Source organism: Vibrio sp. RM-69-4 (assembly GCF_024743775.1).
In the GTDB taxonomy this organism is placed as follows: domain Bacteria; phylum Pseudomonadota; class Gammaproteobacteria; order Enterobacterales; family Vibrionaceae; genus Vibrio; species Vibrio anguillarum.
On sequence record NZ_JAMQXI010000076.1, the window covers coordinates 807,401 to 865,071 of the forward strand.

Annotated in this window: 45 protein-coding genes and 2 tRNA genes (2 of these 47 running past the window's edge); 27 read left to right on the plus strand and 20 right to left on the minus strand. The window is 46.2% G+C overall.

The features are described 5' to 3' along the window. The 8 genes from rtxA to btuD all read left to right on the plus strand — a co-directional run. On the plus strand, positions 1 to 10,104 hold the 3' portion of the coding sequence (gene rtxA / locus NB504_RS15890) for an MARTX multifunctional-autoprocessing repeats-in-toxin holotoxin RtxA (RefSeq protein ID WP_258429280.1). 3,093 nt of this gene lie to the left of the window's left edge; the window shows 10,104 of its 13,197 coding nt (coding positions 3,094–13,197); the start codon falls outside the window, past its left edge; it ends in the stop codon at positions 10,102 to 10,104. Positions 10,105 to 10,296: 192 nt separating this feature from the next. Further along, the gene (gene cobT, locus NB504_RS15895) at positions 10,297 to 11,325 is read left to right on the plus strand and encodes a nicotinate-nucleotide--dimethylbenzimidazole phosphoribosyltransferase (protein ID WP_258429281.1); all 1,029 of its coding nucleotides are present in this window, start codon (positions 10,297 to 10,299) and stop codon (positions 11,323 to 11,325) included. After that, on the plus strand, positions 11,325 to 12,125 hold the full coding sequence (locus NB504_RS15900) for an adenosylcobinamide-GDP ribazoletransferase (RefSeq protein WP_017048661.1): 801 nt from the start codon (positions 11,325 to 11,327) through the stop codon (positions 12,123 to 12,125). The genes cobT and NB504_RS15900 overlap by 1 nt, the downstream gene beginning before the upstream one ends. Beyond that, complete coding sequence (cobU, locus tag NB504_RS15905; RefSeq protein ID WP_094133604.1) at positions 12,125 to 12,724, plus strand: bifunctional adenosylcobinamide kinase/adenosylcobinamide-phosphate guanylyltransferase; 600 nt, start codon at positions 12,125 to 12,127, stop codon at positions 12,722 to 12,724. Before NB504_RS15900 ends, cobU begins: the two co-directional genes overlap by 1 nt. Further along, positions 12,721 to 13,323, plus strand: coding sequence for a histidine phosphatase family protein (locus tag NB504_RS15910; RefSeq protein ID WP_047691735.1), 603 nt, complete (start codon positions 12,721 to 12,723; stop codon positions 13,321 to 13,323). The genes cobU and NB504_RS15910 overlap by 4 nt, the downstream gene beginning before the upstream one ends. 222 nt (positions 13,324 to 13,545) lie before the next feature. Further along, complete coding sequence (locus tag NB504_RS15915; protein WP_258429282.1) at positions 13,546 to 14,574, plus strand: succinylglutamate desuccinylase; 1,029 nt, start codon at positions 13,546 to 13,548, stop codon at positions 14,572 to 14,574. Positions 14,575 to 14,713: 139 nt separating this feature from the next. Then, positions 14,714 to 15,709, plus strand: coding sequence for a vitamin B12 ABC transporter permease BtuC (gene btuC / locus NB504_RS15920; protein ID WP_029388300.1), 996 nt, complete (start codon positions 14,714 to 14,716; stop codon positions 15,707 to 15,709). Continuing rightward, positions 15,696 to 16,451, plus strand: coding sequence for a vitamin B12 ABC transporter ATP-binding protein BtuD (gene btuD / locus NB504_RS15925; protein WP_017044830.1), 756 nt, complete (start codon positions 15,696 to 15,698; stop codon positions 16,449 to 16,451). Before btuC ends, btuD begins: the two co-directional genes overlap by 14 nt. Positions 16,452 to 16,678: 227 nt before the next feature. Here btuD and NB504_RS15930 read toward each other — a convergent pair whose 3' ends face one another. The 3 genes from NB504_RS15930 to NB504_RS15940 all read right to left on the minus strand — a co-directional run bounded on the left by NB504_RS15930 (position 16,679) and on the right by NB504_RS15940 (position 19,248). Next, positions 16,679 to 17,254 carry a nucleoside triphosphate pyrophosphohydrolase family protein gene (locus tag NB504_RS15930; RefSeq protein WP_010318603.1) on the minus strand — a complete coding sequence of 192 codons (576 nt, stop codon included), beginning with the start codon at positions 17,252 to 17,254 and terminating at the stop codon, positions 16,679 to 16,681. 143 nt (positions 17,255 to 17,397) lie between these two features. Beyond that, entirely contained in the window at positions 17,398 to 17,964 is a 567-nt protein-coding gene (locus tag NB504_RS15935; protein WP_026027360.1) for a DUF1415 domain-containing protein, read from the minus strand. A 69-nt stretch (positions 17,965 to 18,033) separates the two neighbouring features. Beyond that, positions 18,034 to 19,248 carry an MFS transporter gene (locus NB504_RS15940; RefSeq protein WP_013856650.1) on the minus strand — a complete coding sequence of 405 codons (1,215 nt, stop codon included), beginning with the start codon at positions 19,246 to 19,248 and terminating at the stop codon, positions 18,034 to 18,036. 154 nt (positions 19,249 to 19,402) lie between these two features. On the opposite strand from NB504_RS15940, the gene NB504_RS15945 reads away from it, so the two are divergent. Further along, on the plus strand, positions 19,403 to 20,272 hold the full coding sequence (locus tag NB504_RS15945; RefSeq protein WP_026027359.1) for a LysR family transcriptional regulator: 870 nt from the start codon (positions 19,403 to 19,405) through the stop codon (positions 20,270 to 20,272). Between the two features lie 23 nt (positions 20,273 to 20,295). On the opposite strand, the gene NB504_RS15950 is transcribed toward NB504_RS15945, so the two are convergent. Then, a complete protein-coding gene (locus NB504_RS15950) occupies positions 20,296 to 20,523 on the minus strand; it encodes a glutaredoxin family protein (RefSeq protein ID WP_010318599.1) in 228 nt (75 codons plus the stop codon). A gap of 165 nt (positions 20,524 to 20,688) precedes the next feature. On the opposite strand from NB504_RS15950, the gene NB504_RS15955 reads away from it, so the two are divergent. The 3 genes from NB504_RS15955 (at position 20,689) to NB504_RS15965 (ending at position 22,510) form a co-directional block, all read left to right on the plus strand. Continuing rightward, the gene (locus tag NB504_RS15955; RefSeq protein ID WP_258429283.1) at positions 20,689 to 21,192 is read left to right on the plus strand and encodes a M48 family metallopeptidase; all 504 of its coding nucleotides are present in this window, start codon (positions 20,689 to 20,691) and stop codon (positions 21,190 to 21,192) included. Beyond that, positions 21,192 to 22,226 carry a 23S rRNA (adenine(1618)-N(6))-methyltransferase RlmF gene (rlmF, locus tag NB504_RS15960; RefSeq protein ID WP_258429284.1) on the plus strand — a complete coding sequence of 345 codons (1,035 nt, stop codon included), beginning with the start codon at positions 21,192 to 21,194 and terminating at the stop codon, positions 22,224 to 22,226. The genes NB504_RS15955 and rlmF overlap by 1 nt, the downstream gene beginning before the upstream one ends. Positions 22,227 to 22,288: 62 nt before the next feature. Continuing rightward, positions 22,289 to 22,510, plus strand: coding sequence for a hypothetical protein (locus NB504_RS15965; RefSeq protein ID WP_017049140.1), 222 nt, complete (start codon positions 22,289 to 22,291; stop codon positions 22,508 to 22,510). A 22-nt stretch (positions 22,511 to 22,532) separates the two neighbouring features. On the opposite strand, the gene pilW is transcribed toward NB504_RS15965, so the two are convergent. Beyond that, positions 22,533 to 23,246: a type IV pilus biogenesis/stability protein PilW gene (gene pilW, locus NB504_RS15970; protein ID WP_017049141.1), complete on the minus strand. Its 714-nt coding sequence runs from the start codon at positions 23,244 to 23,246 to the stop codon at positions 22,533 to 22,535. A gap of 145 nt (positions 23,247 to 23,391) precedes the next feature. Continuing rightward, positions 23,392 to 24,333, minus strand: a complete 942-nt coding sequence (metA, locus tag NB504_RS15975; RefSeq protein ID WP_013856656.1) for a homoserine O-succinyltransferase — start codon at positions 24,331 to 24,333, stop codon at positions 23,392 to 23,394. A gap of 137 nt (positions 24,334 to 24,470) precedes the next feature. On the opposite strand from metA, the gene NB504_RS15980 reads away from it, so the two are divergent. Next, the gene (locus NB504_RS15980) at positions 24,471 to 24,845 is read left to right on the plus strand and encodes an ATP-binding protein (protein ID WP_026028306.1); all 375 of its coding nucleotides are present in this window, start codon (positions 24,471 to 24,473) and stop codon (positions 24,843 to 24,845) included. A gap of 4 nt (positions 24,846 to 24,849) precedes the next feature. Here NB504_RS15980 and NB504_RS15985 read toward each other — a convergent pair whose 3' ends face one another. From NB504_RS15985 to NB504_RS16005, 5 genes are all read right to left on the minus strand, one after another. Continuing rightward, a complete protein-coding gene (locus NB504_RS15985) occupies positions 24,850 to 25,986 on the minus strand; it encodes an ABC transporter permease (RefSeq protein ID WP_017044821.1) in 1,137 nt (378 codons plus the stop codon). Then, positions 25,979 to 27,127 (minus strand): ABC transporter permease, encoded by a 1,149-nt coding sequence (locus NB504_RS15990; RefSeq protein ID WP_017044820.1) that lies wholly within the window; start codon positions 27,125 to 27,127, stop codon positions 25,979 to 25,981. Before NB504_RS15990 ends, NB504_RS15985 begins: the two co-directional genes overlap by 8 nt. Before the next feature lie 5 nt (positions 27,128 to 27,132). Continuing rightward, positions 27,133 to 28,107: an HlyD family secretion protein gene (locus tag NB504_RS15995; RefSeq protein ID WP_258429285.1), complete on the minus strand. Its 975-nt coding sequence runs from the start codon at positions 28,105 to 28,107 to the stop codon at positions 27,133 to 27,135. Further along, on the minus strand, positions 28,104 to 29,540 hold the full coding sequence (locus NB504_RS16000) for a TolC family protein (RefSeq protein WP_094165042.1): 1,437 nt from the start codon (positions 29,538 to 29,540) through the stop codon (positions 28,104 to 28,106). The genes NB504_RS15995 and NB504_RS16000 overlap by 4 nt, the downstream gene beginning before the upstream one ends. 144 nt (positions 29,541 to 29,684) lie before the next feature. Next, the gene (locus NB504_RS16005; RefSeq protein ID WP_013856662.1) at positions 29,685 to 29,939 is read right to left on the minus strand and encodes a hypothetical protein; all 255 of its coding nucleotides are present in this window, start codon (positions 29,937 to 29,939) and stop codon (positions 29,685 to 29,687) included. A 360-nt stretch (positions 29,940 to 30,299) separates the two neighbouring features. On the opposite strand from NB504_RS16005, the gene NB504_RS16010 reads away from it, so the two are divergent. From NB504_RS16010 to NB504_RS16035, 6 genes are all read left to right on the plus strand, one after another. Next, positions 30,300 to 31,919 carry a sensor histidine kinase gene (locus NB504_RS16010; protein ID WP_088732552.1) on the plus strand — a complete coding sequence of 540 codons (1,620 nt, stop codon included), beginning with the start codon at positions 30,300 to 30,302 and terminating at the stop codon, positions 31,917 to 31,919. Continuing rightward, complete coding sequence (locus tag NB504_RS16015) at positions 31,916 to 32,596, plus strand: response regulator (protein ID WP_013856664.1); 681 nt, start codon at positions 31,916 to 31,918, stop codon at positions 32,594 to 32,596. Before NB504_RS16010 ends, NB504_RS16015 begins: the two co-directional genes overlap by 4 nt. A gap of 157 nt (positions 32,597 to 32,753) precedes the next feature. Then, complete coding sequence (locus tag NB504_RS16020; protein WP_013856665.1) at positions 32,754 to 33,533, plus strand: ABC transporter substrate-binding protein; 780 nt, start codon at positions 32,754 to 32,756, stop codon at positions 33,531 to 33,533. Positions 33,534 to 33,557: 24 nt separating this feature from the next. Further along, entirely contained in the window at positions 33,558 to 34,532 is a 975-nt protein-coding gene (locus NB504_RS16025; protein ID WP_026027355.1) for a chemotaxis protein, read from the plus strand. Positions 34,533 to 35,020: 488 nt separating this feature from the next. Continuing rightward, positions 35,021 to 41,065 (plus strand): pullulanase-type alpha-1,6-glucosidase, encoded by a 6,045-nt coding sequence (gene pulA, locus NB504_RS16030; protein WP_258429290.1) that lies wholly within the window; start codon positions 35,021 to 35,023, stop codon positions 41,063 to 41,065. Between the two features lie 319 nt (positions 41,066 to 41,384). After that, positions 41,385 to 42,056 (plus strand): DUF2726 domain-containing protein, encoded by a 672-nt coding sequence (locus NB504_RS16035; RefSeq protein ID WP_013856668.1) that lies wholly within the window; start codon positions 41,385 to 41,387, stop codon positions 42,054 to 42,056. Here the strand turns inward: NB504_RS16035 and NB504_RS16040 are convergent. Further along, complete coding sequence (locus NB504_RS16040; protein WP_258429291.1) at positions 42,044 to 43,105, minus strand: GGDEF domain-containing protein; 1,062 nt, start codon at positions 43,103 to 43,105, stop codon at positions 42,044 to 42,046. The genes NB504_RS16035 and NB504_RS16040 overlap by 13 nt on opposite strands. Before the next feature lie 272 nt (positions 43,106 to 43,377). On the opposite strand from NB504_RS16040, the gene NB504_RS16045 reads away from it, so the two are divergent. The 4 genes from NB504_RS16045 to NB504_RS16060 all read left to right on the plus strand — a co-directional run bounded on the left by NB504_RS16045 (position 43,378) and on the right by NB504_RS16060 (position 45,279). Beyond that, positions 43,378 to 43,454: transfer RNA gene (locus tag NB504_RS16045), tRNA-Val, on the plus strand. 37 nt (positions 43,455 to 43,491) lie between these two features. Next, positions 43,492 to 43,568: transfer RNA gene (locus NB504_RS16050), tRNA-Val, on the plus strand. 283 nt (positions 43,569 to 43,851) lie between these two features. Next, positions 43,852 to 44,898, plus strand: coding sequence for a lactonase family protein (locus NB504_RS16055; protein WP_258429294.1), 1,047 nt, complete (start codon positions 43,852 to 43,854; stop codon positions 44,896 to 44,898). Between the two features lie 18 nt (positions 44,899 to 44,916). Beyond that, the gene (locus NB504_RS16060; RefSeq protein ID WP_088728898.1) at positions 44,917 to 45,279 is read left to right on the plus strand and encodes a RidA family protein; all 363 of its coding nucleotides are present in this window, start codon (positions 44,917 to 44,919) and stop codon (positions 45,277 to 45,279) included. 113 nt (positions 45,280 to 45,392) lie between these two features. Here NB504_RS16060 and cydX read toward each other — a convergent pair whose 3' ends face one another. From cydX to NB504_RS16100, 8 genes are all read right to left on the minus strand, one after another. Continuing rightward, positions 45,393 to 45,494, minus strand: coding sequence for a cytochrome bd-I oxidase subunit CydX (gene cydX, locus NB504_RS16065; protein ID WP_013856710.1), 102 nt, complete (start codon positions 45,492 to 45,494; stop codon positions 45,393 to 45,395). 12 nt (positions 45,495 to 45,506) lie between these two features. Further along, complete coding sequence (cydB, locus tag NB504_RS16070; RefSeq protein ID WP_258429295.1) at positions 45,507 to 46,643, minus strand: cytochrome d ubiquinol oxidase subunit II; 1,137 nt, start codon at positions 46,641 to 46,643, stop codon at positions 45,507 to 45,509. Positions 46,644 to 46,654: 11 nt separating this feature from the next. Then, on the minus strand, positions 46,655 to 48,235 hold the full coding sequence (locus NB504_RS16075) for a cytochrome ubiquinol oxidase subunit I (RefSeq protein ID WP_258429296.1): 1,581 nt from the start codon (positions 48,233 to 48,235) through the stop codon (positions 46,655 to 46,657). Positions 48,236 to 48,355: 120 nt separating this feature from the next. Beyond that, positions 48,356 to 48,955 (minus strand): DoxX family protein, encoded by a 600-nt coding sequence (locus NB504_RS16080; protein ID WP_010318151.1) that lies wholly within the window; start codon positions 48,953 to 48,955, stop codon positions 48,356 to 48,358. Further along, positions 48,952 to 49,698 (minus strand): putative DNA-binding domain-containing protein, encoded by a 747-nt coding sequence (locus tag NB504_RS16085; RefSeq protein ID WP_017048643.1) that lies wholly within the window; start codon positions 49,696 to 49,698, stop codon positions 48,952 to 48,954. The genes NB504_RS16080 and NB504_RS16085 overlap by 4 nt, the downstream gene beginning before the upstream one ends. Continuing rightward, positions 49,691 to 50,554: a DUF692 domain-containing protein gene (locus NB504_RS16090; protein WP_258429297.1), complete on the minus strand. Its 864-nt coding sequence runs from the start codon at positions 50,552 to 50,554 to the stop codon at positions 49,691 to 49,693. The genes NB504_RS16085 and NB504_RS16090 overlap by 8 nt, the downstream gene beginning before the upstream one ends. Next, on the minus strand, positions 50,542 to 50,856 hold the full coding sequence (locus NB504_RS16095; RefSeq protein WP_094125505.1) for a hypothetical protein: 315 nt from the start codon (positions 50,854 to 50,856) through the stop codon (positions 50,542 to 50,544). Before NB504_RS16095 ends, NB504_RS16090 begins: the two co-directional genes overlap by 13 nt. After that, the gene (locus NB504_RS16100) at positions 50,846 to 51,802 is read right to left on the minus strand and encodes an MBL fold metallo-hydrolase (protein WP_064625356.1); all 957 of its coding nucleotides are present in this window, start codon (positions 51,800 to 51,802) and stop codon (positions 50,846 to 50,848) included. Before NB504_RS16100 ends, NB504_RS16095 begins: the two co-directional genes overlap by 11 nt. A gap of 396 nt (positions 51,803 to 52,198) precedes the next feature. On the opposite strand from NB504_RS16100, the gene NB504_RS16105 reads away from it, so the two are divergent. The 4 genes from NB504_RS16105 to NB504_RS16120 all read left to right on the plus strand — a co-directional run. Continuing rightward, complete coding sequence (locus NB504_RS16105; RefSeq protein WP_017048641.1) at positions 52,199 to 52,618, plus strand: hypothetical protein; 420 nt, start codon at positions 52,199 to 52,201, stop codon at positions 52,616 to 52,618. Between the two features lie 153 nt (positions 52,619 to 52,771). After that, positions 52,772 to 55,576 carry a BamA/TamA family outer membrane protein gene (locus NB504_RS16110; RefSeq protein ID WP_258429299.1) on the plus strand — a complete coding sequence of 935 codons (2,805 nt, stop codon included), beginning with the start codon at positions 52,772 to 52,774 and terminating at the stop codon, positions 55,574 to 55,576. A gap of 354 nt (positions 55,577 to 55,930) precedes the next feature. After that, on the plus strand, positions 55,931 to 57,271 hold the full coding sequence (locus NB504_RS16115; RefSeq protein ID WP_258429300.1) for a cytochrome ubiquinol oxidase subunit I: 1,341 nt from the start codon (positions 55,931 to 55,933) through the stop codon (positions 57,269 to 57,271). Beyond that, a protein-coding gene (locus NB504_RS16120; protein WP_017042970.1) for a cytochrome d ubiquinol oxidase subunit II crosses the window boundary here: on the plus strand, positions 57,268 to 57,671 show its 5' portion. The gene runs 589 nt beyond the window's last position; 404 of the gene's 993 nt are visible here — the first part of the coding sequence; the start codon lies at positions 57,268 to 57,270; its stop codon lies beyond the right edge, outside the window. The genes NB504_RS16115 and NB504_RS16120 overlap by 4 nt, the downstream gene beginning before the upstream one ends.

Below are 57,671 nucleotides of genomic sequence, written 5' to 3' on the forward strand. Positions count from 1 at the left end.
AAAGCGAACATCATGACGCATGTCGGCGATGGTTTAACCGGTGTCTTAGCACTGGGCGAAGCCAATATCGTCACCAAAGTGGGTGATGATTTCATGGGGGTTGTGGCGGCAGCAAAAGCCAACGTCGTGACCCATGTTGGTGATGCAACCACCGCAGCGGTATTGGCTGGTAAAGGCAATATCCTCACCAAAGTGGGCGAAGGCACCACGGTAGGGTTGTTGATTTCCGATATCGGCAACGTGATGACTCATGTCGGAGATGGCACGACCATTGGTATTGCCAAGGGCAAGGCAAACATCATTACCAAAGTCGGTGATGGTTTGGGTGTTAACGTGGCTTGGGGTCAAGCAAACGTGTTTACCCAAGTGGGCGACGGTGATCGCTATAACTTTGCCAAAGGTGAAGCCAACGTCATCAGCAAAGTGGGCGATGGTCAAGAAGTCTCTGTCGTGCAAGGTCAAGCCAATATCATTACCCATGTGGGTGATGGTGATGATTATACCGGTGCTTGGGGCAAAGCTAACGTTATCACCAGAGTGGGTAATGGCCGAAATGTTGTGCTAGCCAAAGGTGAAGCCAACATCGTGACTCAAGTGGGTGATGGCGATAGCTTTAACGCACTTTGGAGTAAGGGCAACATCGTCACCAAAGTCGGTGATGGTATGCAGGTGACCGCCGCGAAAGGTAAAGCGAACGTAACGACTCGAGTAGGAGATGGCCTAAACGTCACCGCCGCTTATGGTGATGCCAATATTAACACCGTGGTTGGTGACGGTATTTCGGTCAATGTTGCTTGGGGCCAATACAACGTCAATACCAAAATCGGCGATGGTTTGAACGTCGCGGTTATGAAAGGTAAAGCCAACGCCAATATTCATGTTGGTGATGGTTTAGGGGTTAATGCTTCTTACGCTCAAAACAACGTGGCGATCAAAATCGGTAATGGTGATTTCTACAGTTTGGCGGTCGCGTCGAGCAACACCAGTAGCAACAAGCTCTCCGCCCTGTTTGATAACATCAAGCAAACCATACTTGGTGTCGGTGGTAGCCAAGCAATCAACTACTTAGTGCAAGGCGATGAAGCATCATCATCCGGCACGCATAAAGGCCGTGGTGCGATTGCGACACCTGAAATCACCAAGCTGGATGGCTTCCAAATGGAGGCGATTGAAGAAGTGGGCTCGGACTTGGGTGATAGCCTCACAGGCAGTGTCACTAAGGTAGATACTCCAGATCTCAACAAGATGCAAAATGCGCTCAGCAGCGACTCATCTCAGCGGTCCGCGCCTAACTTGATCGTCAATGGCGATTTTGAGCAGGGGGAGTACGGTTGGAGGGCCTCTAACGGTATTGAAGCAGGTTTTTCTGCCAACGGTTATGGCGTTGCAAGTGAAGGACACGGCAACCGAGTCAGTGAGCTTGACACCTACATCAACACAACCATTTTTCAAGATCTGACCGATCTTACGGAAGGCGAAGTCATTGCTGTGAGCTTTGATTTTGCAAAACGTGCAGGCATTTCTAATAACGAAGGCATTGACGTTCTCTGGAACGGCGAAGTGGTTTTCTCATCGTCTGGTGACGAATCTGCTTGGCAGCAAAAAACCTTAAAACTGACCGCACATGCTGGCAGTAACCGTATCGAATTCAAAGGCACAGGCCACAATGATGGTCTGGGCTACATCCTCGATAACGTAGTGGCGAAATCAGAAACGCCACAGCAAACTAATGCGGTGAGTGAGCATGCAACGCAAAATCAAGCGTCGCAGAATGCTCTATCAGACAAAGAGCGCGCAGAAGCGGATCGCCAGCGTCTAGAAAAAGAAAAGCAGAAACAGCTCGATGCTGTCGCAGGTTCGCAAAGCCAACTGGAATCTACCGACCAACAAGCTCTGGAAAATAATGGTCAAGCGCAGCGCGATGCAGTGAAAGAAGAGTCGGAAGCCGTGACGGCTGAGTTGACCGAACTGGCACAAGGTCTCGATGTGCTCGATGACAAAGCCACGCATACGGGTGAGTCGGGCGACCAATGGTGCAACAATTTTGCCGGTGGCTTGCTTGATGGTGTTCAAAGCCAATTGGACAATGCAACACAGGTTTCTCGTGAGCAGATTGCTGCCGCGAAACAGACGCACGCGGACAATCAAAATAAAGTCAAAGATTCGGTTGCACAATCGGAAGCGGGCGTCGCAAAAGGTGAGCAAAACCTGGCGGGTGCAGAGCAAGACATTGCTGATGCTAAAACTGATGCTGAAAAACGTAAAGCTGATGCTTTGGCAAAAGGCAATAACGCGAAACAAGCCGAATCTGACGCACACAGTGCCGCAAACGATGCGCAATCGCGTGGTGATCGCGATGCGATGAACGCGGAACATAAAGCCAACCAAGTGCAGAATGATGCGAAAGGGGCTAAGCAAAACGAAAGCGATCGCCCTGATCGTCAAGGTGTGGCGGGCAGCGGCCTTGTAGGTCAAGCACATAGCGTCGAAGCCGCTGGTGCTGCGGGCCGCCATATCAACGCTGACAGTCAAACAAACGCTGATGGCCGCTTTAGCGAAGGCTTGAGCGAGCAAGAGCTAGAAGCCTTAGAAGGTGCGACCAATGCAGTCAACCGCCTGCAAATTAACGCAGGAATTCGAGCGAAAAATACGGGTAGTTCTGTCACTTCGATGTTCACTGAGACAAACGCCGACAGCATTGTTGTGCCAACAACAGCCCCTCAGGATTTGGCTCGAAAAGAGATTCGTATTTCAGGGGTGAATCTTGAAGGTCTTGGTGAGGCATCCAGTGATATAGCATTGGGTGGCAACGCCATCGACAACATGTTGCGTGAATCTCTGCCATTCTACTCACTCCGTGCCGAACGAAATCTATTAGTGCAAGAAGGGGATGAAGGTTTTGAAGTGCGTGCTTGGCCTGGCACAGATGACAATAGCAAGACCATTATTCTTGATGATCTAGAAGATGTGGCTCAACAAAAAGCCATTGAGCGTTTCATTTTGGCCAACTTCGATAATTTTGAACAAATGCCCGATGAGCTCTTTTTGGTGGATAACAAGGTTATCTCACATCATGAGGGTCGCACGCGTGTTTTGGCACAAAAAGAAGAGGGCGCTTGGAAGTACAACACCAAAGCAGAATTGATGTCTGTCACCGAATTACTCGATGCTGCCAGTGTTACAGGGAAGATCCGTGGTGAAAGTTACCAACAAGTAATCGACGCTCTGACTGAGTACCATGCGAGTACGATTGAACACGCAGACTATGAACTGGAATCTGTGGAAAAACTGCTCAACCTACGTAAACAGGTTGAAGGCTACCTACTCGGTCACCCCGATTCTGGCCGCGTTGAGGCTATGAGTTCACTGTTAAACCAAGTGAATGTGCGTTTAGAGGAAGTCTCGGTTCTTGCAGCCTCTGAGCAAAGCATCAAAACTCACGATAGCTTTAGCCGTCTGTATGACCAGCTTGATAACGCCAACTTGAAGGAGAGTAAACATCTGTATCTGGATGGAAATGGCGATTTCGTCACTAAGGGCAAAGGTAATCTTGCCAATATCGATCAGCTAGGCGGTAGCGATGCTGTACTTGACAAAGTAAAAGTAGCCGTAAGTCATGAATATGGTCAAGCTGTTGCCGATACTATCTTCGCTGGGTTTTCTGCAAACGATCTTGCCAAAGATGGTAAAGGTATTGATATCGCTGGGTTAAACAAAGTACACCAAGCGATTGAACAGCACATGTCGCCAGTGAGCGCGACCATGTACATCTGGAAGCCGAGTGATCACAGCACACTAGGTCACGCCGCATTGCAAATTGGCCAAGGTCGCACGCAGCTTGAAGGTCAAGCCGCGGCTGATTTCAACAAGCAGAATTATGTGAGTTGGTGGCCACTAGGTAGCAAGTCATCCAATATCCGTAATATCTTCAACGTTGCAACAAAAAATCAGCCTGATCTTAAATTGCGTTGGAGCGACTTCAGCCAACCAGCTCATCAAAATGACACACTTGAGCATGATATGGTGTCAGAAGAAAACGATGGCTTTGGTTTGAATGACGGCGAAACTAAGCTGAAACGCTTTATCGAAAAACTCAATGCCGCTAAAGGCATTGATGCTTCGTACAAAGACGCTTCTGAAGGTTATGCGAGTGTGCTACTGGGCAACCCGGATATACTTGAAACGACAGGCATTCCAGCACATGTATTCCAACCATTCGTTGAACAGTGGAATGACACCAGTTACGACATGATGGATGTAGCAAACCGTTTTGCGGAAGAGCTACAGAAACAAGCTCAAGCAAGTGGTGATCCTGCCCTAGTGGAAAAACGCATCGCTAATGTGGTTCGTCAGTTTGCTGAAAGAGCGCTAGAGGAGATTAAAGCGTTCAAAGCAAGCGAAGCGGATCAAGGCCGTGTATTCCGCATTAACTTAGAAGGGCTTGATACTGCGGCAATGCAGGCAGAATGGCATCGTCTAAGTAACGACCCGGATGCGCGTTATCAACTGCTCACCAAAAACTGCTCCAGCACAGTTGCTAAAGTGTTGAAAGCGGGTGGGGCAGATAAACTCATTGGTCACACATGGCTGCCTAAGTTTGGTGTTTGGACGCCGACCGAGCTATTTAACTTTGGTCAAGCGTTACAAGAGGCCCAGTTAGAAATCGTGGCTAAGAAGCAAAGTCATCAAGTAAGCGATGTCCTTGATGCTCTATCAGGCAACGAGAAGCAGAAAGAAACCGTCGCCATCGAAAATGATGGTACGCCACCGCGCGATAAAGAATCTCTGAGCCCATTGACTCGCTTCCTCAATAACGAGTTGTATGGCGATAAAGAAGCTCGCCGTAAGATTGGCGAAATCACGCAAACCCTACTTGACCATGCGGTAGAACAAGGTGAATCGCAGAAAGTCACCTTGAAAGGGGAATCGGGCCGTCTAACGGGGTACTATCATCAGGGAGCTGTATCAAGCGACACTGAAACGAGCGCGACCAGCGGTAAAGTCGTGTTGTTCCTGCACGGTTCTGGTTCTTCTTCTGAAGAACAAGCGAGTGCGATTCGCAGCCACTATCAGAAACAAGGTATCGACATGCTCGCAGTCAACCTGCGTGGCTATGGTGAAAGTGACGGCGGACCAAGTGAAAAAGGCTTGTACCAAGACGCGCGCACCATGTTCAAGTACTTAGTGAATGACAAGGGCATTGACCCGAGCAACATCATCATTCATGGCTACTCAATGGGTGGCCCGATTGCTGCAGATTTAGCACGTTATGCTGTGCAAAATGGTCAAACGGTTTCTGGCTTATTGCTCGACCGTCCTATGCCAAGCATGACCAAAGCCATCACCGCTCATGAAGTGGCGAATCCAGCGGGCATTGTAGGGGCTATCGCGAAAGCGGTTAACGGTCAGTTCTCAGTGGAGAAGAACCTAAAAGGCTTGCCAAAAGAGACGCCGATTCTGCTGCTAACGGACAACGAAGGTTTAGGCGAAGAAGGCGAGAAGCTACGAGCTAAACTCGCGATTGCTGGCTACAACGTCACGGGTGAACAAACCTTCTATGGCCACGAAGCGAGCAACAGCTTGATGGGGCAGTACGCGGATCAAATTGTCTCCGGTCTGTTTAATGCAGAGCAAGCAGCGGTAGAAGCGGGCGAAGTGCTGAAAGGGCTAGAGAAAGACTTTAAACGCTATGGCGACGCGCTGAAACCTGATACGAGCGTACCGGGTAAATCGAAAGACATTCGTACCACTAAAGATTTCCTAAATGGTTACAAAAACGACCATGCGAAGGAGATCGTTGACGGCTTCCGCTCAGATATGAGCATCAAGCAACTGGTGGATCTGTTTGTTAAAGGCAACTGGAGCGCAGAGCAAAAAGGTGCGCTTGCTTGGGAAATCGAAAGTCGTGCACTGAAAGTGACGTTCCAGAACAAGTCTGAGAAGTACAACCGATTGTTCCGTGAGATTGCTTCTGCTGGCGTGGTGGATGCGAAAGCGACTGAACAGCTCGCGCCACAGTTAATGCTGTTGAACCTATCGAATGACGGTTTTGGTGGACGTTGTGATCCACTTTCTAAACTCGTTTTGGTTGCGAAACAGCTGGAAAACGATGGTCAAGTTGGCGTGGCAAGACAACTGCTGGAGAAGATGTACTCTGCGGCAGCGGTGCTGAGCAATCCAACCCTTTACTCAGACAGTGAAAAAGCCAATGCAAGCAAGTTGCTCAGCAGCTTAGCGGCCATTCATGCGAAGAACCCAATGCATGATACGTCGATGAAAGTGTGGCAGGAAAAGCTGGAAGGGAAGCAAGCGCTGACCGTAAACGGTGTGGTTGAGAAAATCACTGATGCATCGGCTAACGGCAAACCTGTGTTGTTGGAACTTGATGCTCCGGGGCATGCGATGGCAGCTTGGGCAAAAGGCTCAGGCGACGATCGTGTTTACGGCTTCTACGATCCAAATGCTGGTATTGTTGAGTTCTCATCAGCAGAGAAGTTTGGCGACTACCTAACGCGTTTCTTCGGCAAGTCCGATCTGAACATGGCTCAAAGCTATAAGCTGGGTAAAAACGACGCAGGTGAAGCAATCTTCAACCGCGTGGTGGTAATGGATGGCAACACGTTAGCAAGCTACAAGCCAACCTTTGGTGATAAGACCACCATGCAGGGGATCCTCGATTTACCTGTGTTTGACGCTACACCGATTAAAAAGCCCGGTGCTTTAGATGTCGATGGCAATGCAAAAGCTGTAGATGATACGAAAGAAGCATTGGCTGGTGGAAAGATACTTCACAACCAAAATGTGAATGACTGGGAACATGTTGTTGTGACTCCGACAGCGGACGGCGGTGAAAGCCGTTTTGATGGTCAAATCATCGTGCAAATGGAGAACGATGATGTCGTTGCAAAAGCCGCTGCGAACCTTGCGGGTAAGCACCCAGAAAGCAGTGTGGTGGTGCAGATCGATTCAGACGGCAACTATCGCGTGGTGTATGGCGATCCGTCAAAGCTGGATGGAAAGCTACGTTGGCAATTGGTTGGCCATGGGCGTGATGATTCAGAACATAACAACACTCGCTTAAGTGGCTACAGTGCCGATGAACTTGCAGTGAAATTGGCCAAGTTCCAGCAGGCATTCGGCCAAGCGGAAAACATCAACAATAAGCCTGATCATATCAGTATTGTTGGTTGTTCTTTGGTGAGTGACGATAAGCAAAAAGGCTTTGGTCATCAGTTTATTAACGCGATGGATGCGAATGGTCTTCGTGTCGATGTCTCTGTACGCAGTTCTGAACTGGCCGTAGACGAGGCAGGGCGTAAACATACCAAGGACGCGAATGGCGATTGGGTCCAAAAAGCAGAAAACAACAAAGTGTCGCTAAGCTGGGACGAGCAAGGTGAAGTTGTTGCCAAGGATGAACGTATTCGCAACGGTATTGCGGAAGGCGACATCGATCTCTCTCGTATTGGTGTCAGCGACGTTGACGAGCCAGCGCGTGGTGCAATCGGTGACAACAATGATGTGTTTGATGCGCCAGAAAAACGCAAAGCGGAGACAGAAACCTCATCTTCTTCTGCAAACAATAAACTCAGCTACTCAGGTAACATTCAAGTCAATGTGGGTGATGGTGAGTTTACGGCAGTGAACTGGGGCACATCGAACGTGGGCATTAAAGTCGGCACGGGTGGCTTTAAGTCGCTGGCCTTTGGTGACAACAATGTCATGGTTCATATTGGTAATGGTGACAGCAAACATAGTGTCGACATCGCTGGTTATCAGGCGCTTGAAGGTGCTCAAATGTTTATGGGTAACCGCAACGTAAGTTTCAATATGGGTCGCAGTAATGACCTTATCGTGATGATGGATAAGTCGATCCCGACACCGCCACTGGTCAATCCATTTGATGGTGCATCACGTATTTCAGGAGTATTACAAAGCATCGCACAATCAGGAAAGGGTGCCGATTGGTTAGCGGCTCAAGAACAGCAGTGGACACTCTCTGGTGCGAAAAAATTTGTCAAAGAGATGTCCGGTCTCGATCAAACTAGCAGTGTTGACTACAGCAGTTTGGTTGATTTGGACTCTCAGAATGAGCGCAGCAGCCGCGGCTTGAAGTCTGACGCTGAAGCAACGTTGAATAAAAAGTACAACCAGTGGCTAAGTGGCAATAGTAATAATGATACTGGCAAGATGAGCCGTGCGGATAAGTTCCGTCAAATGAACGAGAAGTTGGCCTTTAACTTCGCGGTCGGTGGTCAAGGAGCCGATATTCAGGTCACCACGGGCAACTGGAACTTTATGTTCGGAGACAACATCCAAGCGATTTTGGATACCAATCTCGGTTCATTGTTTGGCGTGTTAACCCAGCAATTCTCAGCAACGGGAATGGCTCAAACGACCTTTACCTATAATCCGCAAGACTTGCCTCGTCAGCTTAAGAATAAGCTGCTGGGTAAATTTGCTGAGGTCGGTGCAGAGACGACTTTAGGTGATATCTTCGGTGTCAATTACACCGCTGATGGCAAAATAGTCTCTCGTACTGATGAAGCGGTAGATGGCGTTGCCATTTTAAAAGAGATGCTAGAAGTGATTGGCGAGTTTGGTGGTGAGCAGCTCAGCGCATTTACTGACCCAGAAAAATTGCTAGATAGCCTCAAAGCGGGAATCGATATGGGTGCTGATGGTCTTCAATCCTTTGCTGAAAGTCATGGACTGAAAGAGAAAGCACCAGAGGAAAACGATACAGCGCAAGTGACTCTCAATGGCGCGCCTGCGGCAACGGAAAACGTATCAGCCACTGTTGAAGAAACCAAACCAGAGCGCGCATTTGGTTTTAATGCGCTCAATTTGCCCAATTTATTTGCCACCATGTTTAGCAAAGATAAGCAGGCAGAGATGGCATCATTGGTCAGTAATCTGAAGCAGAATCTCACCGCCGATTTGCTCAATATGAAGGATAAAACGTTTGATTTCCTTCGTAACAGTGGGCATTTGCAAGGGGATGGCGATATGAACGTTTCTCTGGGTAATTACAACTTCAACTGGGGTGGTGACGGTAAAGATCTCGGTGCTTATCTAGGCGACAATAATAACTTCTGGGGAGGACGTGGAGACGATGTGTTCTACGCAACGGGAGTCTCCAATATTTTCACCGGCGGTGAAGGCCACGATATGGGCGTTTTAATGGGTCGCGAGAACATGATGTTCGGCGGTGATGGTAATGATACGGCAGTTGTGGCCGGACGCATTAACCACGTCTTTATGGGCGCGGGTGATGATCAATCCTTTGTCTTTGGCGAAGGTGGTGAGATCACCATGGGGTCAGGTAATGACTATGCGGTCACTTCAGGTAACTTCAACCGTGTAGACATGGGAGACGATCAAGACTTTGCTGTAACCATCGGTAATAACAACCAACTTGATCTTGGTGCAGGCAATGACTTTGCGAGAGTCTTTGGCAATCACAACCGAATTGATGCTGGCCAAGGAAACGATGAAGTCAAACTGATGGGTTACCATGCTTCGATTAATGCTGGCGAGGGCGAGGATTACTTAATTGCCGCCGCCATCTCAAAATTCAGCACATTAAACGGTGGTGAAGGTAGCGATGTCATGGTGCTTGGGGGTTACCAAAATACGTTCAAAGGCGGTGCTGGCGTAGACAGTTTTGTGGTCAGTGGTGAGGTGATCGATAACGTGGTTGAAGATATTCGCCAAGGTGAAAACATCATCTTCAACGGTATTGATTGGAACCGTTTATGGTTTGAGCGTAGTGGTTACGATCTGAAAATCTCTATGGCACGCCATACTGATACCTCTTCCGATCAAACGCTATTTGATGCGTTAGGTTGTGTGACTTTCAATGATTATTTTGCAAATAATCGAGCCAAACTTATTATCGGTTTAGGTGAAAAAGACGCTCAAGGCGAGCAGGAATATACCTGTTTGACTGATAATGCGTTAGACAACCTCATTCAAGCGATGAGTTCCTTCGCGCCTAAGGTGGGAGAAAGCAACTTTATGGATGGATTAGCTTCTCAGCCTCAGCAAGCGATTATGGCCGCATGGTCGGATGTGAATACCGGGAAGTTTAGCTTGTCGTAATCATGTCTTTCATGGGTTAAAACCAGCCTTTGTGGGCGTGTCTGTTTGACAATAGCGCCCATATAAACCTAAAAACGCCTCCTGATTTTGTAGAAAACAGGGGGTGTTTTTTTAGGCTCAAATAGGCAAAACCTAGCCGATACTAGCGAATACGAGTAAACTCTTCTCTTTTCATGGAAGAGCCCAGAAGCAATGTTAAAACAAGATCATAGCCAAGCAATACAGCAAAGAATCGATCAAAAAACTAAACCGTTAGGAGCGTTGGGCCAACTTGAGTCATTAGCACACCAGCTCGCCTTAATCCAAAGTCAAAATCAGCCTCAGCCCACTCAGCAGATCACCATTCATAAGCCTACAGTATTGGTCTTTGCTGGCGATCACGGCATTGCAGATGAAGGCATTAGCATTGCGCCAAGCGCGGTGACTCAGCAAATGGTGCTTAACTTTCTGGCGGGTGGTGCGGCCATCAACTGTTTTTGTCGCAGCAATCAAGTCGAGATGAAAGTAATAGATTGCGGGATTTTACTCCCTGTAGAAAGCGACAATCCGCACTTTCTTGTGCAGCGCTTAGGTAGCCGAACGGAGAACTTTGCTCGCCAAGCGGCGATGTCTGTAGAGCAAGTGAAACAAGGGCTATTGCTAGGCAATCAGGCCGTGCAGCAGGTGATCCGTGCGGGGTCCAACATGGTGATGTTTGGTGAAATGGGCATTGGCAATACCAGTAGCGCTTCTGCGATATTAGCGGCACTTTCTAAACATTCTGTTGAACAGTGTGTTGGCTACGGCACTGGCATTTCAACACAGCAATATCAGAAAAAAATACAGTTGGTGAAGCAAGGCGTAACACGCTGCCGTGGTTTGGATCCAGAAACGGTCCTTGCGGAAGTAGGCGGCTTTGAAATTGTGCAAATGGTCGGAGCATTTTTAGGCGCTTACCAGCAGCAAACGCCGATTCTGGTGGATGGATTTATCGTCACGGTAGCCGCGTATGTGGCCACACTTATTGAACCGGATTGCCGCGAGTTGATGATTTTTGCTCATCAGTCCCATGAATCGGGCCACCAACGCGTATTTGAACAGTTAAACGCGACACCACTGCTTAATTTAGGGTTGAGGTTGGGTGAGGGAACGGGTGCTGTATTAGCGCTACCTTTGGTCAAAGCGGCCGCCGAGTTTTACAACACCATGGCCAGTTTTGCCGACGCAGGAGTGACAGTGTAATGCTGCGCGTTTTCGCTTATCAATTAGAGCTGTTCTGGTTGGCGTTGAGTTTTTTCTCGCGCCTTCCTATTCCTAACAATACGCCCTATTGCAGTGAACGAATGAACCGATCTGGGCGCTATTTTTCCTTGGTTGGTCTATTACTCGGCGCGATCTGCGGTGCCATCTACAGTGTGCTGATCCTGATTTTACCAAACGAGGTAAGCATCGCACTGACGATGGTGGCTAGTTTGCTATTAACAGGGGCGTTTCATGAAGATGGCTTAACTGACATGGCGGACGGCATTGGCGGAGGAATGACGGCTGAGCGCCGTTTGAGCATCATGAAAGATAGCCGCATTGGCACTTATGGTGCGGCCAGTTTAGTGATGGCGCTACTGTGTAAGTTTCTCTTTTTAGAGGCGCTACTTGGTTATGGCAACGTATTAATGGTGTGGGTGCTAGGCTACAGTTTTAGCCGTGCGATAGCGGCATCGTTGATTTTCGATATGCCGTATGTAAGCGATCTCGATAGCAGCAAAAGCAAGCCGCTAGCCAATAAACAAACCCTTCCAGAGCTCATTTTTCTACTGCTGTGCGGCTTAGCGCCTGCGTTATGGTTTGGTTGGCAGGTAAGCCTGAGCCTAGTATTGGTTGCTGTGGTTTTTCGTATTTTCTTCAAAGCTTGGTTGATGGCGCGTATTGGCGGTTTCACCGGAGATTGCCTTGGCGCTGCACAACAGATCATGGAACTGCTGATCTATCTGCTGCTTATTGTATTCGCTGGGTTGGGTTATTTGAGCATGGGAATGATTGAATAATGGTGCATTTGATTTTGGGTGGCGCGCGTAGCGGTAAGTCTTGTTTCGCTGAACAGGCCGCAAAGCAAGAACACCAAGCCCTGCTAATGCGGCTGCCGCAGGCTCAGCTTAACTATGTTGCCACCGCGATTGCGTTTGATGATGAAATGCAGGCAAGGATTGCTCACCACCAGCAGCAAAGAACGTCGGAATGGCAAGAGCACGAATGCCCTGAACAACTACCTGAGTTAATTGCCACTTTTTCGGCACATGATGTGGTATTGGTGGACTGCTTAACGCTGTGGCTGAATAACGTTATCTATAACCATGGCCAGCAAGCTCACGAAGCGGAGATAAAAAAGCGAGTCGAGCAACTCTGTTTTGCCGTTGAGCAAACGCCCGCCACTTTGGTTATCGTCGCTAACGAAGTGGGCCTTGGCGTGATCCCGATGGGGGAGATTTCGCGCTTATTTGTCGATAACGCGGGCTGGCTTAACCAAGCGCTAGCCAAGTTAGCAACCCGAGTGAGCTTTATTGCGGCGGGCTTACCGATTGTTTTAAAAGACATCGTTTTAAAAGACAGTGCTCTAAACGACACCGCTTTAAAAGGCTCACTATGATCAATCTCTATTTGATGCGCCACGGTAAAACCGTCGGTCGGCCTGCACTCAATGGTAAAACAGATGTGCTCGTTGAAGCGCATCGGCAAGAGCAGATCGCTCACACTTTGCTGAGATCCCCTTACTCCTTCTCAAACATCATTACTTCGCCGCTACGCCGTTGCCATGATTTAGCGCAGCAACTGGTTTTACAGCAGCCGAAATTGGATTACCAAATTGAGCCTGATTTCCAAGAGATGGATTTTGGTGACGTCGATGGCGTGGCCTTTGATGAACTGCAATCGATGTGGCCAGTAGTGGAAACTTTGTGGACCAATCCGGCCCAACATCAACTACCGAATGCAGAAAACTTGGCCGATTTTCATCAGCGTGTAACTCGTGCTTGGGAGGCTCAGATTAAAGAGATCAAGCAAGACACTTTAATCATCGCTCATGGTGGAACAATCAGAATGATACTTGCCAATGTTCTAGGCACTGATTGGCAAAACCAATATTGGTATAGTGTGTTGAATATCGACTATCAATCATTAACTCATATCCAAATAGGAAAAGATAACGCTAAGAATGTGAGTGTGAAGAGCATCGGAATTCAAATTTAGCACCGGGTGAGCATGCAGTAGAGTATGGAGTAACTATCAGATTTAATGATAGAATTCCCGGCAATTAACGCCGGCCTCTGGTTAAGCGTATTTTGTATAAGGTATTGAGACGATCGTTGATGAGTTAAGTTTACCCTTATCCATCTTGATAAGTGGGATCGCCTCAACATAAATTGCTTCTACAATTCATTAACATACCGCTGTGCAATAAAGGAGTAACGCATGACGAAGTCCCTTTTCCGCCAATCTTTCCTATTTGATAGTTTGGATTTAGACCAAGAAATGGTCACTGGCGAAATCAAAACGGCAGCTGGTATTACGCTTAAAGTGCTCTCGCGTGGAGTGCTCGAAGTGATTCCCGCTCATCTCAACGATGAGAGTAAGCACATCATTATTTCTTGCGGTATTCATGGTGACGAAACTGCGCCAATGGAATTAGTAAATAAGCTGGTGGATGATATTCAGTCAGGTTTTCAAGCGGTCCAACAGCGCTGCTTATTTATTGTGGCTCATCCTCAGGCGACGAATCAACATACCCGTTTCGTGCAAGAAAATTTGAACCGTTTATTTGATGATAAAAAGGGCAATACCTCCCTAGAAAGAGAGATTGCACAGCATCTCAAACAGACAGTGAAAGACTTTTTCGAACACACCGCTGAGCAAAACCGGTGGCATCTTGATTTGCACTGTGCGATTCGTCACTCCAAACATTATTCGTTTGCCGTCAGCCCCAAATCTCGCCATCCTGTCCGCAGCCGCGCACTGATGGCATTGATTGAAAGTGCGCATATCGAAGCGGTGCTGCTTTCAAATTCACCCTCGAGTACCTTCAGTTGGTACAGTGCAGAGAATTTTGCCGCGCAAGCTTTAACGCTTGAGCTGGGGCAAGTCGCACCTCTTGGTCAAAACAACCTAGAGCGATTAGTCGCGTTTGACTTAGCCATGCGCGATTTGGTAGCCAATGCGACACCTGAACACTTGCCAAGAAAGCCAACCATTTATCGTGTCAGCCGTACCATCGTCCGTTTGCATGACGATTTTGATTTCATGTTTGATGATAACGTCGAAAACTTCACCGCGTTTAAACATGGTGAGGTATTTGGTCATGATGGTGAAAAGCCACTCATGGCGAAAAATGAAGATGAAGCGATCGTATTTCCTAACCGAAAAGTGGCATTAGGCCAGCGCGCCGCGTTAATGGTGTGCAAAGTGGCGACACGCTATGAAGACGATCAATTGGTATACGATTAACCGATGGTACTTTTGGCTTGTTAATCTTTTGACCTGTTGACAAGGTTAACAGGCGATTGCTTTGGTATATCACTTTCTATTTAAATGGCTTAACGGTAAGGTTAGGCCATTATTGTTTCTCTTATTTACATATAAGCGCATGACGTTCAATCAGTTACTCTTAAAAAAACAGCGTCGCTGGCATTACGCCCTCTACGCTATGCTGGCATTGTTGATTACGATGAGTGCGTTTTATTTGATGGTGGGTGAACTCTTTATCAGCCCATTTCACACTTGGTCACCACTGGAATGGCAGTTAGTGACTGAACTTCGTGCTCCTCGTCTGCTCTCTGCCGTCATCATTGGTGCTTCACTAGCCGTATCAGGCGCGGCGCTGCAAGTGCTATTAGGGAATGTTTTGGCAGAGCCGGGCGTGCTTGGTATTTCTGGTGGCGCCAGTGTGGCGATGGTAGTGGTGCTGTTTTTCTTCCCTGCTTTGGCCTCACCTGAAATTTTCATGCTTTGTGCCGTAGCCGGTGCGATGGTGTTTACTCTTTTACTGGTCAGCATGGCTAAAGCGATGCGTTTAAGCACAACTCGCTTACTGTTGGTCGGTGTTGCGCTGGGTATTTTATCTGGTGCTGTGGTGACATGGGCGTTTTATTTCAGTAATGATCTCAGTTTAAGGCAACTGGTTTACTGGTTGATGGGCAGTATTGGTGGTGCAAGCTGGTATCAACATACGCTTTCATTAGCTGCGCTTCCTGTGATCATCTGGCTTGCTCTGCAAGGAAAAACGTTAGACAAACTGATGTTGGGCGAAACTCATGCAAAGCAGTTAGGTGTGGATGTGCATCGACTACGTTGGAAATTGATTTTTGCCGTGTCGCTGCTGGTAGGAGCTGCGGTGGCATTGGGCGGTGTGATCAGTTTTGTTGGGTTGGTTGTTCCGCATTTATTGCGTTTGGCGTTTGGTTCTGAAAACCGCTACCTTTTACCTATGTCGGCTCTGTTCGGCGCACTCTTACTGGTTTGCGCGGATACCGTTGCCAGAACGGCGCTTAATGCTGCTGAGCTTCCACTTGGTGTCGTCACTACCACCATTGGTGCGCCGATTTTTATTTGGATGTTGTTGAAAAACCATGATTCACGTTAATAGCCTGCAGGTTTCATCACGCTTATTGCCACTCTCTTTTACTTGCCAAGCGGGAGAGGTGCTGCATGTTATTGGGCCTAATGGCAGCGGAAAAAGCACTTTACTGTCGGCGTTAGCTGGCGTGACAGAGAGCCAAGGTGAGGTCTACATTGGTGATCTTCAGCTTTCAAGCGCATCGTTAGAGGCGCTGTCACTGCACCGAGCTTATTTGTCGCAAAACGACAAGCCTGTTTTTAATGTCGATGTTTATCAATATCTTGCCTTAGCGATCCCCAGTTGCGCCGATTTACATTCTCAGGCTGTTAATCAAGCCGTGGTTCATCTCACTCAACGATTGAATATTCAAGACAAATTGCATCGATCCATTCACCAACTGTCAGGCGGCGAATGGCAACGTGTCCGCTTGGCCGGTATTTGTTTGCAAATTTGGCCAACCTTAAACCCTTACGCGCAGTTATTGATATTAGATGAACCTGCGGCGCCTCTTGATATTGCTCAAGAAGGGTTGCTTTATCGTTTGATTGAAGAGGTTGCACAGCAAGGGATAGCGGTAGTGATGGCCAATCACGATCTCAATCGAACATTGCGCCATGCCGATCGCGCTCTGTTACTGCAAGATGGCGTATTGCAAAGTTCCGGCTCGGTTGAACAAGTATTAGAGAGCCAAGCGTTAAGTGCAGCGTTTCAGACTCAGGTGAAGCAGGTTGTTGTTGAAGGAAAGCCTTACCTTATCTTTGATTAAAAGCACAACTGTCGTGCAGTCAGCACACTTTTAGCGCATCAATGTGCTGAAGATAGAATGATAAAAATAGTAAGTCTATTAAAAACAAATGGTTAGGTTTTATGTGAAAGTTGGCACGCCAATCGCATTAATAGAATCGATACATTCTCGTTCTTGTTAGGCTTTTTATAAGTCTCTTAACCACCTTGCTCCCACAAGGTGGTTTTTTTATCTGAGTCTTTGCAAGGTTATTGCGTCAATGAAGCAAGGTCAGCAGGACGGTAATAGACTGATTTGAGCACTTTACCTTGGCGAATCGTTTTGCCTTCAGAGACAAAATCTTGTGCGCATTTAGCAATAATGTAGTCGCCTTTTTGTACGGCCATCAGCTCAATACCTTGTTCAGCATAGTAGGCTTGGGTATCGGCATACTCTTTTTCATTGCGACATACTTTACTCATGTTCGAGCTGTGTACTTCATCCCAGCATGGAATAAATTCGATGCCACGATTCACGGCAACATTGAGCAGAAGATCAATCAAATAGCTGATCGCTAAGTTGTCACTCACTTGGCTATGTCCTAGGTGGACTAAACGACCCATCAAAACGTACACAGTATCGATGATCGCATCCGCTTGTTCCGTTTTATTGTCAGCTTCAGCAAGTTCAGTCAACTCTTCAATCGCGAGCGAAGTATGCAACGTGTCAGCTTTATCGTTTAAGCTGCTGGCATCAGCAACGGGGAGATCAAAGGTGCTACGAAACTCGGTAATATCGCGGTAAAGATGATCGTAAATCTCTTGAGTAAGCTTGGATAAATGCATTATCTCGGTCCATTGGTTTGGTTAACAGGGATTGTGACGCGTAGTAACAAATTGATAGTAATAAACTGATAGTAAGAAAATGGATAGTAACAAACTGATGGCAAAGCTGCGACCCATGCCATCAGTTTGGTCAAAGAACAGGGTTACTTATTGAGAAACAAATAAGGAAACAGTTGGCGGCGTTCTTGGTCACTTAGAGCACTAACACGAGCGATATTGGTATCGGGAATCGCTTCTGGGTTAGGGTAGTGCTTGAGTACTTTTTCCATGCTCTCTTCGCGAATAAGATGGAAAATCGGGTACGGCGAACGGTTAGTTAGGTTTTCGTCATCTTCGGGGCGTGTGCCGCCAAAACAGTAGTGAGGGTGAAAGGTAGCGACTTGGAAGATGCCTTGCCAATCTTGTTGCGTAATTAATGCTTCGACCCAATCGATAAAAAAGTTGTACTCAAAAAAATCTTCGAGCATGTTTGGCACCACCACTAAGGTGGTCTCAAGAGACTGTGCCGAGCTGCCTTCTAACTCTAGCAATTGTTGCAAAATGTCTTGCAGCAATTGTTCTTCTGTATCGGCTTCACTGACGAAAATTTTGATCTGCTGGTTACGTTGTGGTTTTGCGGCGAAAGGGCAGAGATTTAAGCCAATCACCACATCGTTAAGCCACTGTTCGACTTCAGTTGTGATGGCGGTTTTATTTATCGTTACGCTCATAGTGCTTATCAAAACAGTCAATTTGGCGCAAGCATAACATGAGTCTTTTGATAAAGTGAGTGGATAACACTACTTGATCAATTCATGCAGCGGTTTGCGGTGCGCAAGGGCGCGGTCATCATGGCGCAATTTCCAACAGAGAAAAAACATCGCCACATACAACACCATTCCACCCGAAACCACCACCGCCCAACCGCCATTTTGCCAGCAATAGAGTAAGAAAAACCCGCCAAGGCTGCCACCTACATAGTAATGAACCAAATACAGAGCGGTCGCGGTTGCTTTTGCGCTGCTGGCCTTTTGGCTCACCCATGAATAGGCGAGCGTATGAGTAAAAAAGGCGCCGAAACTGATCAACATTAAACCGATCAGCATAAACGGGATTGATTCAACCAAGGCTAGCCACATCCCCGACAAACTGAGTAAGGCTCCCAACATCATGCCCGAAATGGCATTGTAGCGTTTTGTCCAGTTAGCGGTCAGTTTCGAGCTGAGTGTTCCCGCCAAATAACATAGGAAGATCAATGATGCTAAGCCAATCGGTAGCGAGTAGGGTTCGGCGACAAGCCGAAAGCCCATCACTGAGTAGAGATTAACAAACAGCGCGAAGTTAGTACCACCAATCAGCATCGCAAGCCACAGTGTGCGGTTAGAAAGATGTTTTACTAGCGCACGGTTGTGGTGAAAGAACAAGCCTCGTTGCGGTGTGAAATTGCGTTGAATGGGTAGTAACCACAGCACAATGATGGCGCATACGAAAGTGAGTATGGCAATCACAATCACGGCTTGTTGCCAGCCAAAGGCATCGGTCAATATACCGCCTAAAATTCGGCCGCTAATGCCACCTAATGAATTCGCAGCAATATAACCACCAATCGCTTGGCTAAATGCTTGAGGCGAAAGCTCCTCAGCCATGTAAGCCACGGCAACCGAAGCAAAGGCGGCCAATGCGACGCCCATTAGTGCACGTGTTAAAACCAGCACCCATAGCTGTTGGCTGATCAACATTAAGCTGCCGATTAATGGCATCATGAATAGCCCTAATAACATCACTTTGCGGCGGCCAAAGGATTCAGAGCTGATTGCCCAAGGGACTAAACTGACGGAGAGTGCGAGGGTTGATGCGGCAAATAACCAGTTAATTTGGGTTTCTGAAACCGCAAAATGCGTAGCAAGGTAGGGCAACATTGGCTGAAAAAGATAGAGATTACAAAAGACTAAGAACGAGCCGAGCGCAAGTCCCCAAGTGACTTTTCGGTATTCTTTACTGCCAATTTCGATCATGATTACGCTTCACTTACGTTATATATCTGTGATCACAGTAGCAGTGGCTTGGTGATTAATAAAATATATTAAAAATATCGTCGTGATATATAAAATATATCCCAACCTCGTTGGACGAATCTCGCTTCGTTTGATTTTGTGGAACCATAACGCTATGGATACTCGCCATCTAAAACATTTTTCGGCTGTGGTTCAGTGCGGCAGCTTTACTTTAGCAGCCCAGCAACTGCACATTGCGCAGCCAGCACTCAGTATTTCGATTAAAAAATTTGAGCAGCAATTAGGGGTTGTTTTGCTAAAAAGAGATGAGCGAAAAGTGACGCTGACCCATGAAGGGCAAGTGTTATATGAACACGCCACTCGTATTTTGCAGCAACTTGAAGATGCACAATTGGCGATGGATGAGCTTAAAGGGCTCGTCAAAGGTGAAGTGAGGCTCGGCGCGCCGAGCATGATGGGATCCTATTTTTTTCCAGAAATTGTAATGGCTTTTAAAAGTCACTTTCCCTTGCTAAAAATGACGGTGATAGAAGCGGGAACTCAGTCGATTAGAAAAATGTTGCTCAGTGGTGAGCTAGATATTGGCGTGATCCTCAATCATGATCTTCCTCCGGATTTAGAGGTTGATCCCCTCTTATCATCGCAAATGGTGGCGGTAGTGGGGAAAGAACATGAGTTAGCACAACGAGAATCGATAGATTTTAAGACCTTTTTTGAGCATGAATTGGTAATGTTTAAGCCCGGTTATTTCCACCGCGACTTCATTGATAAAGTGTGTAAAGAGCATAAGCTCAGCGCACATTTCTCTTTTGAAACCAATCTGTTGCCAATGATTTTAAGTATTGTCAAACATGAGTACGCAGTGACTGCGTTGTTAGAGCTTGTGACGGAGCATGAACCGGATGTACGAGCGATCCCTTTTGAACCGCCAGTCTGGTTAGATTTAGCCCTCGCATGGCGCAAAGAGGGCTATTTGTCTAATGCCGACCGTACTTTTATTGAATTTGTGAAACAGTACGTGTGAAAGGGGCGATGTGTATCGTTCGATTAACTTTGATAGATTTTTTCAAAGTTGTTTGGGTTCCAGCCAATCATAATTCGATCACCAATTTTTAAAGCCGGTACACTGCGCGCGCCGATCGCATCCAGTTCCTTCCGGCCGCGTTGCATTTTTGCGTTACATAAGCGGTAGGGGATCTGTTTGGCGTCAAGATAGCGCTGAGCATCTTTACAGTGCGGGCATTTATCTTTGACGTAGAGCACAATACGTTTCATCCAATTCACTCATTAACCGAACATAAAGGGCGGCAAGTTTACCCACCGAGGCGCTGAGTTTCAACTCTCTCGGATGCGAAGCCTTGCTCCTTGTGATTGGAAAGATGAAACGCAGGCTTGATTCAGTTACACTTAGCGCCTTTTTTATGAGTCAGTTGCTGGGCTATGCATCCATCTTTTCGTTACATACAAAACTATCCGCCTCATCTCGTGTCACAAGTTGAACAGTTGATCACGGCCAGTAAATTCGTTAGCTGGTTTGAGCAACGCTACCCACAGCGCCATTCGATTCAAAGTGAAAAAGCGTTGTTTAACTACGCGATTGATCTCAAAAATCAATACATGAAGAAAACGGCGCCGATCAGTAAAGTGGTGTACGACAATAAAATCCACATTATTAATAACGCACTAGGGTTGCACAGTTATGTTGCCAAAGTGCATGGTGGGAAAATCAAATCTAGAAATGAGATCCGCATAGCGAGCATGTTTAAAGAAGCACCGGAGCCGCTGTTGCGCATGCTAGTGGTACATGAGCTGGCTCACATCAAAGAGAAAGAGCATAACAAGGCCTTCTATCAACTGTGTTGCCATATGGAACCGAATTATCATCAGCTCGAGTTTGATGCACGATTGTTTATGATGTATCTCGATTTAAAAGAGGAGCAGTAATGTCAGCCAAAGCGAAGCCGCAGAAAAGCCAACCAGAAGCGAGCCATAAAAAACCTGCGTTAAAAGCAAAGCAGGGGTTACATCCTCGTAATCAGCATCAAGGACAATACGATTTCCCCGCGCTGATTAATACACTGCCTGCTTTGAAGCCCTTTGTTATTCGCAACCCGAGTGGTGAACCGAGCATCAATTTCTCCGATGCGATGGCGGTGAAAATGCTCAACAAAGCGTTATTGGCACATCATTATCATGTGACCCATTGGGATATTCCCGCTGGGTATTTGTGCCCGCCGATCCCCGGTCGAGCTGATTATATTCATCGCGTGGCCGATCTGCTGCTAGATGAGTGCCCATCAATCAAGCATGAAAAGGTTCAAGCACTTGATATTGGGGTCGGAGCGAACTGTATTTATCCGATAGTGGGTGTGGCAGAGTACGGCTGGCGCTATGTTGGTAGCGATATTGATCCTATCTCTATTAAATCCGCCAATCTGGTGGTTAATGGCAATGCTTCGCTCAATGGGCGTATTGAATGCCGTTTGCAGAGTGATGCAAAACATATTTTTAAGCAGATTATTCAAGAAAATGAGCGTTACGATCTCACCACGTGCAACCCGCCTTTTCATGCATCACAACTACAGGCGCAGCAAGGCAGCGAACGTAAGTTGAAAAATTTACAGCGTAATCGAGTCAAAAAAGGTCAAGAAATTGTGGGGCAAGACGCTAACAGAAGTAAGGCGGTCACGCTCAACTTTGGTGGACAAAAAGCTGAGTTATGGTGCCCCGGTGGTGAAGCTGCCTTTATTAAAAACATGGCCTTTGAAAGTCAACACTACGCTCAGCAAGTGCTGTGGTTCACCACATTGATCTCTAAAAAAGAGAATGTACGTTGGATGCAAAAACAGTTAGATAAAGTGGGTGCTGCAGTGGTGAAGGTTGTTGAAATGCAACAAGGGCAAAAAGTGAGTCGATTCATCGCATGGAGTTTCCAAAATGACAGTCAACGCAAACAATGGTTAGCGGCAAAGTGCTAGGCTGACTTCGTTGATTGACTATATTGGTCAGTGAGTTGAGATAGCAATAGAAGGAGTAAGGTATGGACTTTGACCTTTATTTACCTTGCCAACCCGGATGGATCTGCCAGCCCTTCGCTTATCTGTTTGCCTTGCTTGCGATGATTGGGCTTGGGTTTTTTATTCGTATTATCTATCGCGAATATCAAAAAATTCAGCGCGCTCAGAAAGTCAGACGTCTTCGCCGTATCCACTATCGTGACCGTACTGGTGGCAAAGACGGTAGACCCACCAATATCAAATAACCCTTGCCCTAGTAATACGATGTTAGGAAAAGGTATCGAGCGCCGCTTGATATTTTTTCTCTAACGCTTTATTTCCTGCCTTTTTCTCTAACTCTACCAATAATTGAAGCGATGTTTTTTGGTTACCGTAGCGCTGATTAAATTGCATCAAGCGGATGCGAGCTTGCGTGTATTGTTGAGCGTCAATTTCCAATTTAGCTAATTGCAGCAATGAACGAGCTCGATTAGGGTCATGGTCTAATGTTTTTGCAAAATAGTAGTGCGCTTGTTCTTTATCGCCAGATTTTAACGCGCAAAAGGCTGCGTTCTCATAGCTTGCAGGGACAAGGTAATAATAGGGTTGAGCAATGGCGCGGTTAAAATATTCATCGGCTTTTTGATATTCGCCCTGCTTGCACAAAAATGTGCCGTAGTTATTGAGAATATTGCCATTTTTGGGATGGGCGCGAAGCGCGGTTTGATAGGTTTTACGTGCGGCCTCTGTTTCACCGACAGTTTCGTAGTAGTGAGCCATCGCAAGTTGCGATCGATAGTAAGTTGGCGCATGTTGTGTGGCTTTTTCTAGGTTCTCACGCGCTTTGCTCATGTTGCCATTTTCTAAATAGCCTAGGCCGAGCGCAATGCGAGATTCGGCCATTTCAACCGGATCCGCTTTTACTTCAGGCTCACCTTTTTCGTTCACGGTGACACAGGCCGATAACGTGAACATTATCAATATCATCAGTACTTTTTTCATTATCTGCAGCTCCTAAATCGCTTAGACGCATGATAAGGAAATCAGAAGATCGAGGGGGAAAGAGCAGAGAAGAATGCGAGTCAGTATGCACTATGTTTGATTAAAACCTGAACACCTCATTACTGAGATGATCAGGCATGAAACACTAATCGTCTTTGGTAAATTTATCTTCGCTAAAGTGTTCAAGGTCGTAAGGTGTTTGTTGGTAAACACAGTAGTTTAACCAGTTTGCAAACAGCAAGTGACCGTGGCTTCGCCAACTGGCGACTGGTTTATTATCTGGATTATCATTGGGGTAGTAGTTGACTGGGATTGCGGGTTCCATCCCTTCACCTAAATCTCGAATATATTCACCATGCAGTGTATGTGCGTCGTACTCAGGGTGACCTGTGACAAACACGTTACGTTTGTCTTTGGTTGAGGCTAAATACACACCCGCAACATCAGAGGTGGCGAGAATATCTAAATTTGTATGTTCGGCTAAGTATTCTGGTGAGAAATCAGCATAACGAGAATGGGGAGCTAAAAAGGTGTCGTCAAAGCCGCGTAATATCGGATGAAAGGGATGGTGGATTTCATGATGATAAACGCCCGATAATTTTTCTTTGCGAGTTCGTTTGGGCAGATTGTAGAGCAGTTTTAGCCCCGCTTGCGCTGCCCAGCAAACGTAGAGTGTGGAAGTGACGTGATTTTTAGCCCATTCCATCACGCTTTTTAAGTGTTCCCAATAAATCACATCTTCAAATTGGACCAACCCCAAAGGTGCTCCGGTGATGATGAGCCCGTCGAAGTTGCGATTTTTTACCATCTCAAATTGACGGTAAAAGTTCTCCAAATGCTCAGTGGGGGTATTTTTACTTGGGCGCTCATCAATTCTCAGTAATTCAATATCCACTTGCAGCGGAGTATTGGATAACAGGCGCAAAAACTGAGTCTCGGTTTCGATTTTCTTCGGCATTAAATTCAAAATCAAAACTTTCAATGGACGAATGCCCTGTGTGGCGGCACGTGTTTCTGACATCACGAAAATGTTCTCATGACGCAGTACATCACCGGCAGGCAGTTGGTCGGGGATCTTAATCGGCACAGCTTTCTCCCTAAGCTATTTTTGGACGTCTATACTGCCGAACTTAACTCAATCAAAACCAGATGTCGATAGCAAAATGAATCTTGCTGTGAAATTGGTTACTATTGGATATCCGTTTACTTACCTGTTGGATACACATGGCGCTAACCTTAACTTTGATCAGGGGATTACCCGGCTCAGGCAAAAGCACCTTAGCAAGGACGCTACATGCAAAGCATTTTGAAGCGGATATGTATTTTATCAATGAGAAAGGCAACTATTGTTATCAGCCAGATAAAATCGAGCAAGCTCATCGGTGGTGTCAACAGCAAGTGGAGCGCTGTTTAGCGCAAGGTGAGGATGTTGTTGTGGCGAATACTTTTGTTCGACAGTGGGAGATGCGAGCTTACCGGCAGTTGGCTAAACGTTACCATGCAACCTTAGTGATTAATGTTTGCCGTGCGCAGTACCAGAATGTTCATGGTATCGATGATGCCACTGTTGAGCGTATGCGTCAGCAGTGGCAGGAATGATTAATTAACGCTTCCGCTGGAGTTGGTAAAAGGCAAGGGCTCCCCAACCAAACACTTGCACCCACAAGAGCCCCCACTGAGTGCTGATTTGATCCCATGATGCGCCCATTTGGTTCAAACTGAGAAAACTCTGAATGGCAGGCGTACTTGGAAAGAGGTTGGATATCCAAATGATAGGGCGTGGAATTGCTTCTAACGGCCAAATAAAACCAGCTGAAAAAATCAGTGGCATTGAGCTGATTAATACCACTAACGTCACCAATTCTCGCCGCGGTGTAACTGAACCAAGCCAAATGCCGCATAGGCAAGAGGCCAGTAAGAAAGGCAGTAGAAGTAGCAATAAATGCCCCGCACTGGCGAGGGTGTTGACACCATGTGAGGTAAAACTGGCACCAAAATAGTACATGCTGAGTAGATAATAAACAGCAACAAGGACAATGCTGCGTACCAATATTAATCGTAGCGGTGTGGTATGACTCCAATAGCCATTTCCGTGCTTTTGTGTTCCGCCCATTAATCCTGCCGCCATGATCATGGTTTGTTGTAAGATCAAAACAAACACCGCTGGGACAACGTAATCAACATAACCCATGCGTGGGTTAAAGGTCGGTTTTAGGTTGATGCTTGTGGCGGAATAGTGCTGAGCGGCCAGAGAAAGCGGTTCTCCTTCCATCACTAAACGTGACACTTTACTTTTCGCGGCTAAGGTTCCACCAGCTTGCGATAAGCCCTCAACGATGGTGCCGTACACTAGAAAGTAAGAGGCATCGCCAGCGTAGGCCAGTGTTGGACTTTTCCCAAGCAGTAGGTCTTTATAAAAATGTTCAGGAATCACTAAAATACCGCTAACTTTGCGGTTAAGAAAAGCCTGCTTGGCATCTTCAATGGTACTGTCTCGTTGAATCACTTTGACTTGTGGCGTTGCGTCAACCATGCGTTCTAGTTGGTAACTGGCTTGGCTTTTATCGAGATTGACAATCGAGAGTGTCTGCTCGCGTGGAGTTTGCTGCGTATAAGGCAAAGGGTATAAAAAGGAGTAAAAAACCACGCCACCAAAGACAGTCAACAGCACCACAGGGTTAGTGAATAGCGCTTTTAGCTCTGCTTTAAGTAGAGCAATGAATCGCGTAGTTTCAGTCATGGTTGATTCGCTCGGCTTGCTTGTGTTTACGGATAAGAATCAAAGTGAGCAGCAGCGGCAATGCATAGCCCAGCATTGGCACTAAATACTTAAGTGATGACAGCAATTCAGCGTTATAACTCACTTGGCTTACTTGCACTTCAATGTAGTGACTCACTGGCAGCAGGCTTCGCCACCACTGCGCTAGAGTATTCATATCCGTCACTGGGAACGTAATGCCCATAAACGCAAAACTTGGTGCGGTAAAAGCGCCAGCAAAACTCATTGCTCTTGCCGGATCGAGTGTTAGAAAGAAAAAGAGTGCGCCCATGATCATACAGGCGAGCGTCATTGCAAGTTGTGCGATAATCAATAGAGCAAAACTGCCGTGCATTGGCCACATTAATATTTGATAAAACCAGATTAAAAAACCAATCCCTTGCAGCATAAAAATCGGCAGATAACGCATCAATGTTAGCGTTAAAATTCGTAATGGCTTTTCTCCAAGCCACGTTTGCAAACCAAAGTGACGATGGTTTGCTGCCAAAATCATAATGGTACTGACCACGACAACGATTTGCCAAAGAGCGGGTACAACCGCCGAGACTAAAAATTGCGCATAGTTTGTATTGAGATTAAACAGGGGCGTAATCTGTGTCCTGATTGGTACGGCTCGCCCCATCGCACTCAATGTGGTTTGTTGGCTAGTCGCTAGGTTTTTTACGACATCCACTTGGGCATTGAACGTACTTTGTGCTTGAACAATAGCAGAGTTGATCAATCGTCCAACCAAAATGTATTGGCTATTGAAGAAGGTCGATACTTGTGGCTGCTCACCACGAAATATTGATTTATCAAATTGATATGGAATGACAACGTACGCGTAAATGTCACTTTCAATTAACGCAGTTTTGGCTTGATTGACATCTTGGAACTGGTGCGTGACTGCCATGGTCGAGGTTGCATCGAAATCTCTTATCAATTGACGTGATAATTGGCTGTGAGACAAATCGACCACGCCAATCGGCAGATCGCGCACTATCCCTTGTGAGAAAATCCACCAAATACTGAATGCCAATACTATTGGTATCCAGCTTAGGCTAGACAATAGCCAAGGGTCATGGCGCAGCAGAGGCCATTGAGGGCGAACCTGAATCGACATAAGGCTTATAGCTCAACCACTAAACTCATTCCCATACGCAAACCTTCGACAGGTGTGGTAGGGCGAGCTTCGATTTCAAAGGTGCGTAAATCAAACCCTTGTGAGGCGTCTGTTGATCGCCATGTGGCGAAATCACCCATCACTGCAATGTGGGAAACGATAAATTCTACTTTGGCTTCTAAAGCAGGTAAGTAAGCCGTAAATGTTGTGCCTTTCGTAAAATGCTTGAGTTGATCTTCGCGTACGTTGAGCACCGCCCATGAGTCTTGGGTATCCACGACAGTGACGACAGGGAAGCCCTGTGGAGCCAGTTCGCGGCTTTGCAGCAGTACTTGGGACACTTCACCGTCAAACCAACTCTCAATTTTAGTGTCCGCGGCATAAGCTTCAACTTCCGCTACGGCACCAGCAGCCATACGTTCTTTTTCCGCGGCAGCGAGTTTAGTTTCAGAGCGTGCGCCTTCTTTGGTCATTTGATACATCTGAAAAGCGGCGCTTTCAGTATATTTAGCGGCCTGCCATTGGGTATTCGCTTCATCACGCTTTTGTTCAGCGACGACACCATCACGGTAAAGATTATTGACACGCAAATAGGTCTTTTCCATTAAATCCGCTGCGGCTTTGGCTTTAAGCCATTGATCTTTTGCCGCTTGGATCTGCTGATCGCGTGCGCCTGTTTCTGCTTCTTTAGCCAGTGCGCCCGCCGCTTTTTGACCCGCAATCGCTTGATCTAATTTAGCTTCAATTTCAGGGCTGTGCAGCGTGAAAATGAGCTGGCCACGTTCAACGCTATCGCCTTTGCGCACCAGTACCTGATCAATACGGCCGGGAACTTTCGAAGAGATACTGTATTGCTGAGATTCAATTTGACCTTGTAAGCGGACAGGTTTAGGTTGCGATGCTTGGTAAAAGCGATAGCCTACCCAAGAGATCGCCACCACAGCAGCAAGAGCAATCAGTGTTGGTTTTACGGCTTTCATAAGGCATCCTTTTGAGCAGGTGATTCGTGAGTCATTGATGAGTGCAACAAAATCGCTGATTGTGTGTAGATAGGGAAAGTATTCATTTCACTGGTCAATGCCAGTAACTTATTTAAAGAAAGTAAGTAGTTGAAGCTGGCTAATGACTGTTGCGTTTTTATACTAGCAAGGTAGAGCTCTGCATCCACCACATCTAAAGACGTTGCTAAACCCTGACTGAATGCCTTTTGGCGCAGGTTCAGGTTTTCATTAGCCAGTGTGAGACTTGAGTTTAGTCCCATCACTTCTTCCAATGCTTGTTCGGCTTCTAAATAGGTTTTTTCCACCAACACGCTCAAATCTTGCTTAGCTTGCGCCTTTAAGTAACGTACTTGTGAGACTGCGCTGTGCGCTGCTTTGACTTGATCGCTGCGACCCGATGTTTCAATTAACGGAATGTTGACCCCAACACCCACTAACCAATCCGGCTTCATTTGGCTGGCCAGCGAATCGTCTTCATGTAGGCTGTAATCACCGTAAAGGTAGACTTCTGGATAGTATTTGCCTTTTTCAGCTTTGATCAAGCTGCTTGCTTGCTTTTCTTTTGCTTCAAGTAGTGCCAAGCCCGGATAGGTATTGAGCGTTTGCTCCACAAAAACAGAGAGCGGCGGTAAACGGTCATTGACAAACAGTGAACCACTTGGCTCGACTTTTTCTGTTTGACCTAGAATTTGGGTTAGTGCGCTTTGGGCAATATCTAAGGTTTTTTGTGCTTTTTTGCGTTCAACCGTTGCTTTATCTAATGAGGCTTCAGCTTGTAGCCGTTCCACATGGGCAATTTGTCCTTGTTGCTCTAACTTTAGTGCATTATCACGGTGCTTGGTTAACCCTTGCTCAACGGCTTGGCGAGTCACTAAAACCTCTTTTGCCAAAAGAACACTAAAGTAATATTTGCTCAAGTCTTCATAGCGCGCTTGTGTTTCCATTGCGAGCTGGCTTTGTGCTTCTTCTTTTTTACCTTCCGCAGCGGCTTGTGCGGCGCTGATCCGTCCGCCCGTAAAAATGGGCCAAATAGCGCGAATCGAAGAGCTGAAAATATCTCGTTCGGTGATGGTTGATGTGATGGAGCCAGCACTGGCCAGTATCGGTCCTAAATCTGGCCCCAAAGATGATGGGACAGATTGCCCAGTGCTATCGAATATCTGCTTTCCTGACAAAGTAACATCTTGGTCTAAACGCGTGTAGTTTGCACCAATAGAAACAGCAGGCAAATTAAGACTGTCTGTGGAATTTTCAATATGCTGATAACGTTCGACATTTGCTCGCCCAGCGGCAAGTGAATTATTGCTCTGTTGCAAAAGATCCCATGCTTGTTGAAAGGAAATCGGCGCGGCGAAAGAAGGGGCTGCACCAAGCAGAGTAAAGACGAATAGGCTGAGTGTTTTCGCTTTCATGCTAAGCTCGAGTAATAGTAATTAGAGTTAATGCTCTAGTTTTTTGCTGCGGAAGTCAACAGTGCGATGGGTTGAAATGTCGAAACAACAGCAAGTGATATGCGCTAGCATGAAGCGCATATCACCAAAATTCAATATTTAAATTTAATACTTATGGTAAGAAGGGCAGAGATAATCGGCCCGCCAAACCAATTTTTTACTACCTCTCACGTTTGTACTACCTTGCATCGTGGTCAGCACGTCCTTACCCGACATCTGCGGGAAAGCGAGTAGCACTCTCAGGTCATCATTTGACTCAGTCGCTATTTCTTCATAAGCCCGAACGTGAGTAAAGGTTGACTGTAAATGGTTAAACAGCATATCTCGGGAAAGGCAAATTCCAAAGGCATCGCGTTTCATTGTAAGTGTCCTTCTGACAATGTTATGAATGGAATCGATAGCAATTGGTATGGTTATTATAGGGCTATCTTTTTGTGAGGTTTCCTCATCATCTTCTTCACTGCACAATTAGTATACAAATGCTTTTGCATTATAAGATAAAATTTTTCTAAAATAGGCGTGATATAGATCACGAAATAACCATGATAATTTTTTATAAAACCTTGTGCATATTCTGCTTGGCAAGTCTTCGAAGTAGATTGCAATAAAACGAACCAAAATGGTGCGTGGAATGCGTAGTATTGTTCACAGTTATTCGTTTCTCTCTTCGCTCAAATGTTAAATAAGTGTTAGCTTGTATGCAGAGTTAAAGAGGGATTTATGGTGTGGAGTAGTATCAGTTTTCGTAAGCGTATGCTGATCATAATGACCCTTTCAGGGTTGATTGAATTACTGCTGTTAGTTGCCGCTGGTTTTGTGTACATCAAACATTCTCAAGAAGAAGAGATGGGCTTAAAGGCCTTAGGGGTTGCTTCATTTCTTGCTCAAACTCCATCAGTGGTCGATATGCTTGAATCTGGTAGTGGGGTGGATCACCAACAGCGTTATCGAGAGTTAACAAAATTAATCGGTGCAACCTTCATTGTTATCGGCGATCAACATGGGATCCGCTTAGTCCATCCTGTTGATGAACGAATTGGTCTTCCCATGAAAGGGGGAGATAATGATCAAGCTTTGCTACATGGTGAGTCATACGTTTCTTTTGCTCAGGGTTCATTGGGCAAATCCGTGCGTGGAAAATCGGCGGTAAAAAATGCCCAAGGACAAATCGTTGGTGTGGTGTCAGTTGGTTACTTAATAGAACGACTACAAGATAAAATTGAACCTTTTCTCATCTACCTAATTGGGATGGCACTGCTGGTAGTGCTGGCGAATGCTGTACTTTCCAGCTACGCCTCACGCCGTTTTCAGAAAGCGATACTCGGTTTTGAACCAGAAGAGATTGGCCGATTGTATGTCGAACTCGATGTCACCATGAGTACCTTAAAGGAAGGAATTTTAAGTATTGATGAGGCGGGTATTCTTCGTTCCATTAATAAAAGTGCGTGTGAGATTTTGGCGATTAACCGAGAGAAAGCGCTTAATCAGCCACTTTCTCTGTTTCTGCCTGAAAGTGATCTCATGAGTGTTATTGAAAATGGCACGCCTGATCACGACATCGAGCTGTACCTCAATCAACAACGTCTGATCGCCAATCGAAGTCCGATTATTGTTGACGGTAAAGTGGTTGGTGCGGTGTCCAGCTTCCGCCTCCGAGATGAAATCAACGAGTTAACCGAGCAACTCTCCCAAACCAAAGAGTATGCTGAAATGCTGCGCTCTCAAACTCACGAACATCGCAACAAACTCAACACCATCAGTGGGCTTGTACAGATGGGAGAGCTGGAAGCGGTTCAGCATTTAATCGGCCAAGAAACGGCTCATTACCAATCGCTCATTGAATTTCTACGCGAGACAGTTAGAGATCCACTCATTGCCGGAATGCTGCTGGGTAAAACTGAGCGAGCTCGTGAACTTGGTTTGGAGTTAGTCGTTGAAGAGGGATCGCGTCTAGAACCTTTGCCGCAGCGTATTAATGCTGAAGATATCGTCACTATTTTGGGTAACCTGATTGACAATGCATTTGATGCGACACTCACGATGATCCGCAATGAAAAACGGGTGACACAAGAACGACGCATCATTGAAGTGTCACTCAGCGATTATGGTGCCGAAATTATTCTTGAAGTGGATGATAAAGGGTGTGGTTTACCCGAACAAATGTCGCCACAGCAATTATGGCAAAAGGGAGTATCTAGCAAAGCAAAACATAACCGAGGTGTGGGTTTACACCTGGTAAAACAGTTAGCTGATCGCTATCAAGGGCAGCTAGAAATGAAAAGTAATCAAGATGTTGGAACAAGAGTTACGGTTTATCTGCCTAAGGAAGAACAAGTATGAATACCCGTGTCATGATCATTGAAGATGATATCGCGATTGCGCAATTACATCATCGTTACCTGACACAAATTGAGGGATTTGAAGTCATTGGCATTGCAACGACTCACGCCGATGCCCAATTGCAGTTAGATATCCTCAAACCCGATTTAGTATTGCTGGATGTTTATCTACCGGATGGTACGGGGCTCGATCTCTTACAGAAAGTTCGAGGCAATAACCAAGGCTGTGATGTAATTTTGATTACTGCAGCGCGCGATGTTGAAACGCTACAACAGGCAATGCGTGGTGGCGTAGTTGATTACTTGCTCAAGCCAGTCATGTTTCCCCGTCTTGAATCGGCATTGAAGAAATACCAAACCCAACAATTAGAGCTGGGCTCCGTGGCTGATGTTGACCAAAACGTAGTTGATAAAATGTTGACAGCCAATACCAGTGAGCTTCCCACTCATCTGCGTCTTCCCAAAGGAATTGATGGGGTTACGCTAGACAAAATACGCCATCTTTTTAATACACCATGCAGTTTGACCGCGGACGAAGCGGGAGAAAAAATTGGCGCAAGTCGAACCACGGCAAGGCGTTATCTGGAATATTTAATCAGCAGTGGTGAGCTAACCGCCGACTTAAATTACGGCACGGTTGGTCGCCCGGAGCGTTGCTATAAAAAAGTTGTGCGTTAGGCCGAGAGATTTAATGGGTTAACCGCATGAAATTTAATGCTATTTAATCACGTCGTTCGTATTGTTGATGATGAATGCTTGCGATCAACTAGACGGCGTTTCAAACCCCATCTAAAGTTTAAGGACAAAAGGCAGATAACATCATGTAGGAGAGAGGATGAACGTAATCAAATATCTGCGTACTATTCTACCTATGTGGCTAATCAGTGTGTTGGCATCATCACCTGCTTATCCCGCTAGTCTTGAAACACTAACGTATTATACAGAGGCCTATCCCCCTTTTAATTTTATGAATCAGGGCAAAATCACTGGAATTTCGGTTGATTTACTTCAAGAAGCCGCTAAATTCTCAGGACATGACGTATTATTGAGCCAGATCGTATTGCAACCGTGGGCTCGTTCTTATCGCTCTACCATTTTGAAAAAAGACGGAGTACTTTTCTCGACAACAAGGACGTCACACAGAGAGGAATTATTTCATTGGGTAGGCCCAATTGATGACATCAAAGTTTCGGTAATTGCACGTAAAGGCAGTAATATCAAACTTGGGGAACCTTTAGAAATTACCTCCTATAAGATCGGGGTGATAAAAGATGACGTCGGCGAACAAATGCTGTTGCAATATGGTGTTCCGAGAGACTCAATGCAAGAAGCAACGGATGTCACTATGTTGGCAGAGCAGTTAGTGAAAAAGCGTATTGATTTGATTGCATACGATGAACGGTCAGCCCATTGGTGGATAAAACAAGCAGGATATGCCCCCGATCAATTTGAAACACTTTATGTGTTAAAGCAGGGATTACTTTACTATGCTTTTAATAAAAATATAGACCAAACACTATTAGACGATTTACAAATGGGTATTGATAAAGTAAAGAACACGGTTAATGAAGACGGTGTTAATCGATATCAAGCCATATTAAACAAATACCAATAACCATTCTTAAGATTAGTGACCAGTATGAGCAACCCAAGTAGTACAATTTTGACAGAGAGTGGTACCAACGAACTTGAGATTATTGAGTTCCATTTAGAAAAGGTACTGCCAGATGGACGCACGAAAACCTGCTATTACGGCATTAACGTTGCGAAAGTTAGGGAAGTGATACAAGTTCCTGATACCACCGATTATCCCAATGCTCAGCCGCATATGATCGGTGTATTTTCGTCACGTGATGTACTGACTCCGTTAGTTGATCTTGCCGGTTGGCTTGGTGTGCCTACTAATCCAAGCCTTGATCGAAAGTTTGTTATCGTGACGGATTTTAACCGCATGACCAATGGCTTTTTGATTGACAGCATTAGTCGTATTCACCGTATTTCTTGGAACGATGTTGAATCGCCGAGTCAGTTTTTAGAAGCGGGTGAGCAAGATTGCGTCGTGGCGGTTGTTCGCAAAGACGGCAACCTGATCATGATTTTGGATTTTGAGAAAATCATCGCTGACATCAACCCTGAATTGAGTATGGAAAAATACGATGTCACGGTGGACAGATCGGTCGACCTCAACCAAAAAATGATCAGCAAACGTAATGCGAAAACCATCATGGTGGTGGATGATTCGGCGTTTATCCGCAGTTTAATACAAGACACATTAAGCTCTGCAGGCTACAACATTATTGCGTGTAAAGACGGTGGTGAAGCCTATGAGAAATTGATGGAAATTGAAAAAGTAGCCAAGTCCGAAAACGTACCCGTGACAGAGTTAGTGAATGCGATAGTAACGGATGTAGAAATGCCGCGCATGGATGGTATGCACTTGTTGAAGCGCTTGCGTGACAGCGAAACTTATAAAACAACGCCGATAGTGATGTTCTCCTCGATCATGAGTGATGATAACCGAGCAAAAGCATTAGCACTGGGTGCTGATGATACCTTGACCAAACCCGAAATTGGCAAAATGGTCACCCTGATGGATAAATATGTATTTGCTTAACCTTTATACTCTTCCCACTTAGAGTTGTTTGGGTATAGCGGTCAGTCTGTGACCAATTAAGGAGAGTCTCATTTGAGGCTCTTTTTGTTTTATCACAATTTTGAACGCTAAGCTCAGCGGCGCGAATAGCGAGTGATGAGTAAGGAGAGATGGGAGGAAGATCAAACTCTATTAGATTGGTCAAAATGTAATATTCTTTCACACTTTATCATTCCTCATTCTACGCTTTGTCTTTCCGATCACGTTTTTATCTTGCTCTCTCTGCTTTCCTTTCATCTCATTTACCCTGAGCGTGAGTGAACTCTGTGTTTTTCTTCTCCTCCCTTGGCTCTACGCCCTGAGAGCAAAATGGCAAGGGGGAGGTAATTGGCGGTGTCAAAATTATAACGTTAGCTTAGGTAGATATAGGCATATGTCTACTGATTTATAGGTTTTCTGCCAGCAGTGAGAGCAGGACGAGCACTAACGTTATAAAACGGATTACAACAATGAAAACAAACCTAACGAGAATGACTTTAGCGTTTGCTTCAATTGGTATGCTAGCGGGTTGTAATGACTCGTTAGACGTTCAAGTCATGGATGGGTATTTAACCAATGCCCAAGTTTGGCTGGATGTGAACAGCAATCGTCAATTTGAACAAAACGAACCTCAAGCGTATACCACCGACCAAAAAGGTATCGCAAAAATTAACGTGGCGGGGCTGCGTGGTGACGTAAAAAATTATTATCTGATGGCTTCTGCCATCAAGGGAAAAACCGTTGACCAAGATATTCCCACCGTCAAAGCAGCGCGCAATTATTTAATGATGGCGCCAGCAAATTATCCGGTGATCAGCCCTTTTACGACTTACCTCAGCGTGCACATGCAAAATGGTAAGCGAGAGAGTAAAGCGTTGGCTGAGCTGAAAAAGGCGCTGCGTATTCCAACTTTGGATGTCAAAGCGGATTATGTCGATAACCACATCTTGGTTGCTCAATCTGCTAAAGCGCTAGCGCAACTGCTACCTGTTACTATCGATGACTCCAGCTTGCCTGAATTGGCCAATACCTTGAAAAAAGCCAGTAAACTGTTTGGCGATGAGATCAAAAAAGCGCAGCGAGAAAAGAGCGATATTCGCGATAAAACACTGATGCTTGAACATGGTGAGCCTGTTATTGGCTTTGATAGCGATAGAGATGGCGTAGCCGATTTGATTGACCACTTTCCTTACGACATCCAAGAGAGTATTGACTCCGATAATGATGGCATTGGCGATCACGCAGACCTAGACGATGACAACGATGGCTGGCCTGATGAAACTGAATGGCGATTAGGGACAGATCCTTATGACGCCTTAAGCTTTGCTGCCGATCTCGATGGCGATGGCATTGCGGATGTCGAAGATGATGATATTGATGGTGATGGGTGGAGCAACGCCGATGAAGCGCGTTTAGGAACGGACGCCAATGATGTTTCAAGCGTTCCTGCTGACCTTGATAGTGACGGTATTGCCGATAGCGAAGATGACGATATTGATGGTGACGGCGTGAGCAACGCGCAGGATGTATTTCCACGAGATCGCTTAGAAAGCCTTGATACCAATAACGATGGGCTAGGGGATTTTGCCTCAAGCGACGATGACGGTGATGGCATCCCCGACAGCATTGATCCACAATCGAAACAGGCGGATAACTCGACAACCGAGCCGACCCCAACTTATCAAGAAGCGATCATTTACTACCTGCGTGATGACAATAATTATGACGGATGGGGACTACACCTTTGGAACAACGGTAGCTGTGATTCTGTTTCTGAATCTGCGCTTAATGGTGTGGATTGGGGAAATCCTTACTTAGCCTCAGAAATCGACCCGATTTATGGAGCGATATATCGCATTCCACTTAAAGCAGAACATGGCAACTGCATGAACTTTATTGTGCACAGTGGCAATGATAAAGCGCTGGGCGGCGATGATTTAGTGCTGGATTTTGTCAAAGGCAATACGCTTTATACGCGCCACGGTAGTGCGGTGTTGAACTATTCTCCTAATGAGCAAATTCAAGTTGCCATTGAGGGCGCAGCTGCACATTGGCTTGCGGTAAATCAACTGGCGTGGTTCGATCACAGCGAAGCGGCAAGCTATGAGCTTTGGAGCCGCGCGCAAGGCAATGGTGATATCGCCCATCCTGAACAATTCATCCATTACCCATTAGCCTTGTCAGGCGTGACCAATAATGCGCATTTCCCACATTTAGCGGGTCGAGCAGCCTTCACATTGGATGTGAGCAACGAACAAGCTAAAGCGCTGTTGAAAACTCAGCTACTCACAGTAGCGAGAGATGCTGAAGGCAAAGTACTGGTTGCAACAAAAGTACAGATCCCAGGAATAGTCGATAATCTTTACACGGCTGGCAGCGATGATGCCGATGAAGCGAAACTTGGCGCTTGGATAGACGGTGATAGCGCGTATTTTGCGCTATGGGCTCCGACCGCGCAGCAAGTGGAGTTGTATCTGTATGATCAAGATAAAACCCTTCGCAGTACCTCACCGCAGATGATGGTTGAAGATCCCAACACCGGAGTTTGGCACTATCAAGGTGAGCGCTCGCTGAAAAACAGTTTCTATCGTTACCGCGTGCAGGCCTACCATCCTAAAACGGCGCAACTTGAATGGATGATAACGACCGACCCGTATTCGCAATCGCTCAGCACATCCAGCCTTTATTCTCAATTGGTGGACTTAACCGCAGCAGAGTCAAAACCGGACGATTGGGATACTCAAATTATTCCTGAACTGAGTCATCCTGAAGATAACATTCTTTATGAAGTACACATTCGTGACTTCAGCAACAGTGATAGCAAAGGAACAGCGGAATACAACGGTAAGTACCTTGCCTTCTTGGAAGAAGAACGTGACAGTGTTGCGCACCTGAAAAGTTTAAAACAAGCGGGTTTAACCACCATTCACTTACTGCCAAGCTATGATTTAGCGTCGATTCCGGAAGATGAGCAAAAGCGGGTCGATCTTAATGATACGGTCGCAAAACTGTGTGGTATTAACCCGCAAGCGTCGCTCTGTTCTGATGGCACGTCGATGAGCGCGACTATACTTTCTTTGTTGGAAAAAACCGACCCGAATACACCGCAAGCACAGGCATTACTTGCGGATGTGCGGCCGCTTGACAGCTTCAACTGGGGTTATGATCCATTCCATTACAGCGCGCCAGAAGGCAGTTATGCGGTGCAAAGTGATGGTGTGTCACGGGTGAAAGAGTACCGCCAAATGGTGCAAAAACTGCATCAGCTTGGTTTTCGAGTCGTGCAAGATGTGGTCTACAACCATACCTACTCGTCAGGTTTGTATGACAAATCAGTACTGGATAAAACCGTGCCCGGTTATTACCACCGCTTGAACCCCATCACAGGTGCGGTTGAAAATTCTAGCTGCTGTGACAATACCGCTTCAGAAAACCGTATGTTCGAGAAACTGGTGGCCGATAGCGTCACGATGTGGGCGCAAGATTACAAAATCGACGGTTTCCGTTTCGATCTTATGGGACACTTGATGAAATCAAGCATGCTCAAGATTTATGAGGCGGCGAAAACGGTTGATCCTGACACTTGGTTCTATGGTGAAGGCTGGAACTTTGGTGAAGTCGCCAACGGTGCCAGAGGTGAAAATGCCACGCAGTGGCCAATGGCTGGAACGGGGATAGGGACTTATAACGACCGCTTACGTGACGGTGTGCGTGGCGGTGGTCCATTTGATAGCGGTGAGGCGTTATTAACCACTCCGGGTTTTGCTAATGCAGGTGATCGATTTAGTGATGAGCTGAAATCGAAAATGGACTTAATTCGCTATGGCATGGCTGGCAATTTACAAGCCTATCCATTGCAAACCGCCAGCGGCATGACAGTGCTTGGCCGTGATTTCCAATACGGTGGTCAAGGCGCGGCCTATACACTTGACCCACAAGAGTCGATTAACTACGTCTCTAAACACGACAATCAAACCCTGTGGGACTTCAACCAATATAAAGCAAAAGCAGAAACCAGCTCAGCGGATAGAGCGCGCATGCAGATCATTGGTCTTGCGCCAGTAATGCTTGGGCAAGGTGTTCCTTTTTTCCATATGGGGTCAGAACTACTTCGCTCAAAATCGATGGCGCGCGACAGTTACGACAGTGGTGATTGGTACAACCGTGTTGACTTTAGCAAGCAGACCAACAACTGGAATGTCGGCTTGCCAAGAGCAGACAAAGATCAGGCCAACTGGAGTGCGATTCAAAGTGTGATAGCCAACCCCAATACGGTAGCTTCCGCGCAAGATATCGCATGGACAGACAATGCCTTCAAAGCCTTGCTGGCGATTCGTGCGCAAACACCGTTGCTCAAGCTCATCTCTGAGCAAGAAGTGTTAAATCGTGTTCGTTTCCATAATACGGGGCCAAATGCGCAGCCTGGCATGATTGTTATGTCGGTGAATGATGGTGTTTCAGCTGGTGCGGATCTCGACCCTAACGTTGAGGCCATCGTTGTCGCCATCAACGCTAATACCGCAGAGCAAAGTGTGGTTATTCCGAATGCGCAGCGCTTTGAATTACATCCTGTTTTACGCACAGCACAAGATGTGCGTGTTAAAGCGAGCCAGTTTAACAATGGCCGCTTTACCGTTCCAGCCTTAACGGCGGCAGTGTTTGTGATGCCGCAGCAGGGCGAGCAGGGTGCTGGCTTAAGCATTGATGCGCCACCAATTGATGTTGCACCTTATGGTTCAACCACGGTGTACGTGCGTGGTTCGATGAATGGTTGGGGAGTTTCAAATCCATTATCCTATCAGCAAAATGGTCTCTACACGTTTGAAGGTTATCTGACTCCCGGAGTGTATGAATTCAAAATTGCTTCTGAAGATTGGAGCACACTAAACCTTGGTTTTGGTGGCTTTAGTATCGCTAGCGGTTCCGCGACATTGGAAAATGCAGGAAATGGCAATATCAAGCTTACCGTAACAGAGCAAGGTGTTTGGAAGTTCACACTGGATGCATCCAACACATCGCAACTGGTGGTTGGCGTTGTGGATACGGGTGTTGACTACGCGTGTTATCAAGACAATAACCCCGCTTGTGATTTGCGAATTTATCAAGTGATGGTGGAATCCTTTGTTGATGGAGATTCAAACGCTGATTACGGCGTTGGTTACGGCAACTCGCACCACCGTGGTGATTTGCAAGGCATCATCAATAGCTTGGATTATATTGCTAGCTTGAACGTTAATGCGTTGTGGTTAACGCCAGTATTTGATTCCTGTGCGGGTCAAAATGGCGATGATAAGCTTGACGCTACTGGCTATTTTGCGTGTGATTATTTCAACGTAGATCCTAACTTTGGCAGCAACGCTAAACTAAAAGAGCTGATTGATCGTGCGCATGACAAAGGGCTGTATGTGTTATTGGATGGCGTATTTGGCCACACCAGCTCTGTTGGCGTGAAAGCGTCACCGAGCGGCAAGTTGCCTCAGCTTCATGACGGGGAAAGTGGTTATCCGGGCAAGTTGGTCACTTATCCTAGCCAAGCGAGTGAGGCATTTTTCACTGAAGTTGCCAGCTACTGGATCCGTGAGTTTGGCATTGATGGCTGGCGTTTAGACCAAGCGTATCAAGTCCCGCTTGAGAGCTGGCGTTCGCTGCGCGCGGCGGTTGAACAAGCATCGCAAGATAACCTCAATGCAGGGAAATCATGGGGCACATTAGGCTATATGGTCGGTGAAGTGTGGCAAGGGGCTGATGACATTACCCTAACTGCGTATGGCAGTGATGCAAACCCAGCGCTCTCCTCAGCCTTCAACTTTCCTTTACGCTATGGTGTGATGCAAGCACTAGCAGTGGAAGAATCTGGCGCAAGTGGTAGCGCTCTGAGTCTAGAAGCCAGTTGGAATAACCGAGCGAAATCGCCTTATCACGCCATGCCAAATCTAATGTTAGGTAATCATGATTTGGTTCGCTTTGGTGACCTGATCCAACGAGGTAATTTAGGCGATTATTATGTGCGACATCTTGCCGCGTTCAGTTTTCTTGCTGCTTATTCTGGGCCAATCACGCTTTACTATGGTGAAGAGATTGGGGATGAAGTCGAAAACTTTACAGCGCAAGTGACACAAAATTGTGCCGCTGTTGGTTTGTGTGATGATCACGTTGCTCGTTCTAGTGGCAAAGTAGATGGTTCAAGCTTGTCACCACAACAGCAAGCGCTGAAAAACAGCGTCAGTCAACTAATGCTACTGCGCAGCCAATACCCGTCACTGGCTAAAGGGGAGCGGCGTAATGTGTGGATTGACGAGAGTTTGTACGCGGATCTCAAAGTGTACGGTGATGAGCAGATCCTCTATGTGCTTAACACCAGCACCGCGGAGCGGAGATTATCTCTTGATATGGGAAGCGTAAAAGCTGCGACTCAATTGAAGGATTTAATGACTGAAGAGACGATCGCCACGCAAATCGGTACAACGACAATCATCGTTCCGGCTTTAACTGGTCGCTTACTTCGACTGGATTAATCGTTAAAGCAATAAAAGCTCGCTGCGGCGAGCTTTTTCTTTCTCTACTTTTTCCTGCTAAGGCTCTCATTAATGAGCCTCTCGTTTGGTCATTGTCCATTGACAGAAAACACAAGTTGCGACATTTCACTCATTGGCGTAGCTTATCAACCTGAATGACACTCTGGTACACATTCTAGATTCAGCTTACAAGAGAGCCTGCTGCCATGTGGATTAGGTCACCCTCTTCAACAAATCCATAGTAATAAACTGGCCTTTGGGCGATACTTCGTTTATTAATTAGCGAGTTAGCTAATTACTTCAATATGGTTTTTATCGTATGACCAACATTTTTATCATTGTTGCACTGCTGGTGCTGTTTTTTGTCTTTATCCAAAAGTATGTGATCAAACACGACGATACCAAAGACTACGCTTATAAGAAGAAAGGGGCGTTACTCAATATGTCTGAAGGCGCCTTTCATAACGCGCTGAAATCTGCAGTAGGGGAACACGGTGTGGTGTTGGCTAAAGTTTCAATGGCCAACGTGGTTACCCCAGCGGCGAACTTGAATAAAAAGCAGTGGTTTATCGCCAATAACCGAATCGCCAAAAACTATTTTGATTTTGTGGTGTGTGATGCAAGAACCTTAGAGCCGCGAGTCATCATCGAGTTGGATAACGGAAAAGAACTGCATAAAGGCAAGGTAGAGCGTGAAAAATTGCTGATGCATGTGTGTAAGTCTGCCAACATTCCATTGATTGGTGCGAACATCAAACACAGCTATCAAGTGAGTAAACTAAGAAGGTTACTGGCCGCGCATATCGATTTGATCGAAACCGATAAAGAAGTGCGTTTTTGCAAAAAATGTGGCAGCCCAATGGTGATAAAAATTGCCAGCCAAGGCGAATTCAAAGGCCGACGATTCTTTACGTGTAGCCGTCAACCACAGTGTACCTATACTGAAAATTATAATGTGGTGTATGAAGTAGGCGAAGATCAAGAACTCTGAGAAATCCAAAGTGTCGAATCATCCACTGTGTCATTGATTTGGCAAATACGAACTTGGTTACGTCCATTTTTCTTCGCTTTATAAAGCTCAACATCGGCTAATTTCAGTAGTACATCCAACTTGTCACCTTCACGGTATTCACAAATACCGACACTTAAGGTCAGTTGGATTCGCTTCGATCCATAAGCGTACAAATGTTGATTAATCGCCTCGCGTAATTTTTCTCCCACATGTTCGGCTTGCGCGATGCTGTTATTAAACAAAGTCACACAAAACTCCTCCCCGCCGATACGGTAGAAGTTATCGTCGCCCACAATTTGAGACATTACCTGCGTCGTATCGATCAGCACCTTGTCACCGGCATCATGTCCATGGGTGTCATTCACTTGCTTAAAATAATCAAGGTCAATCACTAAAAGGCACAGCGTCGTATCCACTTTATTTTGCACAAAGTGAGCGAAGGCGTGAGTGAGTGCCAAACGATTGTGAGAGCCCGTCAACGCATCACGAGAAGCGAGGTAGCGTAGCGAGTTTTCGGTTTTCTTACGGCTAGATTCAAAAAGATGAGCCACCGTCCAAATCCCGCAATAGCAAAGAAGTAAGTTGATCATCAACGGGGTTGGGTCATAAGCCGCATTCCATGAGGCTTGAGAATGGATATTGAACAGTTGCGGAATGAGTGCGATGCCCGTAGCGAGGCGGCCATGCTTAACCCCTAGCAAGAGGTAAAAAAGTACTGGGAAAAAGGTTGTCCATAAAAATAGACCATTACTTAAAGGCTGGATAAAAGTCCCTGCGCTGATAATAAAGATTAGAAAATAAACGTAGACACGAATATGAGTAGCTGAATGTGTTTGTTGCTTTGCAATCAAGTAAACGTAATAGGAGTAACACATGAAGACAAATTCTAATGCTGCTAGCCCGTAGTTGTAAGTGTAAAAAACGTTAAATAGGACGAAGAAAAATGCAATAGCGGTCAGCAGTAAGCTTAACCCACAAAGTACAGAGGCTCTCAAATGATGAGAATGATTGAATAATCGCACATCCATGTTACGTCACCGTATTGCATATCGAAGATATTGATAAAGCTTATAGTACGAGATAATTGGTCCGAATCAATGGATAATCTCACATAACTTATACAATGAAATAAATTGGACAGCTTACATCTATTGTTAATCCGGTTATTGTGCTTAAACCCAGAGTTGTGAATAAAAAACAGACAAGCTGGTGATAGATAAGCCAACTGGCTCAAAAACAAAGAAAATAGACTTGCACACAGCAAAAACAGCCGTTAATATCCAATCCGTTCTGAAGATATGCGTCCGTAGCTCAGTTGGTTAGAGCACCACCTTGACATGGTGGGGGTCGGTGATTCGAGTTCACTCGGACGCACCATTTCAGTTGCATGTATCATGCTCAAGAACAAAAATTTGGGTCTTTAGCTCAGTTGGTTAGAGCGTCTGGTCGACATCCAGAAGGTCGTTGGTTCGAATCCAATAAGACCCACCAAATTCAAACAAAGCCCGCCACGTGCGGGCTTTGTTGTATCTAAAAACCCACGCAACGTTATCGCGGAAAATTATTTAACAGCGAAGATGGATTTTATCCTCTAGGAAAAATAAACATTATTCCGAGCATGTTGTTCATTGATTATGTTCCGCAATCGCCCGATTGGATTTAAGTTTGGACTGTATGGCGGTTTTCATCACTGCCACACAGGCAGCTTAATTAAATTATCCCAGATTAAGGTGAAATTTGGGTATAGTGTTTTATTTTTGATGATAGGTGGAAAATGAGCACACACAATGCCGCGCGTTTTTACATTGGTACTTATACGGATGCACCAAGCAATAGTAACGGCGTTGAGCTGATTGAGCTTAACACCATCACGGGTGAACTTAGTGTTTTGCAAGAGGTGATGGCGACGCGTAACCCTTCCTACCTTCTTGAAACCACCAAGGGCTTTTACACTTTTAATGAGGTAGAAGCGAGCGACAACCCACAATTAATACACATTAACAAGGGCTCTGTTTCTCAAGTGCCACTGTCGGGTAGCTATGCATGTCATCTTGCTATTGATGCCAAGCAGCGCTATTGCGCCGTGGCGCATTATGGGTCGGGTAATGTGAACATTGTTCGTTTGGACGACACTGGCAAACCGGAGTTATGTATCGCTGATCTATGGATTAATGGTCAGGGGCCAAATGCAGAGCGCCAAACCTCACCTCACGCTCATCAGGTGGTTTTCCTTAAACAGTCGTCGCAACTGGTTGTGGTCGATTTAGGGAGTGATGCAATTCATTTTTTCGCCATCAACAGTGATAATCAGGCATTTTCATTGGCGCAAACTGTAGAGATGCCTGCGGGGAGTGGGCCGCGCCATGTGGTGTTTAATCACGCAGAAACCCGAGCTTTTGTGGTCTGTGAATTGTCGGAGACTTTGGTCACCTTAGTATTTTCCGGGACACAATGGCAAATAGAGGCTGAGTGCGATCTCTTGCCGAATGAGGCGAAAAGTGGAGCGGCTGCGGCGATTAAGTTGTCGCCCGATGAACGTTTTCTCTATGCTTCCTGCCGAGAGCAAAATAAAATCGTTCTTTTTGAACTATGCCAGCCACAACCGCAATGGATTGCCGCATTTGACGTCGGTGGCCAATTCCCGCGTGACTTCACTTTGTCTGCGGATGGAGATTGGTTGTTGGTTGCTAGCCAACATTCACACACAATCGCCAGTTATCGCCGAGATGAAACCACAGGCAGGTTGGTTGCCAGCGGCTTTAGCTGCAAAGTCGGCGCGCCAGTCTGTGTGATCGAACAGCACTGTTGCGAGTTATCTTGACCATAAAGAGAGAAATTAATGACTATTCATCGTATTAATCCAAGTAAACGTTGGTCTGACATTACCGTATTCAACGGCATTGCCCACTTTGTGGAAGTGGCTGATAGTGATACAAAAGCCGATATGAAAGGGCAGGTTGAGCAGATCTTAGCCCAAGCTGAGCAACAGTTAACGGCGATCGACAGCGACAGAAGCCGTGTGTTATCGGTGACGATTTATGTCACAGATTTTGCTCATTTCGCCGCTTTGAATGAAGTGTGGGATAGCTGGTTTCCAGAAGGATGCGCACCAAGCCGAGCCTGCGTTCAAGCGCAACTGGCTAACCCTGACTATCTGGTTGAAATGGCTTTTGTTGCCGCAGCTGGCCCAAAATTTCAGTAAGACGTTTCTTACGATGTGATAAAAAATGGCGCTAAAAACAGCGCCATTTTTTTATCTTAAAGCTTGATGATCTTAACGCTTCTTAGCAGGTTATCGGCTTGCATATGAGTGAGTTACGATTCATCGAAATGCTCAGCTTGCTCAAGCCACAATCCATTGATTATGCCAAATGCGCAGGCGAGTAATACGCCAAGAACCCAACAGAAATACCACATCAGTCATCTCCTTTAGTACAGCGATACGCTGTGGTTGCGAATATAATCATCACTCAATCGACCGAACATTTTGTAGTAACCCCACGCGGTGTAACTGAGGATGACTGGCACCACTAAGATGGCGACAATCGTGATGATATTGAGTGTTTTCTGGCTGGATGTGGCATCCCAAATCGTCAAACTGTGTGATGGCATTAAGCTTGACGGCATGATCATCGGAAATAGTGCCACGCCTGCCGTTAAAATAATGCATGCAATAGCAAGGCTAGAGAATAAGAAGGCCCAGCCAGATGCTCGTTTCAGGCTTGCCCATATGCACGCCAATAAGCTCGCGATGCCCACGCAAGGGATCAACCACAGCATCGCGTGTGCTTGATAGTTATGCAGTAAATGGCGAGCAACGCTAACCACTTCTTTGTGCAAGGGGTTTGAAGCGGCATCCGTGACAATCGGGCTCACGATAATATAACCCGCCATGTTGGCGGCAAAGAATCCGCCGATGAGAAATAATGCCACCGCAATGCTGGCACTGACCACCGACGCGCTATGGGCTCGCTCACGTAACGCATCACAAGTTTTGAGCTGTAAAAACGTTGCGCCTTGAGTGACGACGATGGCAAGGCTGAGCAGGCCACACAGTAGTGGAAATGGCGTGAATAGATCCCAAAAATGGCCTTGGTAATCGAGCATCAATAAGTTATTGAGCTGAAAAGGGACTCCTACCAATAAATTACCAAAACCAATGCCAAAGATGAGCGGCGGCACAACGCCACTGATGAACAGTGCGTTATCGCACGCCTTGCGCCATGAGGGATTATCGATTTTTGAGCGATAATCCATACCTATTGGGCGCAGCCATAACGCGGCAAGTAGCAACATCATCGCTAAATAGAAACTAGAAAATGCGGTGGCGTACACCAGTGGCCAGATGGCGAAAATCGCACCGCCAGCGGTAATCAGCCATACTTGGTTGCCATCCCAATGAGGCGCGATACTGTTGATCATCACTCTTCGTTCAACATCACTGCGTCCCAAAATGGGCAGTAGCGCTGCAACGCCCATATCAAAGCCATCGGTGATGATAAAACCAATCAATAGCACACCGATAATCGCCCAAGTCATTAGACGTAAGGTTTCGTAATCAAACATTGTGTTCTCCCTTAATGGTGTACGTGAGATAGAGATCCGTGCCCATCTTGCGTTTCAAAATGGTAACGTCCGGTATGTAGGGCGCTTGGTCCGCGCCGAGCAAACTTCACCATCAGGTACATTTCCACCACCAAAAATGCGCTATAGAGTAAGTAAACTAGGCCCAGTGAAATCCATAAATCGCTGGGTGATAGGTTAGATACAGCCATATTAACCGGAAGTACTTCACCGATAGCCCAAGGTTGGCGGCCAAACTCAGCGACAAACCAACCCGCTTCGCTGGCAATCCAGGGAAGTGGAATAGCGAATAATGCCGCCTTAAGTAACCAAGGCTGAGTGCCGATTTTTCGCCGACAAAGTTGGATGAAACAGAGCCCAATGACAGCGAACATTGCCATACCGCAGGCCACCATGATGCGAAAGCTCCAAAACAGAGGTGCAACTTGCGGAATGGTATCTTGCGCGGCTTGTTTGATTTGGCTTTCAGTCGCATCAGTTACTTTATCGGTGTATTTCTTGAGCAGAAAACCGTATCCCAAATCCTCTTTTAGCGTTTCAAACTGAGCGACGTTTTGCGGTGAATCGTCACCATTGCGTAAGGCTTCCAATAACCCGTAAGCGAGCATGCCATTGCGAATGCGCTCTTCACTGCGCGCCATCAAATCTTTTAAGCCGATGACGGGCTCATCCAATGAACGCGTGGCGATAATACCCATCAAATAAGGGACTTTAATCGCCGCGTCTGTGTGCATGGTTTCTTGGTTAGGTAGCCCAAACAGAGTAAAAGAGGCAGGGGCTTGTTCGGTATCCCACTCGGCTTCAATGGCGGCCAGTTTCACCTGTTGCACTTCACCTAAGGTGTAACCTGACTCATCACCTAGCAATAAAGTGGCGGTAATGGATGCCATGCCAAAAGCGCAAGCCACAGCAAATGAGCGACGCGCAAAGGGAAGGTCGCGCTTTTTCAATAGGTAGTAAGCGCTGATACCCATGATAAACAGTGCGCCTGTGGTGTAACCCGCCGCAACGGTATGCACAAACTTCACTTGGGTTACTGGGTTAAAAATGACCTCAGTAAAGTTGGTCATTTCCATACGCATGGTTTGATAGTTAAACTCGGCACCGACGGGGTTTTGCATCCAGCCGTTGGCCATCAAAATCCACAATCCAGAAAAGTTAGAGCCTAAAGCGGTTAACCAAGTCACGCTTAAGTGCTGACGCTTAGAAAGGCGCTCCCAGCCGAAGAAAAATAGCCCAACTAAGGTAGATTCAAGGAAAAAGGCAATCAAAGCTTCGATCGCCAGCGGGGCACCAAAAATGTCACCCACATAATGAGAGTAGTACGCCCAGTTGGTGCCAAATTGAAACTCCATAGTGAGACCGGTGGCAACGCCAACGGCGAAGTTGATGCCAAACAGCTTGCCCCAAAAACGAGTCATGTCTTTGTAAACGGTTTTGCCGGTCATGACATACAGTGATTCCATGATCGCCAGTAAAAACGATAAGCCAATGGTCAGCGGAACAAAAATAAAATGGTAAAGCGCCGTACTGGCGAACTGGAACCGTGACAGTTCCACCACATTTGTAAGCATAAAGTCTCCCTCCCGCCACCAAAATGGCAGGTAAGATAGTCAGAGATGAATGTGTGATTGATAACACCTGCCACTTGAAGTTGCGGGCGGCAACTTCAAGTTAGTAGGCATCATTAGGTGTTAAGCAGTTTGAGGCGTGCGAGTGAATGGTTTTTTTAGCCAGTAGTCGAGGCTGACGTAGCGGCCTCCACCATAAATGAAAAGAACCATCAGCATCACAAAGTAAGTAGCCGCAAATTCCATCCCGTTATTGAGCATTACAGGATCGCCAAGTTCTGTGATGTAGTTGTAACGGCCCGGAAAATTGACCGCTAACCATTCAATAAAACCGTTTAAGCGCACCGTCGCTTCCATACTGCTGGTGGCAATCGCGTCCCAGCCATGTTTCCAGTGCACCATTGCGCTCGCCACACTCATCATGAAAATCATTGGAATCGCCATAATGCGAGTAAAAAGACCAAGTGCGATGCATATACAGCCGAGAACTTCTGTCGCGGCGGCTAAAAATGCCAGCAGTTCTGGAAAAGGTAGATTTAAACCACCATCGGCGGTTGAGGCGCCAAACCAAGCAACGGTTCCAGCGAAACCAACCACTTTGGAATGAGCGCCGACAAAAATCACCGGCACGAGAAAAAGTCGAATCGCAAGTAGTACTATAAAATCGAATTTTTTAAATTTTTCGATCACGCCATCGTACCAATTGAGGGCTGAGTGAATCATAGAGTTTCTCCTAATAAATACAGGCTGATGAGTCCTTGTTGCTGAAACGTTTGAACCCACGCCAAAAAATGGAAGTTGGATAGGTGTTGAGCTATCTGTTGTTCTAGTTGCGTTAGTGACTGTGCTGGGGCGTTTTGAATCATCTGAATTAGGGCGATATCCACTTCTCTGAGTTTTTGTGATACCACCTGATGCGATGCATGACGAAATACCCCATAACAGACCGTTTTCTGTTCTTGAATCAAGAAAGTGACCGATTCTGGATGGACAAGAAAAGGCACTTCGACCAGTTTTAACGTTGGGTTAAGCTGTATGCAAAACGCCTCCGGTTGAGCTTCAACATCATCCCACCATACGTTGAGATTCGGCACATGAGCGCTATCCATTTCAGCGTTGAAAACGATCCATTCATATTCAAGCAGTGCGATTTGCTCAGCACTGAGGTTAACACTGGCGTTATGGTTATTTTGCTGTTGGATAAACTGAACAAATTCAGTCGCAATCTGATGGAACTCAGGCTCCATAGCGCCATGTATTACCAGCCATTCGTCCGTCAAAATGTAGAGTGTTTCCTCGTTAAGTTGAGCGTAAAACAGAGGAAAAGTGTGCTTAATGACAGAGTAGATATTCGCTCGAATGAACTCTCGATAACGGCAGGGCGGTTCGCCTTGTGCGACAGGAGAGCGGATCACGCAGGTCAGTGCGTGCATTGACATACTCATGTTCATTGGTGGTTTAAGCATGGCTACGCTCCACATCGATAACTAATGGTGGCGCTGGCTGCATGATGTCATGATGGATAGTACGCAACTCTTCAGTCAAAACCACCAGAGGAGGCACATGATGATCACGTTCAAGCAGCAAAGGACGGCTACCTTGTTGAGCGTAAGCATAACGAGCCAAGTCAATCACCTCTTGTTGTACTGGTTTGCCATGAGTATCGAGCAAGAAATCTTCGCGCTCTTTTAAGTGACCTGCGATGTGGTAATAGCAGATCGCTTCGCTCGGTAAAGTGGCCAGCATGTCAAACGGGCAGTAATTGTGGTTACGGCTATTCACATACACATTATTGATATCAATCAGCAGCTGGCAGCCGCTGCGCTCAACTATCTCAGCAATAAATTCGCCTTCGGGGATCTCCTTGCCGTAACTGTGGTAGTAGGAGATGTTTTCCAGCACCAAAGGGCGTTGCACAATATCTTGAACGCAGTGAATGCGATCGACCAAGTAAGCAATGCTCTCTTTATAGCGCGGGATAGGCAGCAGTTCATACAAGTACCCTTGGGCATCACGCGAAAAGCTCAAATGCTCACTGTAAATGTCGATGTTAAATTCATCTAAAAATGCCGCTACCTTTTTCACAAACGCTTTGTTCAGTGGCTGACCATCGCCAATCGACAAATTCAGCCCATGTGCAACCAGAGGATAGTGCTTTGCTATCTGCTGTAACTGCTCGCGTTTAAGGCCGCCCATGTTCATCCAGTTCTCCGGAGCAAGCTCAAGGAAATCGATGTCGGGATGGTCAGGCAACTGGCATAGCAAATCGATGTGTTCGCTACGCAAGCCGATGCCTTTTGAAGTGCGATCTATTGCCCGCATACACCACCAGTGATTTTGCTGTTGGTTAGAGTAATGGTTTCAGCGGAAGGTGAGATTCCCTCTGCGGTTAAGCCGCATTTACCATCTCTGGCGCGTACTAAACGTCCTTGCGGATCGCTTTTTAAATCCTGTTTCTCAAAGCGTTTTTCAGTACCACATTTGCCAGCCGCGCATTTGCCACCATTTTGAGAGGTGGGTTGCGCACTCACTGGTGCTTCCGTTGACGTTTCTGCAACGCTCATTGCAGGATGAAGAGCAATGGCCGAAGTCATCGCAATAGACAAAACAATTTTACAATTCATGGGTTATCTCCTTCACGGAACTCATTGGGTAGCTTGAGAGATCACGGGCGGCAATAACTTCGCCGTGATAAAACTGTTTGATGATCTTGGTGGACTCTGATTTATGTTTAAGGCCGACTCCCATCCAGTGGTTGAGCACCAGCAGTTTAGGATTGATTTTGGCTGCAATTTCGCCAATCACTGAAGGTTTAGCGTGCATAAATGCGGAAACTTCATCGGCTGACTCATGAACAGCCATCGGCATGACTAAGATGTCAGCGCCTTGAGCAAAATCGAGAAATGCTGGGTTACTGCCGTTTTGATCGGCAGAAATGACAATAACGCCCTGATCACTTTCAATACGATAAGCCAAACATGGCACGTCCCCATGAGGAATACCGAGTGCGTAAATGGTTAAACCGTCTTGTTGATACACTTTAGTTGGTGTCGTGGTTTGGTAAGAAACATCAGTGATGGTGACTGGGAACAAACCATCGCTGCCATCATACAAACCGTTCAAATAAGCATAAGCGCCATCTTTGTTATTAAAGAGTGCGTCCATATAGCCTGATAGGCTAGGGAAGGCTGATCCCGCTTGCGGGCCTGCAATATCTAGTGGGTCTTCTCGCTTAAAGAAGTAGCCGCCTTTGAGCAGCGCGGGCAAGTCTGCAACGTGGTCGGTGTGAAAATGGGTAATGCCTAGAAAATCCAAATCTTCCAGTTTAGAGCCGGATTGGCCAAAGCGCAGATACGCACCGCCGCCAGCATCAATCATGATTTTAGATTTGCCTTTCCACCAAATCACTTCCGCTGAAGAAGAGCGCAGATCATCTGAAATTGGCCCTCCCGATCCTAAAACTTGTAAAGTGAACTCTTTGTCGAGCGGTTCTAACGAGTTTGCGTAAGCACCGATGGCACCGCACGACAAACTGATTGCGAGCACCAGCGCCTTGAGTGGTTGTTTCATGCTGACTACCTTTTGATTGTCTTTTTTATGATATGTGGATACCTAGGGCGAAAAGAGACTTGCGATAAAAGTGCAAGCTTTTTGATTCTCGTCAAGGTGTAGATGAAAGATATGATTTAAGAAGATGTTTGGTCAATCTTGATTTTCTTACCTATTGGTTAAGGTAAATTGAACAATGTGGTGTGATGCAATAATAAGCCTGTTAGATTCTAGGTTTGCACCGCATAGCTAGAACCAATTAATACACATAAAAAAATAACAAATGTTCTATTTAGAACGGCATCACTCCAGTGTTCAGTGATATTTAACCCACGTTTACTTTTAAGTGATGTTATTTTTGGGTGGTTTTCAATAGGGTAAAGCTATTATTTTTTACAAATACCTATGATGTCAGTAATGTTTATGATGAAGATGAAGCCAAGCTATTACGTGATTCCTATGCTTATTGCATTTAATGTCCATGCGGCTGACAGTCAGTGTGATGTGATTTCCAGCCAGTTACACGATGTGAGCAATGGCTCTGAAGCGGTTGAACATTCTGGCGGGTACAGCGTTCGTGACAATCCGCCTATTCGCTGCGCCGAGGTCGTGTTTAAGACCAAACAGAGTTACGACAAAGTGGTTGCTTGGATGAATGATGATTTCACGGCGATTTATGTCGATGGTTCAGAAGCAACGTCCAATATGGTTCGATTTCGAGAGGATGATGTAAAAGCTGGCTACGTGAAAATGAAGGTAAATCAACCAATTACCGCTTATGTCTGTTTTGGTCAATCGAGCGTTCCGATCAGTCAAATAGAGTGTGATATAAAATAGATTGCTTAGCAATGTCAAGTGCCATCTCCCTGAATGGGAGAGCAAATGATAGTCAGGCCTTATCCTGACAAAGCCATACATTTCGATACCCAATCCTTTTCTCATTCCACGTACAATCGCCACACTTAATTATTGAAAAGGGTTGTTGTAACGATGTCAGCAAAATTTGTACTCTCACCCATTATGGGTTTGATGGTTTGTTTGGGTATGCATACACCAACAGTATTGGCTGAGTCAGTCGCTTGGGATCAAGCTGGTCAGCAATGGCAGACTCAACAATCGCAACATTTTATCGTGCACTTTCGCAGTGAATTGGCCCAGTACGCGGCGCGTTCGTTAGATATTGCCGAGAAAGTGCATCAAGACCTTGCCAGTCAATTCTCAAAGATGCCAGCTGAAAAAACGCACCTAACGCTGGTGGATGACTACGACTATTCCAACGGTTGGGCAACGCCGCTGCCTTATGCTCAAATTCGCTTGATCTTAAATCCTCCCAGCGATGTCAATGGATTGGAAGGCAATGATGAATGGTTGCATATGCTCATCCGCCATGAATACACTCACATTGTTCATATGGAATTAAATGAGCGCGCGGTCACTGGAGCTCGACGTATTTTTGGCCGCCACACACTGCTTTTCCCGCATGCAATGACACCCTCGATGCTGTTAGAAGGGTTAGCGGTTTACATGGAAAGCCAAAATGAACAAGGTTATGGACGTTTGCACAATAGCCATTTTGCGATGCAAATGCGCATGGAAGTGGCGAGCGGACAACTAGCTGATCTCAACCAAATCGTGGTAGCGAATAAACGTTTACCGCTTGGCAGTAATTACCTCTACGGCGCGTATTTTATTGATTATTTAGCCAAAACGTATGGCGAAGACGCACTCCAACATTTTTTAAGCGATTACAGTGGCTACCTAATTCCGGGCGTTTTCTTAAACCGAAGCGCTCAACGTGCTTTTGGTAAAGACTTTTTTGCGCTTTGGCAAGAGTTCCGTGCCGATCTAATCACGCAGTTTTCAGATCAAATTGTGCAAAGTAAGGAACAGCCTTCGGAGGCTCAATCTCTCGATAGCCAGCCGTTTGAATATCTATTAGCCAATGGTGGATCAGAGCAATTACTGGCTTGGCGTCGTGATGGGGTTGATCGAGCAAATTTAGCGATGTGGGATAGTAAGCAAAATCAATGGCAGCGTTTATTGACTACAAAAAGCTTAACTAGCCTCGATGTTCATCCCCAGCAAGGTATCGTCGCGTCACAAGTGAATAGTTATCTTGATGGACGAGTGTTGAATGATCTTTATCGCTACGTTGATGGGCAGTGGCAGCGTTTAACCGAGCAACAGCGCTTTACCCAAGTACGTTGGAGCCGAGATGGGCAAAGTGTTTTCGCTACCCGTCATGAACAAGGGTTGCCTGAGTTATGGCAGGTGACGCTGGATGGACAACAAACCCGCCTATGGCAAGGCACATATGGTTGGGTCATTGGTGATATGGCGCTGTCTCCGACAGGTGACATTTATGCTTCCGTGAAGCAGCCGTCTAGCGCGTGGAATATCATGCGTTTTGTCGCCAAAGAGCAGCGCTGGTTGGCTGTGACTGAAACATCATTAACTGAGCATCAATTGAGTTTTACCCAAGAGGGAGAGCTGCTGTTCAGCGCCGATTACACGGGGCGTTATCAGATCTACCGAATGGACTTAACCAGTCTGCAGCTAGAGCAATTGACCAATGAAATTGGTGGTGCTTTTTCTCCGCAATGGAATCAATCGCAAGGGCTTATCTACCAAGCTTATGAGCATGATGGTTACCATTTGCGCCACATTCCGGCGGTGACGGCTTTCAATGAGGCTCCGCTGTCTTCCTTTGCCAAGGTGACATCCGTTGCTTCGACGCCGATATCTCAGGCCGAAAAAAGTGACACTACCGACTACTCACCGTTGTCGACTTTAACGCCACGTTATTGGGTTCCCGTTTGGCAAGGGGATGATAACCAATCATTACTTGGTTTCTCGACCAGTGGTTCAGATGTGTTAGGGCGACATCAATATGAGATACAAGCGGCTTGGGATACAAAAAACGCGTTGGCGGCGTACCAATTGGGGTATCAATATGACAACCGTTGGCAAGCGATGCTCAGCCGAGAGCATGAGTTTAAGTTAAACCCATTGACCAATAAAGACGATCGCATTGTCCGCCAAGATGACTTAACGTTACAACGTAATTATTTATGGCATGGCCTCGATGATAACTTAATGTTTGGTATCGGAACTTATTGGCAGAAAGAGTCACTGATCAAAGCGCCTCAAGGTACGCGCTATACTCAAGCCAGTGATGAGTGGCTAGCAGGGGCTGCGCTGCAATGGGATAACCGTGAAGGCTTATTGAATGTTCCCGGCTATGCGTGGGGTCATTACGCTGATTTGGTATGGGAGTCCAATGTTGGCGGTGATTACTCTGGACAAAAATGGCAGGCGCAATGGCAAGCACATTGGGACCTCCCGGGGAGCTTCAACCTTACCACTCATCTTGCGGCAGGTTATGCGGACTCAAAAGCCAAACCGTTTGAGCTGGGCAGCTACGAAGGTGACAGCGCGCAGCTCTATGGCCGCCAGCAGATAGCGTTGCGTGGCTACAGCTCTGCGGCTCAAGTAGGGCAAGCTTACGCGACACAAAGTGTTGAACTAAGCCGCTTATTGTATCGCGCTGAACGAAACTGGAATTTGTGGCCAATTGGCTTGGGGGATATTTCAGGTTCTGTATTTGTCGACTCAGGATCAAGCTGGAACGATAACCAAAACTACCAAGCCTTGACGGGGATTGGTGCTGAAGTGCAGATCGATACCATCGTACTTTATGGCGGCACGTTACCAGTACGGATTGGTTACGCTCATGGATTAGACAGTAAATTAGGCAAAGATGAAGTCTATATCAAGCTAACGGCTCAGTTTTAACCGTTTGTTGAGGAGTAAAGGGTTGCATCAAATGCGACCCTTTTTGCGTTGCAAACCGAAGCAAGGCTTACTGCTTACTCAAACCTAACGCTTGTTATGGGGCACGGTTATTTTTTGTCATAATTCTTCCGTAATTTGATACATCTTTTTCCTCGGTCTTACAGCTGATGATTGGTACAACTCATTGGCTGCACTGCTGTGGATTTTCATTTTCATTAATCGATGAGAAGGCTTAGTTAATTTAAGTAAGAAAATCCTCAGGCAGTGAACTTAATTAGGTCGATCAACGTAATTAACAATTAAGTAAATTGTTGTTATTTGATTGCCTAGTATTTTTTGATTGAGGAAAGAGTGATGTTAGAGACCCTCATGTTGTCGCGGATCCAGTTTGCCGCCAATATCAGTTTTCATATTTTATTTCCAACCATTACGATTGCGCTTGCATGGGTGATGGTGTTTTTTAAGTGGCGTTTTGTACGAACGCAAGCTCAGTTGTGGTTGGACTTATATTATTTCTGGGTCAAGATATTTGCTCTGACTTTTGCGCTCGGTGTTGTTTCTGGTATCACGATGAGTTTTCAATTTGGGACTAACTGGCCAGGATTTATGGAGAGAGTCGGTAACGTCGCTGGGCCATTGTTAGGCTACGAAGTGATGACGGCTTTCTTTATGGAGGCGACCTTCCTTGGCGTGATGCTTTTTGGGCGTGGAAGAGTACCTGAATGGGTGCATACCTTAGCAACCGTGCTGGTGGCGATAGGCACATCACTCTCTGCTTTTTGGATTTTAGTTTTAAATAGTTGGATGCATACACCTGCTGGTTATGAAGTGATTGAAGGCATTGTTCATGTCACCAGTTGGAAGGAGGTTATTTTTAATCCTTCTATGCCGTATCGGCTTGTACATATGTTGCTGGCTTCTTTACTCACCGCAAGTTTTGTCATTGCAGGGATCTCTGCTTACCAATTTTTGCGTAATGCGCAACTGGAAGCAGCGAAAGTGGGCCTTAGAGTCGGCATTATTCTCGCGGCCATTGCTATACCAATACAAATTTTTGTTGGCGATTTACACGGTTTAAATACGTTAAAACACCAACCCGCTAAAATTGCCGCGATGGAAGGGGTGTGGGATACGGAGCAAGGAGCACCGTTACTCTTGTTCGCTTGGCCTGATGAAGTCACGCGTAGCAATCACTTTGAACTCGGTATTCCTAAATTAGCCAGCTTGATACTCACACATGACCTCGACGGTGAAATTGTGGGTTTAAATCAATTTGCACCGGACCATCCCCCAGTTAAGCCACTGTTCTTTGGCTTTCGAATTATGGTCGGAATTGGCGTGCTGATGCTGCTAGTAAGCTGGTTTGGTGCATGGTGTTTAGTTCGTAAAAAAACCTTACCCAAGTTCTATCTTTATACCGTTGTCGCGATGACGTTTTCAGGATGGGTAGCCACATTAGCAGGGTGGTATGTTACTGAAATTGGCCGTCAACCATGGCTTGTTAGTGGTGTATTGCGTACTTCTGATGCGGTCACTGCGATTGGAAGTGGTTCTGTTGTGCTGTCATTAGTGATGTATTTAACCATTTATGCCGTATTGCTAGTTGCTTATATCCATACACTGTTTTATTTAGCAAGGCAGTTCTCCACAGGCATAACGATTCAACCGATTGACGAGCAAAAGGCACCATTATGATCTCTTATCTACCGGAAATTTATCTTTTACTGCTTGGTTTTAGTGTTTTCATGTATGCGGTACTTGATGGTTATGATTTAGGTGTCGGTATTTTATTACCCCAAAATAATGAGCAACAGCGCGATAGAATGATCGCCTCAATTGGTCCTTTCTGGGATGCCAATGAAACATGGCTAGTGCTAGGCGTTGGTATTTTATTGATTGCGTTTCCAAGTGCACATAGCTTGATTTTGACAGAGCTGTATTTGCCCACCGCACTGATGCTGATCGCATTGATTATGCGTGGTGTAGCGTTTGATTTCCGTGCAAAAGCGAAAGCGGATCATAAAGACCACTGGGACTTGTGTTTTAAAACCGGTTCTTTACTTGCCGCATTAACCCAAGGTTACATGATTGGACG

What these genes read in the sequence shown, in the direction of transcription:
- cobT (WP_258429281.1), top strand. Translation starts at nt 10,297, where the DNA reads ATGTTAAAACAAGATCATAGCCAAGCAATACAGCAAAGAATCGATCAA.
- NB504_RS15900 (WP_017048661.1), top strand. Translation starts at nt 11,325, where the DNA reads ATGCTGCGCGTTTTCGCTTATCAATTAGAGCTGTTCTGGTTGGCGTTG.
- cobU (WP_094133604.1), top strand. Translation starts at nt 12,125, where the DNA reads ATGGTGCATTTGATTTTGGGTGGCGCGCGTAGCGGTAAGTCTTGTTTC.
- NB504_RS15910 (WP_047691735.1), top strand. Translation starts at nt 12,721, where the DNA reads ATGATCAATCTCTATTTGATGCGCCACGGTAAAACCGTCGGTCGGCCT.
- NB504_RS15915 (WP_258429282.1), top strand. Translation starts at nt 13,546, where the DNA reads ATGACGAAGTCCCTTTTCCGCCAATCTTTCCTATTTGATAGTTTGGAT.
- btuC (WP_029388300.1), top strand. Translation starts at nt 14,714, where the DNA reads ATGACGTTCAATCAGTTACTCTTAAAAAAACAGCGTCGCTGGCATTAC.
- btuD (WP_017044830.1), top strand. Translation starts at nt 15,696, where the DNA reads ATGATTCACGTTAATAGCCTGCAGGTTTCATCACGCTTATTGCCACTC.
- NB504_RS15930 (WP_010318603.1), bottom strand. Translation starts at nt 17,254, where the DNA reads ATGCATTTATCCAAGCTTACTCAAGAGATTTACGATCATCTTTACCGC.
- NB504_RS15935 (WP_026027360.1), bottom strand. Translation starts at nt 17,964, where the DNA reads ATGAGCGTAACGATAAATAAAACCGCCATCACAACTGAAGTCGAACAG.
- NB504_RS15940 (WP_013856650.1), bottom strand. Translation starts at nt 19,248, where the DNA reads ATGATCGAAATTGGCAGTAAAGAATACCGAAAAGTCACTTGGGGACTT.
- NB504_RS15945 (WP_026027359.1), top strand. Translation starts at nt 19,403, where the DNA reads ATGGATACTCGCCATCTAAAACATTTTTCGGCTGTGGTTCAGTGCGGC.
- NB504_RS15950 (WP_010318599.1), bottom strand. Translation starts at nt 20,523, where the DNA reads ATGAAACGTATTGTGCTCTACGTCAAAGATAAATGCCCGCACTGTAAA.
- NB504_RS15955 (WP_258429283.1), top strand. Translation starts at nt 20,689, where the DNA reads ATGCATCCATCTTTTCGTTACATACAAAACTATCCGCCTCATCTCGTG.
- rlmF (WP_258429284.1), top strand. Translation starts at nt 21,192, where the DNA reads ATGTCAGCCAAAGCGAAGCCGCAGAAAAGCCAACCAGAAGCGAGCCAT.
- NB504_RS15965 (WP_017049140.1), top strand. Translation starts at nt 22,289, where the DNA reads ATGGACTTTGACCTTTATTTACCTTGCCAACCCGGATGGATCTGCCAG.
- pilW (WP_017049141.1), bottom strand. Translation starts at nt 23,246, where the DNA reads ATGAAAAAAGTACTGATGATATTGATAATGTTCACGTTATCGGCCTGT.
- NB504_RS15980 (WP_026028306.1), top strand. Translation starts at nt 24,471, where the DNA reads ATGGCGCTAACCTTAACTTTGATCAGGGGATTACCCGGCTCAGGCAAA.
- NB504_RS15985 (WP_017044821.1), bottom strand. Translation starts at nt 25,986, where the DNA reads ATGACTGAAACTACGCGATTCATTGCTCTACTTAAAGCAGAGCTAAAA.
- NB504_RS15990 (WP_017044820.1), bottom strand. Translation starts at nt 27,127, where the DNA reads ATGTCGATTCAGGTTCGCCCTCAATGGCCTCTGCTGCGCCATGACCCT.
- NB504_RS15995 (WP_258429285.1), bottom strand. Translation starts at nt 28,107, where the DNA reads ATGAAAGCCGTAAAACCAACACTGATTGCTCTTGCTGCTGTGGTGGCG.
- NB504_RS16000 (WP_094165042.1), bottom strand. Translation starts at nt 29,540, where the DNA reads ATGAAAGCGAAAACACTCAGCCTATTCGTCTTTACTCTGCTTGGTGCA.
- NB504_RS16005 (WP_013856662.1), bottom strand. Translation starts at nt 29,939, where the DNA reads ATGAAACGCGATGCCTTTGGAATTTGCCTTTCCCGAGATATGCTGTTT.
- NB504_RS16010 (WP_088732552.1), top strand. Translation starts at nt 30,300, where the DNA reads ATGGTGTGGAGTAGTATCAGTTTTCGTAAGCGTATGCTGATCATAATG.
- NB504_RS16015 (WP_013856664.1), top strand. Translation starts at nt 31,916, where the DNA reads ATGAATACCCGTGTCATGATCATTGAAGATGATATCGCGATTGCGCAA.
- NB504_RS16020 (WP_013856665.1), top strand. Translation starts at nt 32,754, where the DNA reads ATGAACGTAATCAAATATCTGCGTACTATTCTACCTATGTGGCTAATC.
- NB504_RS16025 (WP_026027355.1), top strand. Translation starts at nt 33,558, where the DNA reads ATGAGCAACCCAAGTAGTACAATTTTGACAGAGAGTGGTACCAACGAA.
- pulA (WP_258429290.1), top strand. Translation starts at nt 35,021, where the DNA reads ATGAAAACAAACCTAACGAGAATGACTTTAGCGTTTGCTTCAATTGGT.
- NB504_RS16035 (WP_013856668.1), top strand. Translation starts at nt 41,385, where the DNA reads ATGACCAACATTTTTATCATTGTTGCACTGCTGGTGCTGTTTTTTGTC.
- NB504_RS16040 (WP_258429291.1), bottom strand. Translation starts at nt 43,105, where the DNA reads ATGGATGTGCGATTATTCAATCATTCTCATCATTTGAGAGCCTCTGTA.
- NB504_RS16055 (WP_258429294.1), top strand. Translation starts at nt 43,852, where the DNA reads ATGAGCACACACAATGCCGCGCGTTTTTACATTGGTACTTATACGGAT.
- NB504_RS16060 (WP_088728898.1), top strand. Translation starts at nt 44,917, where the DNA reads ATGACTATTCATCGTATTAATCCAAGTAAACGTTGGTCTGACATTACC.
- cydX (WP_013856710.1), bottom strand. Translation starts at nt 45,494, where the DNA reads ATGTGGTATTTCTGTTGGGTTCTTGGCGTATTACTCGCCTGCGCATTT.
- cydB (WP_258429295.1), bottom strand. Translation starts at nt 46,643, where the DNA reads ATGTTTGATTACGAAACCTTACGTCTAATGACTTGGGCGATTATCGGT.
- NB504_RS16075 (WP_258429296.1), bottom strand. Translation starts at nt 48,235, where the DNA reads ATGCTTACAAATGTGGTGGAACTGTCACGGTTCCAGTTCGCCAGTACG.
- NB504_RS16080 (WP_010318151.1), bottom strand. Translation starts at nt 48,955, where the DNA reads ATGATTCACTCAGCCCTCAATTGGTACGATGGCGTGATCGAAAAATTT.
- NB504_RS16085 (WP_017048643.1), bottom strand. Translation starts at nt 49,698, where the DNA reads ATGCTTAAACCACCAATGAACATGAGTATGTCAATGCACGCACTGACC.
- NB504_RS16090 (WP_258429297.1), bottom strand. Translation starts at nt 50,554, where the DNA reads ATGCGGGCAATAGATCGCACTTCAAAAGGCATCGGCTTGCGTAGCGAA.
- NB504_RS16095 (WP_094125505.1), bottom strand. Translation starts at nt 50,856, where the DNA reads ATGAATTGTAAAATTGTTTTGTCTATTGCGATGACTTCGGCCATTGCT.
- NB504_RS16100 (WP_064625356.1), bottom strand. Translation starts at nt 51,802, where the DNA reads ATGAAACAACCACTCAAGGCGCTGGTGCTCGCAATCAGTTTGTCGTGC.
- NB504_RS16105 (WP_017048641.1), top strand. Translation starts at nt 52,199, where the DNA reads ATGTTTATGATGAAGATGAAGCCAAGCTATTACGTGATTCCTATGCTT.
- NB504_RS16110 (WP_258429299.1), top strand. Translation starts at nt 52,772, where the DNA reads ATGTCAGCAAAATTTGTACTCTCACCCATTATGGGTTTGATGGTTTGT.
- NB504_RS16115 (WP_258429300.1), top strand. Translation starts at nt 55,931, where the DNA reads ATGTTAGAGACCCTCATGTTGTCGCGGATCCAGTTTGCCGCCAATATC.